Here is a 55,850-nt window from a genome sequence, read left to right as displayed (position 1 = left end):
CAGGCGCTGGCGCAGATCCGGTTCGAAGAACAGCCACATCTTGTGGTTTTCGGTCAAAAAGGGGCGGTCCATGTCAGCGTTGCTCACCACCAGGCTGGCGGTCGCGCTGTGAGTGACGGCAGTGCCAAAAAACTGCTCATATGCAACCGCGTCCCGCTCGAAGGTTGGCGGCAATGGCCAACTGACCTGCATCGGCCGCACCGGCGTGCGCGTGGCCAGTCGCGCCAGTTGCACGAAAAACACCAGCTTGAACGCCAGAAACACGGGTGGAGGCGACAGCGCAGGGTCAATGAAATCCAGGGTAATGGTGCTGTGCGTATCGGTACGCGCGATGCGGATGACCATCGGCGCAATCAGGCGCACGTAGGTCGCGATACGCTCCAGGGCACCTTTCAGGTTGGCGCTGCACAGTGCGGCAAAAAGCTCCGGGTCGAACCAGTCCGAAGACATGACCCTGGCGATCTGCAACGCGGTGGGCAGTTCGGGTTGCAACGACAGCGCTTCTGCGTCGATGGCTTCCCACAGGCGGAAGAAATCTGCGGGGTTCAGGCGCACATTCCGGCGTGCGAACAAATCGCCCGGCAAGTGCGCCCGTCGCAGCACAGGTGGTGCGGTAATGCCTGCGTCCTGCATCAGTAGTCGCCATCCTGGCCAGACTGAGTAATCGAGCGCCGAGCTGCGTTTGCCGTTCATGAGATGCCTTTTCGCCTGTGGTGCTTAGGCTCTGTACGAAAAGTCGGCGAGCGACGGTCAGGCAAGGAAGCGGCGTTTACGTGTTGTAAATGAGCATTCCGCACCTGCTTTTAGCGCCGCATCACCGAGCACAGCTACTTTTCGTAAAGAGCTTGGGATTGCCCGGAGTCTAGGTAGCCAACCGCGCCACCACAATAGCCAATGACGCCAGAATGCAGGGCCAAAGATTGGCGCGTTGTGTCGTCATTCTGGCGCGTTAGGCGAGTGTCAAAGCGTCGTGGCGCGAGCACGCTGTGTTGACGCGGTAAACGGCACGGCGACTGATTGCACCGCAATCGCCACGGCGCCCGACATCGTGATGCAGCATTACGACAGCCACCTATTCGACCCATGGTAATCAGATGAAAAAGACAGTTTTGATCACCGGCGCATCCTCAGGCTTCGGCTTGCTGCTCGCGACCCGGCTTTATGCGCAGGGCTTTGAAGTGGTCGGCACCAGCCGTCATCCCGAAAAGCATGCCGGTCGCTTCCCCTTCAAGCTGATACGTCTGGATGTGAATGACGACGCGTCCATCCAGGTGTTTGTCGCGGAGCTGTTCAAGCACATCCCGCGTGTGGATGTGCTGGTCAACAATGCCGGTTACATGCTCACCGGCCTTGCCGAGGAAACGCCGCTGGAGGCTGGGCGGGAACAGTTCGAAACCAATTTCTGGGGCACGGTCAAGGTCACCCAGGCGCTGCTGCCTTTCATGCGCAGCAAGAAGGGCGGCCAGATCATCACGGTCAGCTCGATCGTCGGGCTGATAGGGCCGCCCAATCTGTCCTACTATTCGGCGTCCAAGCACGCCGTCGAGGGCTACTTCAAATCGCTGCGGTTCGAGCTTGATCCGTTCAATATCCGCGTCAGCATGGTCGAGCCGGTCTGGTTCAAGACCCACCTGGGGCTCAATGCAGTGGCTGCCAAAGGCAAGCTGATCACAGACTACGATCTCTACAGAAAAAAGGTGGATGCTGCCACGCGTAAAGGCATCGACGAGGCCGAGGCGCCGGATGCGGTGGTCGAGAAAATCACCAGTCTCATAGGCACACGAAAGCCGCCGTTTCGCAACCCGGTCGGCAAGATGTCAGGGATGATTGTGTTTCTACAGCATCACGCACCCAAGATGTTCGAAGGCTCGATTCTGAAAAGTGTGGCATCGGCCCGATAGTCTGGCTCGCATATGGTTCTTCCCTGTCCGCTACTCATCGCTTCGAGGGCTTCACCATGAAATATTTTCTGTGCAAATACATCCCGCCACGCACTGACTTTATCAACACCCTGACCGACATCGAGCGTGGTCTGATGGCGCAGCACGGTATGTACCTCAACGAGCTGCTGGAAAAAGGTCTGGTCGTGGCACACGGTCCGGTGATGGACGATAAAGGCGGCTATGGCGTGTCACTGTTTCAGATTGCCGATAATCAGGACATCGCCGAAATCACCGCGCAGGACCCCATTGTCAGGCACGGAGCAGGTCATTACGAATACTACCCCATGCTCCACCTGAAATCGCGGGTGTGATCCTGCGCTTTACGCGTGGGTGCTGATCAGCTCCTTGATCCTTGCCGCCAGCACCTCCAGGCCGAACGGTTTGGTCAGTATCTGGGTCATCGGCTGTAGGTGGCAGCCGTCCAGAGCTGACGTTTCGGCGTAGCCGGTGATAAACAGCGTGGGCAGGGCGGGGCGACGCTTGCGAGCCACATCGGCCATTTCCCGACCGTTCATACCGCCTGGCAGGCCGACATCACTGATCAACAGGTCGATGTGCATGTCGGACTGCAGAATCTCCAGACCCGCCTGGGCATCGGCCGCTTCGAGGGCATGGTAGCCCTCGTTGGCCAGCACCTCCACGACGAGCATGCGCACGGACGGTTCGTCGTCCACCACCAGCACCGTTTCTCCGCGCCGGGCCGGCACCACTTCTTCGGTACTCTGATCGCTGGGCTGTTCGCCGACTTCAGCCATATAGCGCGGCAAGTGCATCACGATGGTGGTGCCTTGACCCTCGACTGACTCGACCTTGATCTGACCGCCCGACTGCCTGACGAACCCGTACACCATCGACAGACCCAGGCCGGTGCCCGCACCGATCGGTTTGGTGGTGAAGAATGGCTCGAACGCTTTGGTCACGGTATCTGGACTCATGCCGATGCCGGTATCCGTCACGCGGATGCTCAAGTGGTCGCCTGCGGCGATGCCGTGGTCCGGATCGATGCATTCGTCGAGCGATGCGTTGGCCGTTTCGATGGTGATTCGACCGCCGCCGGGCATTGCATCGCGAGCGTTCAGGCACAGGTTCAACAGGGAGTTTTCCAGCTGTGCGTGATCGATCAGCGCAGGCCACACGTTTTTGCCGGCCACCACTTGCAGTTCGATGGATGGCCCCACGGTGCGGCCGATCAACTCTTCCATCCCTTGAATCAGGGTGTTCACGTCGGTGACTTCAGGCGACAGCGTCTGGCGTCGGGAAAACGCCAACAGACGGTGGGTCAGCGATGCGGCGCGTCGAACGGCGCCCTGTGCGACGGAAACGTATTTGTCCACATCGCCCAGACGACCCTGAGCCATACGGGTCTGAATCATTTCCAGGCTTCCGGAAATGCCGGCCAGCAGGTTGTTGAAATCGTGGGCGATGCCGCCAGTCAGTTGCCCGACGGCGTCCATTTTCTGCGCGTGACGCAGGGCATCTTCGACTTGCTCGCGTTCATGGATGGCCTGCTCGATGCGCTGCTCGAGGGTCTGGTTGAGTTCTTTGACGGCCACCTCGGCCTGCTTTCGGGCGGTCACGTCGATGGACGAACCGATCAGGCCGATCACTTCACCGTCGTCATTGAGCAGCGGTGCCTTGGTGGACAGGAACGTGGCCGCAGAGCCGTCGGCCAGGTTGACCTGCTCCTCGATCTGCTCACTGGTGTTGCTGTCCATGATCCGGCGGTCGGTCTCCATGATGATCCGCGCCTGATCCTTGTCGTCGAGGAAATCCAGATCGGTCTTGCCAATGAAGAACTCTGGCGGCTTACCGATCAGTGCTGCCGTACCACGGTTGGCGACCAGCATCCGGCCTTCCAGGTCCTTGGCGTACACCACGCCGGGAACGGCTGCAGTGAAGATTTTCAGCAGTGATGTCAGCCGGTCCCGCTCTTGCTCGGCAGTGCGTCGCGCTTCGATATCGAGCAGCATGCCAGGGCAGCGTACCGGATGCCCTTCGACGTCGCGCTCGATACGGCTGGTGGCCTCCACCCAACGGTAGTCGCCGTCTTTGTGCATGACCCGGTACTCGCACCGGAAAATGTCGCCGTTGCGCAGCACGTCGCGAATCGCATCCGCGACCCTGGGTGTGTCATCCGGGTGAATCGATGCCATCACGCAATCGAGAGGCAAGCCTTCGCGGCATTTTTGCTTCGGCAGCCCGAAGGTGCGAGCGAAGCGCTCGTCGGCCACCAGCACATCGGCAGGAACATCCCACACCCAAGTGCCCACGACAGCGCCCGAGTCGAGCGCCAGCTGCATCTGCTCGTACGTTTCTTCGGTCGATGAAACCGATTGTCCTGAATGTATTGGCCTTTGATCAGGCGCATCGTTATTCATACGGTCGACTCGTTTGTGCGCTTGGTTTGCAAGGCCTCAGGCATCAGGCAATTTTGTGAGCCAGAAGTTGTGCAAACTAAAATCTTTTGCGGTCACATGGCGCACCATCGGTATCACTTACAGATGATCATTTCATAAAAGAGTGTTCCTGTGATGTTAAAAGAGCATCATTGTGCGCTGACGACCTGTTCCGGCAATAGCTGTGCCGGGCACTTGCCGACGTCTGGTATCTCATCCGTATTCGAAGACAGGAATGACCCCATGCCAGGCCAACGCCTCGCGGATCCAGCCGACAGCCCCGAGCGCCTCGCTGCGTTGCGCAGCTATGGCATTCTCGATACGCCCCGTGAGGCCGATTTCGATGACCTGGTCGAACTGGCGGCCAGGCTGTGCGGCGCACCCATTTCGGTGGTCAACCTGATCGAGGATCACCGGCAGTGGTTCAAGGCCGAGGTCGGGCTGGGCATCAGCGAGACGCCACTGGATGTGTCGATTTGTCGGCATGTGCTGCTGCAGCCGGGGATCACGATCATTTCCGACCTGCGCGAAGATCCGCGCATGTGCCTCAATCCGCTGGTCACGGCCGACGCCGGGCTGCGGTTCTACGCGGGTTGCCTGCTGCAGACCTCCGAAGGCCATGGGCTGGGCACACTGTGTATTCTCGATCATCAGCCGCGAATGCTGACGGACGAGCAGCAGTCGGCGCTGAAGATCCTCGCCAGGCAGGTCATGACCCAGCTGGAATTGAGGCGTTCGTTGCTGGAAAAAAACGTCTTGCTCCAGCAGAAAGAGATGCTGCTCAAAGAGATCAACCATCGCACCAAAAACCACCTGCAACTGATCATCGGCCTGATCCAGCTACAGATCCGGCAGTTGAGCGATCCTCAGGCGCAGGCGGCGCTGGTCGACACGTGCAGACGCATCACCAGCATTGCGGCGGTCCACGAGAAGCTTTACCAGGCCGATCAGGTCGAGGCCGTGAACGCGGGTGCCTATCTGGCTGAAGTCATTGCTGGCATTCAAGGCTCGGCGTCCAGCCACACGCTGTTCTCGGTGGACATGGACAGTGTCGTGCTGTCGCTGGACAAGGCGATTCCGCTGGCTTTGATCCTCAACGAATTGATCACCAATGCCTTGAAGTACGCCTATGACGAGACTTCGCCGGGCAGCGTCAGCATCAGCCTGAAGGTGATCGAAGGCCAGATCCGCCTGACCGTCGCGGATCAGGGCAAGGGCCTGCCGCCCGGTTTCGAAGTCAGGAAGAATGCCTCCGTGGGCATGCGCATCATCCGCTCACTGGCCCAGCAGCTCAAAGGCGACCTCGCCTTCGTCAACAGTGCGCCGGGTCTGGAATGCCGGTTGCTGTTTGCGCACTGACGGTTTTGATCGCCGTCATTATTGCGGCCATTGTTCCAGCAGCATCGCGACAAATTTTTCGGCGGCGGGGGAGAGTGACGCGCCGCGTCGAGACACCAGCCCCAGCGTTCTGATCACCACCGGGTCGGTCAGCGGGATGCTGACCAGCGTCGGGTGATCTTCGGCAGGCATCGCCAGGCTTGGCATGGCCGAGATGCCCAGTCCGGCTTCGACCATGCCCAATGACGTCGACAGATGCTGCACCTCGTAGAACCACTTCGGACGCCAGCCCAACCCGGCCAGCGCATGGTCGAGGATCATCCGGTTGCCGCTCAGGCGTCCCACGCCGATCAGTCGGTAATCGCTCAGTTCGATCCAGGCCACCGAGTCGCGCCTGGCCAGTTCGTGATCGCGTCGGCAGGCGAGCACGAACGGTTCTTTCACCAGCGGCACGAACTCGATGTCGGGGTGCTGGCCGCTCATCATATTGATGCCGAAATCCGCCTCACCACGTAGCACCGCTTCCAGGCCTTCGTTGGCGCTCAGGTCAAGCAGGCGGATACGAATCTGCGGATAACGTTCGTTGTACAGCCGGATCACGCTGGGCAGGAAGTAGAACGCTGCTGTCGGGATGCAGGCGAGGGTGACCTGGCCGATCTGACGTTCGGCCAGTTCGCGAATGTTGAGGATCGAATCCTCGAAATCATCCAGCAGGCGGCGCGCCTTGGGGAAAAAGTCCCGTCCGACACTGGTCAGGCTCACGCGTCGGGTGGTGCGATCCAGCAATGCTGTGCCCAGGCCTTGCTCGAGTTTCTTGATCCGGCGAGTCAACGCTGGCTGAGAAATGTGCAGCACGTCGGCTGCTTCGTGAAAGCTCCCCAGTTCGGCGATTTTCACGAAAGATCGGATGTCTTGCAGTTCATATTCCACTACACAGTCCTCGTGGCCGACATCGAAAGGGCTCTTTGATGACACGCTATTATTCTGTTAAGTGGAATAATAGCTACGATCTTTGCATTGGATAAGCAAAATTATCCGTGTGACTCTTGCTTCTAACACATCAATGCCTTCAATTGATCACCAAGAGTCAGACATTATGCAACCGATTCCCTGCGTCCTCATGCGCGGCGGCACCTCCAAGGGGCCGGTATTCCTCGCCAGTGATCTACCGGCTTCAACGGCTGAACGTGACGAGTTGCTGCTCACGGTCATGGGCTCGGGCCACGAGCTGGAGATCGACGGCATTGGTGGCGGCAGCCCGCAGACCAGCAAGGTTGCTATCGTCAGCCCGTCCCCGCACCCCGATGCAGACGTCGACTACCTGTTCGTGCAGGTCATGGTCTCCCAACGCCGGGTCGACACGGCACCCAACTGCGGCAACATGCTGTGCGCGGTCGGCCCATTCGCGGTCGAGCATGGTCTGGTGGCGGCGACCGGAGACGTCACTCAGGTGCGCATCCGCAACCTCAACACCGGCACCTTTGTCTGTGCGGATGTGCACACGCCGGGCGGTGAGGTCAGCTATGAGGGTGACACGCGTATCGACGGCGTCCCGGGCACCGCAGCGCCAGTGCAACTGACCTTTCTCGACGCGGCGGGCAGCAAGACCGGCAAGTTGTTTCCGACCGGCCGCCAGACCGATGTATTCGACGGCATTCCGGTGACCTGCATCGACATGGCAATGCCAATGGTCGTCATCGAAGCGTCGCTGTTGGGCAAGCGCGGCGACGAGAGCCCGGCCGAACTGGATGCCGATGTGGATTTTCTGCGCAGGCTCGAAGCCTTGCGAGTGCAGGCCGGCGCGGCGATGGGGCTGGGCGATGTGCGCGACAAAGTGATTCCCAAGCCAGTACTGGTCAGTCTGCCCAGCGCCGGTGGCACGCTCAAGGTCCGTTACTTCATGCCGCATAACTGTCACAAAGCCCTGGCAATCACCGGCTCGATCGGATTGGCGACGGCCTGTGTCAGCGACGGGACGGTTGTGGCCCGGTTGCTCGGACCGGTCGGCAGCGACCGGTTGCCGACGGTACGAATCGAGCACCCGAGCGGCGGCATCGAGGTGGCCATGAGCTACGTCGGGCCTGACCGGCAGACCATCCGGGCCTCTGTGGTGCGCACGGCACGCCGCCTGTTTTCCGGCCATGTGTACGCGCCCCTCGCGCAGCGTCTGGCCAGCTAGGCCTGACATCTGGTTTGATTGTTAAACCCGCATCAGAACAACTCCAATAATGGGTGATGCCTCATGAAAATCGCAAAATCACTGTACTTCCAGATTATCTGCGCCGTGATCCTCGGCGTGCTGGTCGGTCATTTCTGGGCTCAGCAGGCCGTCGCCCTCAAGCCTCTGGGCGACGCCTTCATCAAGCTGATCAAGATGATGATCGCGCCGGTAGTGTTCTGCACCATCGTCACCGGCATTGCCGGCATGAGCGACAAGCAGTCGCTCGGCCGTTTGATGAGCAAGACGCTGCTGCTTTTTCTGGGGCTGACCGTGGTCAGCCTGATCATCGGTCTGGTCGCGGTCTATGTGTTCCAGCCTGGCACCGGCATGAACATCGATCCTGCGAAGCTCAGCACCGCCGGGCTGTCGCAGTACACCGAGTCGGCGGCGAAGCTGGGTGTCGTGGACTTCTTCATGCACATCATTCCCGAGACCTTCGTCGGTGCGTTCAACAAGGGTGAAGTGCTGCCAGTGCTGTTCATCGCGGTATTGTCGGGCTTTGCGCTGTCTTCTCTGGGCGAGCGCGGCAAGCCGGTGTTGAACGTACTGGAGTCGGCGTCGCACATGGTCTTCAAGATCTTCTCCTACTTGATGCGCTTCGCTCCGATTGGCGCGTTTGGCGCCCTGGCGTTCACGGTCGGCCAGTACGGCATCACCTCGCTGGGCTCGCTCGCCAAACTGATCATGACGCTGTACATCGCCTGCGGTTTCTTTGTCTTCGTGGTGCTTGGGGGCATCTGCCGCGCCAACGGATTCAGTCTGTGGAAGCTGCTGCGCTATTTTCGCGAAGAGTTCCTGGTGGTGCTGGGTACTTCGTCCACCGAGCCGGTCATGCCACGCATGCTGGAAAAACTGCAAGCGCTGGGTTGCAAGAAAGGTGTGGTGGGGCTGGTGCTGCCGACGGGGTACTCCTTCAACCTGGATGGCACGGCGATTTACCTGTCGCTGGCGGCAGTATTCATCGCTCAAGCCTGCAACATCGAGCTGAGCATGACCCAGACACTGACCATGCTGGCGATCATGCTGCTGTCCTCCAAAGGAGCGGCGGGTGTGACCGGTAGCGGCTTCGTTGCGCTGGCCTCGACCCTGACCGTGATCCACGACATTCCGCTGGCAGGCCTGGCCTTGCTGATCGGCATCGATCGGTTCATGTCCGAAGCCCGTGCCTTGACCAGCCTGGCCAGTAACGCAGTGGCCACTGTGGTGATCTCGCTCTCGGAAAACGCCTGCGACCGCGAGGTGCTGATGCAGCAACTCGATCACCGCTCGACTGGCGCACACCCTTCGGTCAAATGGGAAAAACCTCAAGCCGTCGAGCGCACCTGATCCGCACGTCTCTGTAACACCGAACCGACAGCTTTCCCGCGACATCGGGCCTCGCCTACACGAGGTCCGGCGGGGTTTGCTGCGCTCGCTTATCCATAACAACAAGAGAATATGCCGATGCTTGCCTTCCTTGGCTTAGCCATGGTGGTGGTTTTCACCTACCTGATCATGTCCAAACGCTTGTCGCCCATCGTCGCGCTGACGCTGGTGCCGGTTGTCTTTGCCGTGCTGGGTGGATTTGGCGGCACCACAGGCAAGATGATGCTCGATGGCCTGAAAATGGTCGCACCGTCCGCCGCGCTGCTGCTGTTCGCGATTCTGTTTTTCGGGCTGATGATCGATGCCGGCCTGTTCGACCCGCTGATTCGCAAGATCCTCAAACGCGTCAACGGCGATCCGCTGAAGATCGCCGTCGGCACCGCGCTGCTGTCGCTGACCGTGGCGCTGGATGGCGACGGTACGACCACGTACATGATCACCTGTGCGGCGATGCTGCCCCTGTATAAACGCATCGGCATGAACCCGATGATCCTGGGCATCATCTCGATGTTGTCGCTGAGCATCATGAGCGGCATGACGCCATGGGGAGGGCCCGCGACGCGCGCCATTGCGGCGCTCGGGCTGGATGCGGGGGAGTATTTCGTGCCCCTGCTGCCGACCATGATCGGTGGCGCGGCCTGGGTGGTGTTCACCGCCTTTATGTTGGGCCGCAGCGAGCGCAAGCGCATTGGTAACGTGCAGTTGCAGAGCGGCGGCGGTAGTTGTTATATCGATGCCATCCTGGGCGATACACCCCACAAGCGACCGAAACTGGCCTACGTCAACCTGGCGTTGGTGATCGTGGTGATGGTGGCGCTGGTCATGGGCCTGATGCATTCGGCGATTCTGTTTCTGATCGGCTTCGTCGTGGCGCTGATGATCAACTACCCGCAACTGGATATTCAGAAAGAGCGGATTCTCGCCCACTCCGGCAATGCCATGACTGTCGTGCTGCTGGTCTTCGCGGCGGGGATCTTTGCCGGGATATTTTCCGGCACCAGGATGGTCGACGCGCTGGCGCAAACCCTGGTGAGCTGGATTCCGGCCGAGTGGGGTCACCTGTTCCCGTTGGTCGTTGCGATCACCAGCATGCCGTTGACCTTCGTGCTGTCCAACGATGCCTACTACTTTGGCGTGGTGCCGATTCTCGCCAACGCGGCCGCCGCCTACGGTATCAGCCCGCTGGAAATCGCCCGCGCCTCGATTCTGGGGCAGCCGGTGCACTTGATGAGTCCGCTGGTGGCCTCGACCCTGCTGCTGGTGGGCATGATCGATCGCGACATTGGCGACTTCCAGAAAGCCACCCTGAAATGGGCCGTGCTGACGTCGCTGGTGGTCACCGCGCTGGCGCTGCTCACCGGCGCGATTACCCTGTTCGTCTGACCCCGACACTTCGTCCTCGGCACTCCAGGCAGGCTCCGGTGTGTGGTGGAGACAATATAGAGCCTCGTACGTCAGCCGTGGCTGGTCGTCGAGGCCAGGTTCGCGGCCTGCACCGGCGAGCCTTTGGTCAGCGCGTAATACACCACGCCGCCCAGAATGCAGCCGGTGAACCAGGCGAAGTTGGCGATGGGCTTGAACCACGGAATGAAGGTGAAGCACAGGCCGACCAGCGCGGTCAGCACCAGCGCTTTCACCGCGACCCAGTTCACGCCGTTGGTGTACCAGTAGCGACCGCTCGGGGTGTCGTTGAACAGCGCATCGACGTCGATCTGCTGGTTCTTGATCAGGTAGTAGTCGACCAGCAGTATGCCAAACAGCGGTCCGATGCAGGCGGCCAGTACGTCCAGGGTGTAGTGGATCACTTCCGGGTTGTTGAACAGGTTCCAGGGCGTGATGAAGATGGAGGCCACGGCGGCGATCATGCCGCCTGCGCGCCAACTGATGCGGCTCGGTGCCACGTTGGCGAAGTCGAAGGCCGGGGACACGAAGTTGGCGACGATGTTGATGCCGACGGTCGCGGTGACGAAGGTGAAGGCACCCAGCAGGACGGCGGTGGTGTTGTCGATGCGGGCCACGGTGGCGATCGGGTCATGGATCATCTCGCCGAAGATCGGCAACGTGCCGGACACGATGACGACGGTCACCAGCGAGAACGCCAGAAAATTCACCGGCAGGCCCCAGAAGTTGCCACGGCGCACATCCGCCATGCTGCGGCAGTAGCGGCTGAAATCACCGAAGTTCAGCGTCGGGCCGGAGAAATACGACACCACCAGCGCGATGGCCATGACGACCTGACCGAACGCCGCCCAGCCTGACAGTTCTTTTTCGGCCAGGGTGAAACTGATGTTGTCCCAGCCCGCGCGCCAGACGATCCAGCCGGCGAGGGCGAACATCACGGCGTACACGGCAGGACCGGCCCAGTCGATGAAGCGTCGGATCGATTCCATGCCGGTCCAGAACACGGCGGCCTGCACCACCCAGAGGGTCAGGAAGCCGAACCAGCCCAGCCATGACAGGCCGAGAAAGGTCACGGTCTGATACGCCGCCAGATCCGGGAAGAAGCGCAGCACCACGATGACCAGCGCGCTGGACGCCAGGTAGGTCTGGATGCCGTACCACGCTACGGCAATCAGTCCGCGAATGATCGCGGGAATGTTGGCCCCGAACACGCCGAAAGCCAGGCGACAGATGACCGGGTAGGGGACTGCGGCTTTCTGGCTCGGCTGGGCCACGAGATTGGCAATCACCTGAATGATGCAGATGCCGACCAGCAATGCAATCAGCACCTGCCAACTGGCCAGGCCCAGCGCAAACAGGCTGGCGGCAAAGACGTAACCGCCGACGCTGTGCACGTCGCTCATCCAGAACGCCAGAATGTTGTACCAGGTCCACTTCTGCGGAACCGGTCCCAAATCATCGTTGTGCAGGCGCGAACTGTAGCCGGCCGGGCGTTGGTCTGTCATTGCGTTACTCCCTCGCTGAGTCGTGTCGGGATCGGGGTACGATCATTGATTTTTTTGTATACGATCGTGTACGCAAGACATGTGCCATTCGTTGTTCAGCGTAGCCCGGAGAACGCGAAGGCCCTGTCACAGGAAGGATTTTCTCTATAAAGCCGACACCTTGGTCAATCTGTTGCTTTTCGACGAAGTGCACGCAAACAGGGCGCTATTGCTCAGTTAAGGTGCGGGAGTGCGATGCAACGCGTAGCGCCGCTCCAGTATTCCACTTAGATAGCGCTATTCAGATCCGGATTCATCGGGCACTATTCTTGTATACGATCCGCACAATAAAGCGATGTGATGCCATGACCCGATCTTCCAGTGCTCCCCTGTTTGTCGCCCCCGCCGCCGATGAGAAAGGCCGCGATGAGCAGATCTATCAGCAGGTTCTGGAAGCTATCGTCGAGCATCGACTCGCGCCCGGCACACGATTGCCGGAAGACGCCCTGGCTGAAGTGTTCGACGTCAGCCGCACCGGAATCCGCAAGGTCTTGCAGCGTCTGGCGCTGGAACGTCTGGTGACCTTGCGGCCCAAGCGTGGAGCTGAAGTTGCCCAGCCGTCTGCGCAGGAAGCGCAGGATGTGTTGGGCGCCCGGCAATTGATCGAGCCTGCCTTGATGGACACCATCGCTTCACGCGTTAACGGTCAGCGTCTGGACGCGCTGCGTACGCTCTGTGATCAGGAGCACGCTGCGCAGCACGCCGGGCGTCACAGCGAAGCCATTCAACTGTCCGCACGCTTTCATGTGCAGTTGTGCGCACTGGCGGGCAATCAGGTGCTGACCGAACAGGTCGCGCAGTTGACCACTCGCTCGTCATTGATCCTCGCGGTGTACGGCTCGCGGCGCAGTGTCGGTTGCGACTGTGGCGAGCACGCTGATTTGCTGACCTTGCTGGAAGCCGGGCAGGGCGAAGAAGCCAGGGTGTGGATGGCCGAGCATCTGCAGCGCATCCGCGCCAGCCTGAACGTGGATGACCCGGTCAGCGAGACAGTGGATTTCCACAGTATTTTCAAACGGCGCTGAAGGAGGCCCGGTGCGTATTCAACTCATCAATCCCAACACCAGCGACGCCATGACCCGCAAGATGGGGCTGGCCGCAGAAGCCGTTGCGCGTCACGACACGCAGATCATCGCCTGTACGCCGGCCGACGGTCCGGTTTCCATCGAAGGCCATTTCGACGAAGCCATCGCGACGCTGGGTGTGCTGGAAGAGGTGCGCAAGGGCCGCGAGCAGCAGGTCGATGCGCACATCATCGCCTGTTTTGGCGACCCTGGCTTACTGGCTGCCCGTGAAGCCGCGCGCGCACCGGTGATCGGCATCGCCGAAGCGGCGTTTCACATCGCCAGCCTGATCTCGACCCGGTTTGCGGTGGTCACTACGCTGACCCGTACCCGAATCATCGCCGAGCATCTGTTACAGCGTTATGGGTTCAGTGAGTTGTGCACCTCGGTGCGCTGTATCGATCTGCCGGTGCTGGCGCTGGAAGAAAGCGGCCCGGAACTGGTCCAACTCATGGCCGAGCAGGCACGAAAAGCACGTGATGAAGAGGGCGCGGGGGCCATAGTTCTCGGCTGCGGTGGTATGGCCGATCTGGGCCGACAGTTGAGCGAAGCAGTCGGCCTGCCAGTGATCGATGGCGTTGGTGCAGCGGTAAAACTGGCTGAATCATTGGTGGACCTCGGATTGACCACCAGCAAACAGGGCGACCTGGCTGATCCGATCAATAAGCCCTTCAAGGGACGTTTTGCGTATCTGAGTCGTTAGGTAAAACGTCAGGTAAAACGTCGCCAACGGCTGCGCCGGAATGGTGGACCACTTCTTGGGGAATGGACGTATTCTCAAAGAAGAGATCCATCGTGGGAATGGGCGTGCCCACGAAGAAGAGGTCTATCGTGGGAATGGGCGTGCCCACGAAGAAGAGGTCTATCGTGGGAATGGGCGTGCCCACGAAGAAGAGGTCTATCGTGGGAATGGGCGTGCCCACGAAGAAGAGGTCTATCGTGGGAATGGGCGTGCCCACGAAGAAGAGGTCTATCGTGGGAATGGGCGTGCCCACGAAGAAGAGGTCCATCGTGGGAGTGGACTTGCCCACGAAGAAGAGATCCATCGTGGGAGTGGACTTGCCCACGAAGACGGGCCTTATTCAACCGCTGCATTCGGCATGAATGCCCCCGCTTCTTCGTGATCAGGTCCGCGCCACCGGCCTGCCGCTCATCCCTTGCTGTGCTCATCGGACGTCGGCGCCTCAACCACACCGCGGGGGCCGCTGATGCCCCAGATGCCTGCGCCCACGATAGGCAGCACCAGCACCAGGACAGTCCACCCGGCCTTGGTGCCTTGGGGCTTGGTCGAGCGCCACACGCTGTAGATAACCCACGCATCCAGTGCCAGAACGATGATCACGGCAGCGATCCAGAACACATTGAACGCTTCCATCCTGTACCTCCTTCTTGTCATACCGCCGGGACGCTCGTCAGCGAATCAGGCTCAGGCAACGTGATGTCACTGCGGCCCGGTGTCAGAATCACCTTGCGGCAGTCCTCTTCTTTCTTGTCGAAAATCTTGTAACCGGTGGCAGCGTCTTCCAGTGACATGCGGTGGGTGATGATCGCCTCGGGTTCCAGGCGGCCTGTTTCGATGTAGCCAAGCAGTTCCGGCATAAAACGCTGCACATGGGTCTGGCCCATCTTGAAGGTCAGGCCTTTGTCGAACGCATCGCCGAACATGAAACCGTGGATGAAGCCCGCGTAAACCCCCGGCACGCTGACCACACCGCCGCGTCTGACCGTCGCGATGCACTGACGCAACGCCTTGCCGCTGCTGCCTTCCAGTTTGAGGGTGGCGAGCACCGTTTCGGTGGTGCTGCCCTTGGCCTCGAAACCGACTGCATCCACCACCCCATCGACGCCGCGCATGCCGGGTGTCTGGCGGATGATGGTGTCGGCCGCGTCGTCGTCCTCATCGAAATTGATCGGGATCACGCCGTAAGTCTGCTGCGCATATGCCAGGCGATAGGGGTGGTGATCGACCATGAAAATCCGCTCGGCACCGAGCATTTTCGCGCATGCTGCGCTCATCAGGCCTACCGGGCCGGCACCGTAGATGGCGATGCTCGATCCCTTGCCAATCCCGGTATTGGTAACGGCCTGCCAGGCCGTGGGCAGGATGTCGGACAGAAACAGGACTTTCTCGTCCGCGAGCGTGCCGGGCACCTTGAATGGACCAACGTTGGCCTTGGGCACCCGCACGTATTCGGCCTGCCCACCGGGAATGCCACCGTACAAATGACTGAAGCCGAACAGCGCCGCACCCGGCGGAATGGATTTTTTATTGAGGATCGCACCGCGCCCGGTGTTGGTGGTTTCACAGGCTGCGAACAGGTCCTGATGACAGAAAAAGCACTCGCCGCACGCAATCACGAACGGGATGACCACCCGGTCGCCGCGTTGCAGCGAGGTCACGCCGGAGCCGGTTTCTTCGACGATCCCCATGAACTCGTGACCAAAGATGTCGCCGTGCTCCACGGTCGGGATCTTGCCGCGATACAGGTGCAGGTCCGAGCCGCAGATGGCTGTGGCCGTCACCCGCAGGATGATGTCGTCGGCCTGCTGAATCTCCGGATCCGGCACGGTGTCGACTTTTACGTTGTGTGCGCCGTGGTAGGTCAATGCTCTCATGGGAAGCCCTCGGTCTGATCAGAAAGTCCGTTCTGTTACTTCTGATGAGCCGAAGCAGGGTTTTTTGGTTCAGCGGATTTGCGCGATGCGGGACTAACGGTACCCCGCAAGCGACGATCAGAGACCGGCCTTGCTGTTCGTCGGCTGGCCGGAGATTGCCTTGAACAGCCGATCTGGGCCCCAGTCGACAGACTGACGGGCGAGAAATGAAGCCGTTCGCCTGCGTCAATCCGAATCTGGATTCAGAGAAACGAGGTTTCCGATGAGCACCATCACTAAGAAAAAAACGATAGAAGACCTGTTCATTCATGAGCTTTCCGACATCTACAGCGCCGAAAAGCAGATCACCAAGGCGCTGCCCAGACTGGCAAGGGCTGCAACCAATCCGAAACTGGTTGAGGCGTTCAATTCGCACCTTGAAGAAACGCAAGGGCAGATCGAGCGTATTGACCAGTTGGTCGAACAGTCTGAACTCAAGCTAAAAAGACGTATGAAATGTGTTGCCATGGAAGGTCTGGTCGAGGAGAGCAAGGAACTGATCGATGAAATCGAAAAAGGCCCTGTTCTTGACGCCGGTCTGATCGCCGCGTGTCAGAAGGTCGAGCACTACGAGATCGCCGGTTATGGCACTTTAATCGCGATGGCCAAGCATCTTGATATGCAAGATGCCGCCGACCTGCTAGCCGAAACACTGGCCGAGGAGAAAGCCGCAGACGAAAAACTGACCGCCATCGCACAGGAGGGCGGCAATCAGGCCGCCAGGATGGACAGCGACGAGCAATAGCTGGCTGGCAGGCAGGCCCACCTTTCGGCTCAGTTCCTGAATGCCGTCATGTCCTGCAACAGCATGCCCATCAGCCGACTGGCACCAACGCTGAGCTGGCGGCCCAGTCGGCTGATCAGGTGGGTTTGCGGACTGCTGAACACCTCGTTCTGCAGCGGCAAAGCGCGCAATTTTCCGCTTTTGATGTCTTCTTCCACGACAAAGGTCGGCAACAGCGTGACGCCACCCTGCATGGCAAAATGCTTGAGCATGGCAAAGGTATTGCAGGTCAGCGTGGGTTGTACGGTCACGCCCGACTGATGTTCTGCCTGCAGCAGAATCTGACGAATGCCGTAAGACACCGCTGGCAACGCCAGTCGATAAGCGTCAAGCGCCTTGAGATCGATCGGCCCTTGCTGTTCTGTCAGCGGATGGTCCGGGCCAGTGATCACACAGACCGGTTGGCGCTGGTGGGCGTGCGAGCGGATCTTGGGATCGGCGGCAGGATTGAACACCAGGCCGATGTGCGCCTCGTCCTCGACCACCTGGCGGATTACTTCGTTGCTGCCGCAGACGTTAACGATCAGCTCGATTCGTGGGTACAACGCCGAGAACTTCGCCAGCGGCTGCGCCAGGCTTTCCAGAAAACCTTCCCCTGATACCAGAGTCACTGAGCCGCTGTGCAGGCCGCGCAGAGCCTGAATCGAGTCCAGCAAGACTTCCTGCTGCGTCAGTCGCTGGCGGTAGTAAGCCAGCACCTTGTCACCTGCTTCGGTCGGCTTGACCCCACGCCGATGCCGCTCCAGCAACGGTGACCCCAGCTCATGTTCCAGCTGCGCAATCTGCCGACTCACCGCAGACGGCGCTACGTTCAGAAAATCCGCTGCCGCTCGCACACTGCCCAGTCGCACCGCCTCGAAGAAATAAAGGATCCGACGATCTTGTACCAGACTCATGGCTGTCCTGTGTTGCGCTAAAGGCAACATGAATTCGATTTCGGGATTATTGCTGAGAGGGTAGAGCGCTGTCCATACTCGCTCATCAGCACAGGGGAGGCCGTATGAAGGCTCTTTGGCAACGTCTGCAGGATCAGGCAACACAGTGGGTCGAGCGCAATCCGGTACTGAGCCGTTATGGACATGACCGACTGTTGTCCCACGCGTCCTTCGAGTCGGCGCTCGCTGCCAACCTGGCCAGCCAGTTGCAGAACCATGTGCCAGGGGCTGACCTCGCCAACTGGTTCGACAGCGTCCTGCAGGCGCACCCTGACATTGCCGAATCAGCGGCGGCAGACATTGATCATCTGGTGATCGTCAATCCTGCCTGCCCCGATCACCTCACGGCGTTTTTGACGTTTCGCGGCATTCAGGCCGTGCAGACGTACCGCATCGCCCATGCACTGTGGAACGACGGCGACCTACAGAGCGCGGTTTTGCTGCAGAACTGGGCTGCCAATGCCTGGTCGGTCGACATTCATCCCGCAGCGCGGCTGGGCAAGCGGCTGTTCGTCGATCACGGTATCGGCCTGGTGATCGGCGAAACCGCAGTGGTCGAGGATGAGGTCAGCCTGTGGCATGGCGTCACCTTGGGCAGCACGCTCAGCGAAGCGGGTGATCGTCATCCGACAATCCGTCGCGGCGCGCTGATCTGCGCAGGTGCCACGGTGCTCGGCAATATCGAAGTCGGCGAGCGCGCCATTGTGGCGGCAGGCGCCGTGGTGCTCAAACCGGTGCAGGCCGGGGTCGTGGTCGCGGGTACGCCGGCCAGGGTGATAGGGCAGGCACCGGATTCACTGGCGACCTTCACCAGCAAGTCTCAGAACTGATTCAGGGAGAAACCGCACATGGCCGCTGTCGCCCAGTTTCCACAAGGCATCGATCACCCGTTAGTGACGGTTCGCGATCATGCCGCTGCCCTCGAGTTGTATCGCCGGATGGGCTTCGCGCCGTCGCCGGTCAGCTATCACCCGTGGGGCAGCGTGACCTCGCTGATGATGTTCAAAAGCAACTTCATCGAGTTGATCGGCATTCATGACGCCTCGCTGTTCGGCACCGGTTCGGTGGACGGTTTCTGCTTCGGAAGGCAACTGGGCGAGTTTCTGGATCGCGGCGAAGAGGGTGTGTCGCTGGTTGCCTTGCACAGCAAGGACGCCGATGCCGACCATGCTCGGTTGACGCACGCCGGACTGGCCAGCCAGGGGCGGATCGATTTTCGCCGAGCGATGACCTTGCCGGATGGCACGCCCGACGACGCGGTGGTTTCGCTGGGCTTGTTCATCGATCCACAGTTGCCGGACGCATCGAATTTCATTTGTCATCAGCACCGCCCCGAACTGATCTGGGTGCCGGGTTGGCAATACCACCCCAATGCGGTGGATGGCATTGTCAGCGTCACGTATCTGGCCGATCCCGTGCAGCTCGAATCCCGCTGGCGGGCGATTTATGGGGACTCGGTCAGTTGGCAGGGCAATGTGCTGCTGGCTGACACCCGCTGCGGTGTATTGCGTGCCATGGACGCGACAAGCGCCGCCAGTCGTTACCCCGACATGCCGCTGCCGCGCGTCCATCGCGAACGGCCACACGCCATTGCCATCGGCCTGCACACCACCAGCCTCGACACGCTGCGCGCCATTCTGGCCGAGAACCAGGTGCCGCACCGGCAGACGCCCGGACGGGTGATGGTAGAGCCGCAGGCGGCGGGCAACGTCATTCTTGAATTCGTACAAAACCTCTAATCGAGATGCAGAACATGACTTTGAAAGCAGGTGTGATCGGACTGGGCAACATGGGCGGCGGCATGGCTGCGACCCTGGCTGGCAAAGGCTTTGACGTCAGTGGCTTCGACTTGTCCCAGGCCGCATTGGCAACGGCCGACAGTAAAGGCGTCAAGCCGGTCGCCGACTGCAAACAGCTGATCCAGAGCGTGGACGTACTGATTCTGTCGTTGCCCAAGGCCGAGCATGTCGAAGCTGTGTGCCTGGGCGCTGATGGGATTCGCGAAGTGGGTCGTGAAGGGTTGATCGTGGTTGACACCACCACCTCGACACCCGAAATGAGCCGCAAGGTCGCCGCCGAGCTGGCCAAAGCCGGCATCGCCTTTATCGATGCCCCCGTGTCTGGCGGCCCTAAAGGCGCTGCCACCGGCACCATGTCGATGGTGATCGGGGCAGAAGACGCTGACCTGGCGCGCGCCATGCCGGTGCTTGAGGGCATGAGCGGCACGCGGGTTCATGTCGGTCAATGCGGCGCGGGCAACGTGGCCAAGATCGCCAACAACATGCTCGCTGCCTGCCACCTGATCAGCACCGCCGAAGCCGTCGCCATGGCCGCTCGCGCCGGAGTCGATCCGGAAAAACTGTTGCAAGGCTTGAACGCCGGTTCCGGCCGCAGCGGCGCAACGCAGGTCATGTTTCCTGCCTGGGTGCTGAATAAAGCCTACGACTCCGGTTTCACCATGGGCCTGATGCGCAAGGACGTCGGGTTGGCCAGCGATCTTGCGGACAGCCTGGACATGGACTTGCCGCTGTCACGCGTCGTCGCCCAATTGTGGAAGGCCAGCAGCGAGACGCTGGCCGATAACGAAGATTTCTGCGCCATCGTGCAACGCACCGATGCCAAACTTTACGGTCATGGAGAATAAGTGATGAGCACTGCAAAAATCCTCGAACTGATGCGTCCTTACTGGGGCGATCGCAGTGTCATCGCCAGCTACGTGGGCGGTGAGTTCATCGAAGGCCACGGTGCGCCCGTCGAAGTGCGCAATGCCCATGACGACAGCCTGCTGCTGAGCTTTCCCGACGCCGATGAATCGCTGGTGGAAAAAGCCGACAGCGCCGCCAGGTTCGCGCAGACCCAGTGGTGGGCGCTGACCGCCCAGGCTCGCGGGCGTGCCATGTATCAGATCGGTACGCTGATTCGTGACGAGCTGGAAAACCTTGCACAGATCGAATCCCTGACCGCCAACAAGCCGATCCGCGATGCCCGCGTTGAGGTGCTCAAGGTTGCCGAGATGTTCGAGTATTACGCCGGTTGGGCAGACAAACTGCACGGCGAGATCATTCCGGTGCCGACCACGCACCTGAATTACGTGACGTACGAACCGCTGGGCACCGTGCTGCAAATCACCCCGTGGAACGCGCCGATCTTCACCTGCGGCTGGCAGATCGCACCGGCCATTGCGGCAGGCAATGCCGTGATTCTCAAGCCTTCGGAACTCACGCCGTTGAGCTCGCTGATGGTCGGCGTACTGATCGAGCGCGCCGGTGTGCCCAAAGGGCTGGTCAACGTGATTGCCGGTTTCGGGCATTCTATCGGTCAGGCGTTCATTGCCAGGGCCGACATTCGCAAAGTCGTATTCGTCGGCTCGCCCGCGACCGGCCGACATATTGCCGTCGCTGCCGCGCAGCGCTGCATTCCCGCCGTGCTGGAACTGGGTGGCAAGTCGGCCAACATCGTGTTCGACGACGCCGACCTGGATGTGGCACTGCGCGGTGCTCAGGCGGCCATTTTCTCCGGGGCAGGGCAGAGCTGTGTGTCCGGCTCGCGCCTGCTGGTACAGGAATCGATCTTCGAGAAATTCACTAACGCTCTGGCGACGGCGGCGACCCGATTCAAGGTCGGTGACCCAAGCGATCCGGAAACCCAGATCGGCCCGATCAACAACGCCAAGCAGTACAACCATGTGAAAACCATGGTTGAGGGTGCCTTGAAAGACGGCGCCAGGCTGGTTGGTGAGCAGGCCGATCCGATCCCCGTCAGACCGGGTTACTACATCAACCCGACCGTGCTGGCGGGCACCAACGACCTGTATTGCGCTCAGGAAGAAATCTTCGGCCCGGTAGTCGTGGCGATTCCGTTCAAGGATGAGGACGATGCGATCCGTATCGCCAACGACAGCCGTTTCGGCCTGGCGGGTGGCGTCTGGACCCGTGACGTCGGGCGTGCACATCGGGTGGCGAAGCAAGTACGTGCCGGAACATTCTGGGTCAACGGCTACAAGACCATCCACGTCAGCTCGCCGTTTGGCGGCTATGGTGAGAGCGGCTATGGTCGTTCTTCCGGTCTGGATGCGTTGCGCGAATACAGCGAAGTGAAAAGCGTCTGGGTCGAGACCGCCGCCCAACCCGCCGCCAGCTTTGGTTACGGCGCGAGCCTGGAGTGATCGACATGACGATTTCCAAGACATTGATCGAAGAAGCCACGGTCTGGCGCCGCAGGATTCATGCGGCCCCGGAGCTGGGGTTTCAGGAACTGAAAACCTCCGACGCAGTGGCTGAGTTGCTGACCGGCTTTGGCCTTGAGGTCCATCGCGGTCTGGGCGGAACCGGCGTGGTCGGCACCCTGCGCACCGGTGACGGACCCACCATCGGCATTCGTGCCGACATGGACGCCTTGCCGATTCAGGAACTGGGCGACAGCGTGCACAAATCCGCGCACAAGGGCTGCATGCATGCCTGCGGGCATGACGGTCATACCGCGATACTGCTCGCCACCGCCCGGCATCTGGCCGAAACCCGACGCTTTCGCGGCACCGTGCATTTTGTCTTCCAGCCCGCTGAAGAGAATCTTGGCGGCGCACAGCGGATGATCGAGGACGGGCTGTTCGAACGCTTTCCGATGCAGGCCATCTACGGCCTGCATAACTGGCCGGGCGTACCGGCCGGCAAGGTGGTGATCAATCCGGGGCCGATGATGGCGTCGCTGGATACGTTCGAAATCACCCTGACCGGCAAAGGCAGCCACGCTGCCATGCCGGACAAGGGCAACGATCCGATTATCGCTGCCGCTGAACTGGTCCTGGGTCTGCAGACCATCGTGTCGCGGCGTCTGTCACCGCTGGATTCGGCGGTGGTCAGCGTGACCCAGTTCAACGCGGGCGAAGCGATCAACGTGCTGCCGGAAACCGCCGTGCTGCGTGGCACGGTCCGTTGCCTGCAAACCCCGGTGCGCGAGAAAGTCCAGCAGTGGATCGGCGAATTCGTCGAGCGTCTGCCGATGGCCTTCGGCGTGCGCGGCGAACTGGTCTACAACGTCGGCTATCCGGTCACCGAGAACAACGTCAATGCCGCCGCGACGATTCGTCGTGCGGCCGTTGCAGCGGTCGGTGACGCCAATGTGCAGTGGGGTTGCAATCCGTCCATGGCCTCCGAAGACTTCGCCTTCATGCTGCACGCCTGTCCGGGCGCATACATCTGGATGGGTGTTGACGGCGAGAAACCTTCGGCAGCCCTGCACAACCCGTACTACGACTTCAACGACCAGGTCATCGAGCCGGGCGTGAAGGTATGGACGTCGCTGGTGGAGCAGTGCCTGCCGTTGGCGTGAGCGCTCAAGACGATGCGAGCAGGTTTACGTCGATACCGGAGATGTCCGGGAGGCAACTCAGCAGGTGCTCGCGCAATTCCAGTACCCGCTGACGCTTGAAGCTGTCCTGCAACCAGACCAGGTAGTAGGCGTCTCCCGTGCCGACGGCGGAGTCGAACGGCAGGACAACCTGACCGTCGTGCACTTCATTGGCGATCAGAAAGAGGTCGCCGATGGACACGCCGTGGCCCCTCACTGCCGCAGTGATGCCCTGATCGAGGGTGTCGAATACTTTGCCGGTGTCCAGGCTCACGAGTTCCGACAGATTCATTCGCTTCAGCCAGCGCCGCCAGTCCCGGCGATCGGTGGAAGGATGAATGAGATCGGCGTTGCGCAACCGTTCCGGCTCCCAAGGCCGATCACCCAGGGTTTCAGCCGAGCAGATCGGAATCAGCCACTCGTCAAACAGCTTGCAGGTTTCGACGTCTGCTCCGAAGTTGCCATTACCCAGCAGAATCGCGCAGTCGTACGGTTCTGAGTAAAGGTCGACGCTGTCGAAGTCCATCCAGACGCTGGACAACTGGACCGGTAGTGTCGGCGTCGGGTTCTGGTAAGCGTCCAGCGCATGCAGCAGCCAGCGCATGGTCAGTGTGGATGGCGCTTTGAGCCGCAGGTGCGTGCCTTTACCTCTGAAAGGCTGGCAAGCGTCCTCGATGATACGAAAGCCGATCTTCAATTGGCTGGCCAGGCGTCGCCCCTCATCGCTGAGCGAAAGCCTCGGGCCGTTGCGCTCGAAGAGCCGGCATCCCAGGGTTTCTTCAAGCGTACGGATGTGGCGACTGATCGCGCTCTGGGTTAGCGAAAGCTCCTGCGCAGCCCGTGTGAACGAGCAGGAGCGGGCGGCGACTTCGAATGCTCTGAGGGCGTAAAGCGGTGGAATACGTTCAGTCATGCCCGGTTCTATCATGATTATTTATCATGATAGGTTACACCTTTTTCCCTTTTTCAACCCGTGCAGATCCCTTCAGACTCCCTGGCTCCTCACTGTCAGGACAGAACAACAAGGATCAGGCAGTGCTTTTTCAGGTCATGCACGAGAGGGAATATGCTGCCCACGTCTGGAATACTGGTATGCCAATCGGAACTGAAGCAATGCCTTGATCGTAATGCTGCCAACGTTACCCGATGGATGGTCAAGGCCTACCGACAATTTGAATACGTGCTGAATGACAAGGGCTTTCCGTGTCTTTTCGGGCGCCGTGCCAATAAGTCCGGAAGTTGCCTGATGCTGTTCGTCTCCCGGGAGCAGGAACAGGCCGACCTTCTTGGCGGCATGCGGGCGTATGTGGCGTTCGTTAGAGAAACGCCACTGGATAAACGCCTGTTCAGCCCACTGATCGTCATATTCGAGGAGAACGGATTCATCAATCTCGCGCAGGAACAGGCGCACGGCTGGGCTGCGCTTCAACGTCTGCACGACGACGATCACACCCCATGGCCGGGTACCGCCAGCGTCAATCCCGAGACGCCGGAGTGGACCTATCACTTCGCGGGCCTTTCGTTTTTCATCAACATGAGTTTCCCGCGTCACACGGCGATGAGGAGCCGCTCACTAGGCGAGCACATCGTGTTCGTGGTCAATCCTCGGGAAAATTTCGACGAAGTGGCCAGTGCGCAGGAAGAAAGCGGGCGTCGGGTCAGAGAGAAGATCCGCCAGCGAATCGCCGATTATAACGATGGCGTGGTTCCCGACACCCTGGGCTTTTTCGGAGACCGCAACAGTCTCGAGTGGAAGCAATACCAACTGTATGAAAAGGGTGGCCTGGCGTTGAGCCGTTGCCCTTTGCATATCAAGCCTCTGGACATCCAGGTCGACCCGACCTGACCCTTGAACGAGCATTACAGGTTATGGATATTTCGTTGCTACTGATCTACATGTTCAGCGTATTCATGTTGATCATCACCCCTGGGCCGGTGGTGGCCCTGATCGTCAATACCAGCATGGTGTCGGGGCCCAGACGTGCAATGTTGACGGCGCTGGGCACCAATTGGGCGTCATTGGTCCTGGTGCTGGTGGCGGCCCTGATCCTGACGGGCACGCTGTCGATCAGTGCCAGCATGCTCAATTGGATCAGCCTGGTGGGGTGCTTTTTCATCGCCTATCTGTCGCTGGCCGCCTTGAAGCACGCGTTGCGAGGCACTCCTGAGCCCGAAGGCGTGCCGTTACAGACCGGCAAGCGGCACAGCGGCCTGGTAACCGGGTTTCTGGTAGGTATTTCCAACCCCAAGGACATTATCTTTTTCGTCTCGTTCTTCCCGCAGTTCATCCATGTCACCGGGTCGTTCAAGGGCAGCATTGCCGTGCTGTCGGCGCTCTGGATCATCATTGATCTGTCGATTCTGTTCGCCTACATTTTCCTCATGCGCCAGAAGCTGGCCATGAGGTACAAACGCAAGATCGAACTGCTCTCCAGTATCACGCTGTTGCTGATCGCCACAGGCGGGATTGTTTACTCGGGGTCCACGTTACTGAATCAGTGACGTGGGCGACAAGGTGCACGAATGCGCCTGTTCGGCGGGGCAGATCAACACTCGATCAGGTTGACCGCCAGGCCGCCGCGTGAGGTTTCCTTGTATTTGTCGTGCATGTCCGCACCGGTGTCGCGCATGGTGCGGATGGCGTGGTCGAGCGAGATGAAGTGCTCGCCGTCGCCGCGCAGGGCCATTTGCGCTGCGTTGATGGCCTTGACGGCGGCAATCGCGTTGCGCTCGATACACGGCACCTGAACCAGGCCGCCGACCGGGTCGCAGGTCAGGCCCAGGTTGTGCTCCAGGCCAATTTCAGCCGCATTTTCCACCTGCTCGGGCGTCGCGCCGAGAATTTCTGCCAGGCCCGCAGCGGCCATCGCGCAGGCTGAACCTACCTCACCCTGACAGCCGACTTCGGCGCCGGAGATCGAGGCGTTTTTCTTGCATAGAATGCCGACGGCAGCCGCGCTCAGGAAGAAACGCACCACGTCGTCATCGTTGGCCGTGGGTTTGAATTTCATGAAATAGTGCAGCACAGCCGGCACGATACCGGCTGCGCCATTGGTCGGCGCCGTCACCATTCGCCCGCCTGCGGCATTCTCTTCGTTGACGGCGAGGGCGAACAGGTTGACCCATTCCATAGCGCTGAGGGTCGAGCCGATCACGTTCGGGTTGTCGAGGTTCTGCAGGCTTTGATGCAGCCGATAGGCACGGCGACGAACGTTCAGGCCGCCGGGCAGAATCCCGGTTTCGGTCAGGCCCTTGTCGACGCAGGCGCGCATGGCGGCCCAGATAACCATGATCCGCGAGCGGATTTCTTCTTCGCTGCGCCAGACCTTTTCGTTGGCCATCATCAATTCGGAGATGCTCAGGCCGTGGGTCTTGCACAGCTTGAGCAATTGCGCGCCGCTGGAAAAATCGTAGGGCAGCACGGTGTCGTCTGCATCCAGCACGCCGCTGGCCGCCTGCGCGGCGTCAATCACGAAACCACCGCCCACCGAATAATAGGTCTGCTCATACAGTTCGCCGGACTTGCCATACGCACACAGCGTCATGCCGTTAGGGTGATACGGCAGGCTTTCGTCCAGCAGGCACATGTCGCGCTCCCAGACGAAGTTGATCGACTGTTCGCCTGCCAGCAACAGATTGCCGTCGGCGCGCAGGGCATCGATGCGTTGGTTGACCTGGCTGGGGTCGATCTGGTCCGGCCATTCGCCCATCAATCCCATTACCGTGGCGCGGTCGCTGCCATGACCGATGCCGGTCGCGGACAGAGAGCCGTACAATCGCACCTCGATACGTTCTACGCTATGCAGGCGGTCCTGATTGCGCAGGTCGGTCACGAACAGCGCCCCGGCGCGCATCGGCCCGACGGTATGCGAACTGGACGGCCCAATGCCGATTTTGAACATGTCGAAGACGCTGATGGCCATCACGGAGGTCCTTCAAGTGAGATGATGCAGAGGAGTTGAGGACTCCTTCTTTCTGGTCTTCATCTTTGGCTTGAGCCGTCGAAACGACAAACGATTGTTCCTATGCAACGCTTTAGCGGAACTCTTCAATGAGCAGAATTTTCAACGCACAGATGCATGCCTGGTTGCAGGTCTTCGCCTGTGCGGCCCGACATCTTTCCTTCACCCGTTGTGCTGAAGAGCTACACGTCACGCCTGGCGCGATCAGTCAGCAGATGCGCCAGCTCGAAGAGCGTCTGGGGTTTGCGCTGTTTCATCGGGTCGGGCGCGGCCTGGAACTGACTGCCGAAGGGCAGCGCCTGGCCATCGTGGCCAACGAGGTGCAAAGCCGCATCAGTGAAGAGCTGCGCCTGCTGTATTCAGGACGAATCGGCGGGGTGTTCAAGCTGCGCTGCATTCCTTCGTTCTTGAGCAAGTGGCTGATGCCGCGCCTGCCGCGCCTGCAGGCGGCGTTTCCAGACATTCAATTGCGTATCATCGCCGAAGACAGCAGCGGCTCGTTGCGTGACGACGATTTCGACCTGGCCATCGACCTGAACGACGGCAGCTATCCCGGCCTGTCGACGACGCCCTTGTTGGAAGAGGAGTTGTTTCCGGTCTGCTCGCCCAAGCTGCTTGAAGGCAGACCGCCGCTGGATACACCCAGCCAGCTGGTGCACTTTCCGCTGTTGCACGACATCACCGCCTGGCGCGACAGCTATGAATACGCCGAGTGGGAGTTCTATCTGACGGCGATTGGTGCCGATGGCATCGATGTGCGCCGGGGCCACACCTTCAACCGCAACCACCTGACCATCGATGCCGCCCGGATGGGCATGGGCGTGGCCATCGCGCGCAAGGCGCTGATCACTGATGAACTGGAGCAGGGCTCGCTGATCGTGCCGTTCGGCCACCCGATCAAGGCTCGCAAGAAATATGTACTTGCCTATCGCGAAGGCGCCCTCAACACCCCGGCCCGGCGCGCCGTGCATGACTGGCTGGTGAATGAGGCGTAAAAGCTGATTTCGGGTGCAGGGTGTTTGGCGGATGTGCCGGGGTATTCGCGGACAAGTCCCACGGGCTGGATAGCGGTAGGAGTGGACTCCCACGAGCTGGATAGCAGTGGGAGTGGACTTGTCCACGAAGGCCTTTCAACGAGTCGTTACAGGTCTTGCATTCAGATCAATGGAACAGTTCGGCAATCAGCACCGCGCCGATGAAGGTGCCGAAGTTGGCCAGAAACGACACCAGCACGATTCGCCAGCCCAGGCGACGAAACGCCGGCAGGTCCTTGGCAATCGACAGACCCGCGAAGGTCAGCATCGGTGTGATAACCGCCAGCATGTTGATCGAGCTGGTCAGGCGAGCGATCTCGGCTGCCCACGGGCAGGCGGGGGACGTCAGGAACATGGCGACCAGCGACACGGTGCATACGGCCGGAATCTTGCGACGAATCAGGCTGCACAGCGCTTCGCCGAGGAAGGCACAGAAGATCATGATGCCCATGCCGGTAAAGGCATCGGCGGACAACGTCTTGTAGCCGACGTAGTTGGCAATCAATGCCAGCGCACCGGCGGCCAGCCACGCGCTGATCTTGCCCGACCAGCCAAGCTCCGGCACGTCGAGTGATACGTCGCTGTGGCGCAATCCGTCTTCGCCGATTGACGCCTTGGTGGTGCGGCCGATCAGCGGTTCGAGTACCCGGTAGCCCCAGACCGCCAATGGCAGCGAGATGAACAGTGTGAAGTAGGTGCCGATGGTGGTGGTGATCAGGTTGGAGGCGGCTGCCAGGGTCATCACTTCTTTGGCGACTTCCGGTGTCTGTTGCGCGGCGATGGCCCCTGCGGCGGCGGCCATCATGCTGCCCGAACCGATGCCTGAACCCATCGCCAATGAGTTGGGATGGAAGATCCCGAGGCTGGCGATGAAACCGGCGACGATGGCAATGAACAGTGCGCCGAACAGGGTGCCGGTCAGGTACTCGGCCAGCACGCCGCGACCTTCCGGCGAGTCCATGCCGTAACGTTCACCGATGATTGCCAGGCTTGGCTCACGGCCGACCGAGAAGGTCGCGCCAATCGCTTCACGCTTGATGCCCAGCATCAATGCCACCGGCAGGCCCAGCATGACCGTGCCGACAAAGTGGCCGAACTCTTGAAAGACCAGCGCCCAGCCCGAGGCGAACACCACCGGCAGCGATCCACCCACCACCAGGCCGAGTTTGGCAATGAAGATCAGCAGCGCAGGTTGCAGGATCGAGGCTGAGCGCAGTTGGGTGCCGTGATCGATACCGATGCTGCCCGGCATACGGCGACTGGCAATGCCGATCATTGCGCCCAGCAGCAGCGCCCAGACCATCGGCAGCAACACCACCTTGCCCGGACCCAGAGGAATGCTGAAGGCGCCGATCGATTCGGCAACGACAAGGATGACGGCGGCCCAGACATACAGTTTCACTGTCGATGAAACGGCCTGCTTGTCGCCCGCCACGGCGGCGTGTGAGTTTTGCATGATGATCCCCTTGCCTGCTGAATGACCTTTTTCAGGTCTTATCAATCGTTATTTTGTTTTTCAGGTAGGCGCAGTGAAGCGCCAGGGCAGCGTTGGAAGTCCATGGAGTCATGGAGGCCGTTATCGGGCCGAGTATTTTTATGAGACCGGGGAGAGCCCCGTTCCAGGCCGCTTCGGGCCTTGCGAGAGGTATTGCGCGGGGGGTGTCGAAGGCTCCAGCACCCCAAGCAAAATGCCCTTGTGCCATCGCAGTATGCATAGCAGGAGGTTGCACACCAATATTGCCGATTTTATTTATCGTTGCGTTAAAGAGAACACTGAAAGGGGTACTCCGGACCGCTTTTCATCTTCTCGATAAAGGTGCGGATTGCATGCCGACGCGAGCGGTGACGGGATGACGTCAATCCCGCCTGCGCGGCATCGGGCGGTGGTGCGCTAAAGCCCCAGCGCCTTTGCACAGGCATCGAGCGACCTGCGCTCGGTCTCGGCATACAGCGTCAACTCATCCAGCGTCACGCGGCCCAGTGCCTGCTGGAAATCGGCCTGGTTGGAGTGCGTCGCATAGTGCGCTTGCGCGTTGTCGCCCAGATTGGACTGGAAGATGCCCGCCGCACTGACTGGCAGGAAGTCTTCGTACACCAGCGGTTCGAACCGTACATGACCGGCCTGAATCAATTGCTCAAGGTCTGCGCCAGCCTCAAGACGCGCAGCCAGGCCCGCCTCGGTCGGGAAGTATCTAAAGTAGGCCAGGCCTTGAGTCCGCATCTCACCGTAGTTGTCCGGAAACGCCTGAAAAGTTTTCTCCATCAGTGCCGCATAGCGCAGTGCATTGGCCTCGTTGGGGAATTCGCCCAACTCGTCGCGTGCCGCGTTCAGCAGCCGGTCGTAGAGTTCGCGGCCCTTGGGCGTCAATGCGGCACCTCGTTGTTCGATCTCGCCGAAACGCGCCGAGTGACTGCCGGACGCCTGGGTGCTTTGAGCGACGAAAGTGATCGGCTCTTCCAGCGCCTTGAAGCTGGTCTGGCGCAGCAGAATCGGGCAGCGCCGACGCGGCGGACCCTCGACCACCGCTTTGGGCGTGATGCCTTTGCCGGGCATGCCGGTCTGGACCGCGTCGATGTCCAGCGTACGCGGCGTCAAGTGATTGATGTGCGGCCCCCGGAACGCCACCACATCGGCAATCAGGCGATGCTGGGCGTTGAGCTTTCTGTACTCGTCCAGCGACACGGTGGCGGTGCTGTGCCAACGGAAAGTTTCCAGCGCCTGCCGGATGAACTCAGCGGCATCGGACTCGCTCAGGCCGCCGTCAGCCTCGTGCCGTTCGATCAGTTCAATGGCTTTCGGGGTGAAGATCTGTCGCTTGGCCAGCACCTGACTGGCGAACGCGCGCAGGCTGTCGCTCTCGATCAGTTCGAGGCGCAGCAGTGAGGTAAACACCCGAAACGGGCTGATTTGCAGGGCGCTTTCATGCACAGCGCGAAAGGCCGTCGAATGCACCGGCACACCCGCAGGCGTCAGGTCGTAGTAACCGACGGGCTCCATGCCCATGACCGCGAACAGGCGGGCGAGGGTGGCCAGTTCCAGTGCAGTGCCGACCCGGATTGCGCCGTGGCGCTCCATGTCCAGACGCTGGATTTCGCCGGTCTGGGTCAGGCTGTCCTGCAGGTTGCTGTCGCGTTGCATGACCCGCTCGTTGACCTCGCTCACCAGTTCCATCAGCGTGCCGTACAGCGGAACTTCTTCCTGGTACATGTGCGACATGGCGCGGGAAAAACCGGCGCGGATGTCATCGGGATTGGCGAAGCGTGCAGTGCTCATCTTGGGTGGTTCTCCGTACTGTTCACGGTCGGTATCCGGTTGATTGGCATCAGGCCAGCGCCGCCAGGCAACGCTCGAAAATATCCAGCCCTTCTTCCAGTACCGCAGGCTCGATGGTCAGCGGGATCAGCAGCCGGATGATGTGCCGCGACTTGCCGCTGGGCATTAACAGTAGCCCGGCGTCTCTGGCCGAGGTCAGCAGTTGGGCAAGTTGTTTCGTGGCTGGCGTGCCGTCGGCGGTGGCCAGTTCGATCCCGCGCATGCAGCCCACACCGGTCAATCTGCCCAGATAAGGCGAAATCCGGCGGGTCTGCCAGGCGTTGTAGCGCGACACGATCGCCTGTTCCTGTCGCTCGCCCCACGTGGACAGGTTTTCATCGGTCATTTGCGCCAGCGATGCCAGTCCCGCCGCACAGCCAATCGGATTGCCGGAATAGGTGCCGCCCAGACCGCCCTTGGGCAGGTTGTCGAGCAGTGTCTTGCGACCGACCACGGCACCGAGCGGGATGCCTCCGGCGATGCTTTTGCCGAGCAGGATCAGGTCCGGTTCGATACCCAGCCGACTGAATGCAAAACGCTGTCCGGTGCGGCCGAAGCCGGACTGGATTTCATCGGCGATCAGGACGATGCCGTGCTCGGTGCAGAACGCACGCAGCGCCTGAGCGAAGTCCGGCTCCATGGCCAGAAAACCACCTTCGCCCTGCACCGGCTCGAACATGAAACAGGCCACATCGTTGACGTCGATTTCAACGCTGAACAGCCGCTCCAGTGCCTTGAGGGCCTGTTCGATGGTCACGCCGTGGTCCTTGCTGGGGAACGGGATGTGGAACACCGGGCCAGGCAAGACGCCGATTTTCTGTTTGTACGGCGCCACCTTGCCGTTGAGGTTCAAGGTCGCCAGGGTGCGGCCATGAAAACCGCCGTCGAAGGCCACCACGGCGGTGCGGCCTGTCGCGCCCCGTACGATTTTCAGCGCGTTTTCTGCCGCTTCCGCGCCACTGTTGGTGAGCATGCCGCTGAGCGGATACGTCACCGGAATGAACTGCGTCAGTTGTTGCATGAACTGAAGGTAGGGCGCGTGCGGCGTGGCGTTGAAGCAGTAATGGGTCAGCCTGCCGGCCTGTTCCTGAATCGCCTTGACCACTTGCGGGTTGCAATGCCCCAGATTGAGCACGCCGATGCCGCCGACGAAATCGATGTAGCGCTTGCCGGTGGTGTCCCAGACTTCAGCGTTGCGTCCGTGAGACAGCGTCATGTTGTGGACGAACGAAATGGACTCGCTGATGTGTTCGCTCATGGGCGCTGCTTGCCTCGAAAGTGTGTCGATGCGCCTTATCTAAGCGAATTCCCGGCCTGCCTCGCAAACGAAATAAAATCACCGGGTCATTCCAATAATTCCGGAAGTTCTGATATTTGGTGCCGTTCAAGGGCGGTACTTCATTCCTAAATGGAATCATGTTTTTCAAAATCATCGTTTGTGAGGGCTCTTGAGCGGGTCGATACTGGGTCATCAGTGATGTTCACCCTTCTCATGACAGGAGAATCAGCATGGTTGCCGAGTTGTTAGCGAATCTGGGCGTGGCGAAAAGTGCCTATACGGACGGAGGCTACCCCGTCCATACCCCCATCGATGGCAGCCAGATCGCTTCTGTCACGCTGGAAAACAGGACTCAGGTGCAGGCGCGGATCGAGAGCGCCCACAAGGCTTTCCTGGCCTGGAGAACCGTTCCGGCCCCGCGTCGTGGTGAACTGGTGCGGATTTTTGGCGAGGTGTTGCGCGAGCACAAAGCCCAATTGGGCGAACTGGTGTCGATCGAGGCGGGCAAGATCACTCAGGAAGGCCTGGGCGAGGTTCAGGAAATGATCGACATCTGCGACTTCGCCGTCGGCCTGTCGCGTCAGTTGTACGGCTTGACCATCGCGTCCGAGCGTCCTGGGCACCATATGCGTGAAACCTGGCACCCGCTGGGCGTGGTCGGCGTCATCAGTGCCTTCAATTTTCCGGTCGCCGTGTGGGCGTGGAACACCACACTGGCGCTGGTCTGTGGCAACCCGGTGATCTGGAAACCGTCGGAAAAGACCCCGCTGACCGCGCTGGCGTGTCAGGCGCTGTTCGATAAGGCGTTGAAGATATTTGGTGACGCGCCGCAAAGTCTGGCGCAACTGGTCATCGGCGACCGTGAGGCCGGTGAAGCGCTGGTGGACGATCCGCGCGTGCCGCTGATCAGCGCCACCGGCAGCACTCGCATGGGCCGTGAAGTCGGGCCGCGTGTGGCGGCACGTTTCGGACGCAGCATTCTGGAACTGGGCGGCAACAATGCAATGATTCTCGCCCCCAGCGCCGATCTGGATCTGGCGGTGCGCGGCATCCTGTTCAGTGCCGTGGGCACCGCGGGACAGCGCTGCACCACCTTGCGCCGCCTGATCGTGCACCGCTCGATCAAGGACGAAGTGGTTGCGCGGGTCAAGGCCGCTTACGCCAAAGTACGCGTCGGCGATCCCCGTGAAGGCAACCTGATCGGGCCGCTGATCGATCAGCAGGCGTTCTCGGCCATGCAGGACGCGCTGAGCAAGGCTCGCGGCGAAGGCGGCGAGGTGTTCGGTGGTGAGCGCCAGTTGCAGGACAAATACCCCAATGGCTACTACGTCACGCCGGCCATCGCCGAAATGCCCGGCCAGAGCGAGGTGGTGCGTCACGAAACCTTCGCGCCGATTCTGTACGTGCTGGCGTATGACGATTTCGAGGAAGCGCTGCGCCTGAACAACGAAGTGCCGCAAGGCCTGTCGTCGTGCATCTTCACCACCGACCTGCGTGAAGCCGAGGCGTTCCAGAGCGCGGCGGGCAGTGATTGCGGCATCGCCAACGTCAACATCGGCACCAGCGGTGCGGAAATCGGTGGCGCGTTCGGGGGCGAGAAGGAAACCGGTGGCGGTCGTGAGTCGGGTTCCGATTCGTGGCGCGCCTACATGCGTCGACAGACCAATACCGTCAACTACTCCCGCGAGCTGCCATTGGCTCAGGGCATTGTCTTTGATTGATTCGGGCAGGGCAGGAGTCGTTGGATGGCGCGCTTGCAGGAAGGGTGTCTTTGGGAACAGTTGACGCCACAGCGTCCGGTCAGCCCTGCGCTGTTCGGCGAATGCTGCGCTGATGTCTGCATCATTGGTGCGGGCTTTACCGGTTTGTCGGCGGCCCTTCAGTTGCTCGAGGGCGGCAAATCGGTGTGCGTGGTCGAGGCGCATCAGGTCGGCCACGGCGGTTCCGGGCGTAACGTGGGGCTGGTGAACGCCGGAACCTGGGTCGCGCCCGACGAACTGGACAAGGTGCTGGGCACGGTCGAGGCGACGCGGCTCAATACGGCATTGGGTGCAGCGCCTGCGCTGGTATTTTCGACTATCGACAAGTACCGCATCGACTGTCAGGACACTCGCACCGGTAACCTGCACATGGCGCACAACGCCAAGGGGCTGGCCGACCTGCGAAGCCGGGCCGAGCAATGGCAGCGGCGAGGCGCCCATGTCGAGTTGCTGACCGGCCAGACCTGCGAAGACGCCTGCGGCACCGGCCAGGTCGCCGGTGCGCTGCTGGATCATCGTGCCGGCACGGTCAACCCGATGGCCTACGTGTCGGGCATGGCGCTCAATGTGCAGGCGAAAGGCGGGCAGTTGTACGGCGAGTCACCGGTGACCGGATTGCACCGCACCAGCGATGGCTGGAAAGTCTCGACCGTTACCGGCAGCGTGCGGGCCGAGAAGGTGATCATCGCATCGAACGCCTATACCGAAGGTGAGTGGACGGACATCAAGGATCATATCTTCGCCGGCTACTACTACCAGGTCGCCTCGCAGCCGCTCAGCGGGGCAGAGCAGGCTGAAATCCTGCGCGGCGGACAGGGCTCGTGGGATACGCGCACGGTACTCAGCAGCATCCGCCGCGATGCGCATGGTCGTCTGCTGTTGGGCAGCCTTGGCAACGCGGGCAACTACCCGCTGTGGTTCATCCGACAGTGGGCCGACCGGATTCAGCAGCATTACTTTCCGCAACTGGGCAAGGTCGAGTGGCAAAGCACCTGGACCGGGCGTATCGGTTTCACACCGGATCACCTGCTGCGTCTGTTCGAACCCGCACCGGGGTTGCTGGCCGCGACCGGCTTCAACGGTCGGGGCGTCACCACCGGTACGCTGGTGGGCAAGTGCTTTGCCGACTACCTGTTGACCGATGATGCCAAGGCGTTGCCAGTGAGTTTTTCCAGTTGTCAGAAAGTGTCCGGCAGTTTGCTGCGCACGCTGGCCTACGATGCCGGATTCACGCTGTATCACGCCGGTCAGTGCCTTCGCGTGGTGCTCTGACGCTGCGCTTCAGGTGGTTCTGCTCTTGAGTCGCAATTCCACACACAGCCCGCCTTGCGCAGAGTTGCGCAAGTGCAGGCTGCTTTCCAGTTTGCGCACGATCATGTCGACGATCGCCAGCCCCAGTCCCGCACCGTTGCTGTTGCCCTGGCTGTAGAACCGCTCGAACAGCCGCGCCTTCTGTTGCTCGTCGATACCAGGCCCTGCGTCCTCGACCGACAGGTATGCGCCGCCGTCCTGCTGAGGGTGCAGCGTCACGCGGATCTCGCTCGCAGGCGGGGCGAAGTTCAGGGCGTTGGTCAGCAGGTTTTGCAGGGCAATGGTGATCGCTGCCGGGTCGCTGTGGATCACACAGTCGTCACCTGCTTCGAACACCAGTTCGACACGTTTCTCCAGTGCCAGTGGCGTGAGCTCGGCCATCTCTTCGCGCACCAGGGTGTTAAGTTCGAAACGGCTCAACTGATGAATGTCCAGCCGCGGTTCGAGCCGGGCCATGGTCAGCAACTGGCTGGCCAGCCGCGCGGCACGGTCGACGCCGTGAACCAGAAAATCCAGGGCTTCCAGACGTTGCTCGGGGGTTTCGGCCTGGCGGGCGTTCTGCGCATGGATACGCAGGATGGTCAGCGGCGTGCGCAGTTCGTGGGCCGCATCGGCGATGAAGCGTCGTTCGCGTTCCAGTACGCTGTCGATCTGGGTCAGCAGGCTGTTGAGCGCGTGCTGCATGGGCTCCAGCTCCTTGGCCAGCGGCGAGACGTCCAGCGGTTCCAGGCTTTCCGCATCTCGCTGGCGGATCGACCGGGCCATGCGCTGCAAGGGACGCAACCCCCAGCCAATCGCCAGCCAGATCGCCAGAATCAGCAACGGAACACCGATCAGCGCGGGCCACAAGGTGTGACTGACGATGCGCTGAATCAGGTCCTGACGCACGTCGTCACGCTCGCCGACCCAGATCAGGAAACCCTGCTGCGGGTCTGCCAACAGAAATCCGCACCACTCGTGACCGTTTTCGATCAGGTCATGGGAGCCCTCTTCGGCGGGCGGTGCGGCCAGCAAGGGTGCTTCGGCCGAGCGCACCAGCAGTTCGCCCGAGGTGCGCCACACCTGGAACGTCAGGCGCGTTTCATAGGGATGCGCCACGCCGCTGGTGCCGACCCGGCTCATGGCTTCATCGAAGGCCTGATAAAGCTTGTCCAGGTCCTGCTCGCCAGCCGCGCGCTGACGCAGCACGCCCTGCAACAGGCGGGCACTCTGGGCAAGCTGGGCGTCGTAGACTTCTTCGATTTCATGATGGCTGTCGCGCAGGGCGAGCAGGCTGATGGTCAGGTCGCCGAGCAGCAACAGCAGCAGGACCGGGACCAGAATGCGCGCACGGACCGAGGTCATGCCTTGAGCTCCAGCAGGTAACCGACGCCGCGAACGGTGCGGATCAGTTCGGTGGACAGTTTCTTGCGCAGGTTGTGGATCAGCACCTCAAGGGTGTTGCTCTCGACCTTGTCCTGCCAGCCGTACAGCGTATTGGACAAGCGCTCGCGGGTGACGACCTTGCCGGGGCGGATCATCAACTGGTGCAACAACTGGTATTCCATGGGCGTCATCGGCACTTCATTGCCCTGAAAGCTGACCTGCTGCGACGCCGGGTCAAGGCTGATGCCAGCGTGCTCGAGCAGCGGCTGAGCCCGGCCCTGGCTGCGCCGCAGCAAGGCTCGCACGCGGGCCTTGAGTTCGTCGACGTCGAACGGCTTGATCAAGTAGTCATCGGCCCCGGCATCCAGCCCGGCGATGCGGTCGGCGGTGCCATCCCGGGCGGTCATGATCAGCACTGGCAGGGTGAGGTTTTCTGCGCGCAACTGGCGCAGCAGGTCGAAGCCGTCCATGCGCGGCAGGCCGAGATCGAGCAGCAGCAGGTCGAACGGCTCGCTGCGCAGGGCATGCAGTGCGCTCAGCCCGTCTTCCAGCCAGTCGAGGGTGTAACCCTCTGTATTGAGCGCCACCCGGATACCCTGGCCGATGGCTCGATCATCCTCGACAAGAAGCAGGCGCATAAGGTTCGGACCCGTCAGTTGGGGGTTGGAAGGAGAGAGAGGGGCGCATCATGCCGTCTGGCGCGGAGCCTGACGCCGGGGAAGATGTTACCAGCTGTTGCATATTAAGCTTTTCCTAAGACTCGTTTCGCACAGTGAGCACTCCTTCACTGCCTGCGAGTATTTTTCATGCGTAAAGTCCTGCTGATTTCCCTGTTGCTGGCCAGCCCGTTGGCGCTGGCAGGTCCGCAATGCACCACCGCCGATAAGTCCCAGTGGCAGGATCAGGCCAAATTCCAGGAGCAGCTCAAGGCTCAGGGTTACGAGATCAGCAAGTTCAAGGTCACTGACGGCAACTGCTACGAGATCTACGGTTTTGACAAGGACAAGCGCAAGGTCGAGATTTATCACGATCCGGTGACCGGCAAAGCGGTGAAGACCGAGATCAAGGGCTGATGCGCGACGCGTCCCTGCGGCTCTGGGACCCGCTGGTCAGGCTGTTTCATGCCTCGATCGCGGGTGTCTTCATCGCCAACTACTTCTTCAACGAAGCCGGTGATGACTGGCACGTCTGGCTGGGCTACTACGCCGTCGCCTGGCTGGCCGTGCGGGTGGTGTGGGGATTCGTCGGTCCCGCCAGCGCCCGCTGGAGCGATTTCTGGCCGACCCCGACGCGACTGCGCAAGCACGTTTGCACACTGGTGAGTCGCCAGCCAGTGCACCGGCTCGGCCATTCGCCGCTCGGGGCACTGGTGATGGTGCTGATGATGCTGTTGATCTTCGGCATGGGCCTGACCGGCTGGATGATGCAGGAAGTCGATGCGCTATGGGGTGCCGACTGGCCGCTGCAGATTCACGAGACGCTGGCCAACACGCTGTGCGCGCTGGTGGTGCTGCACATCGCGGCGGCCATTTTCGAAAGCGTTCAGGTGCGCGACAACCTGCCGTTGTCGATGCTGACAGGGAAACGACGTCCGTTGCCTGAAGATCGCCTGCGCTGAACATTCATTCAGTGCCAGACCCCTCCACGGATTTCTTAAACCCTCACTATAGCGATGCCCCTTCATGCGTGTAATGTCCCCAAACCTGGTCGCATGGAGCGCAGGCCTGATCGTCATGGCGATCTTCATGAGCGCGTGGCTTAGCCATCCGCTGCACAGAATGTCAGGCTTTGCCGTGACCACGCCGACCGCAAGTGCACAAAGTGTCGCGCCCAAGGCCTCCTATAGTTCGCGCTTCGCCTCTTCGGACCTGGACGACTTCGTGCATTCCTCGGCGGTCACGGCGCTGCCCGGTGGCGACCTGATGTCGGTGTGGTTCGCAGGTTCCCGCGAAGGCGCCGGGGATGTCGAGATACGCACCTCGCGCTTCGACGCTGCTACAGAGGAATGGGGCGCCGAGCAGGTGCTGGCGACCCGTGAGTCCACTCAGACCGGGACCGGCAAGTACATCCGCAAGCTGGGTAACCCGGTGATCGCGCTCGCACCCGACAACCGTCTGTGGCTGTTTTATGTGTCGGTCTCGGTCGGCGGCTGGGCGGGCAGCACGGTCAATGCGATGGTGTCCGGCGACATGGGCACCAGTTGGTCGCCGCCGCGTCAACTGGTGACGTCGCCCTTTCTCAACATCAGTACGCTGGTGCGCGCCGCGCCGGTCTTTCATGCCGACGGTTCGATCGGGCTGCCGGTGTACCACGAGTTTCTCGGCAAGTTTGCCGAGTACCTGTACCTGAGTCCCGACGGCGACGTGATCGACAAGTTTCGTATCAGCCGGGGCAAGAACTCCCTGCAGCCCACGGTCGTGCCGCTGGATGGGCAGCGTGCGGTGGCATTGCTGCGCTATGCCGGTGAAACCCATCATCGGGTCCTGGCCAGCCGCACCGAAGATGGCGGGCAGACCTGGAGCGAGCCGCATCCACTGTCGCCCAGCAACCCCAATTCGTCGTTGGCAGCCGTCGGCGTGCCAGGCAAGGGGCTGCTGGTGGCGCTGAATGATCTGCGTGAAGGCCGCTTCAAGCTCAGCCTGTATGGCACCGACGAAGAGATGAATGTCTGGCGCCCGGTGATCGACCTGGACAAGTCCCCCGATCCGCTGGGCACGCCATTCTCTCTGGAAGCCTACAAGGAGGTCATCGGAGAAGGCTTCAGAAGCTCCAGCGGTGCCCGTCGTCAGCCGATGGAAGCCGAGTTTCTGAGCAACCTCGACCAGCGCGTCTGCTCGCCGCAAGGCTGCGATTTCGAATACGAATACCCTTACTTCATCCGCAGCCCCGAAGGCCTGTATCACCTGGTCTACTCGTGGAATAACACCTTCATCAAACATGTCAGCTTCAATGAGGCCTGGCTGGCGGAGCACCTTTTATGATTGCGCTGGGACTGGCCCATCTGGCCTTTGCGTGGACCCTGTTCGTCCTGCTCGCGCCGTTGACCGCTTCGTTGTGGTGGCGCTGTGGGCTGCTCGCGGCGACGTCTCTGCTGAGCGTGATCGAGGTCAATGACCTGACGATGGCGGCCTACGCCCGCAGCCTGACCGATGACCTTTCGATCAGCAGTCTGGTGGTGCTGGCCTGGCTGACCCTGCATCGACTGGGCGTCATCAGACCCATGGCCGCCACGCATCGGCTACTGGTGTTGCTGGTGTTTGCCGGCATGGCACTGACGTTGTATCCGGCCACGCTGGGGCTGACCTATTTCGACCCGTACCGCTGGGGCTATAACCCCAGGACGATGATCATCATCGTGGCGTTACTGGCACTGGTGCTGGTCTGCCTGCGCAATGTGCCGGGCGTGGTGATGCTCAGTGTCGCCACGCTGGCGTTCACGTTCCGCATCAAACCGTCGGAAAATTATTGGGACTACCTGATCGACCCGCTGCTGGCGCTGTACTGCTGTGCGGCACTGCTGTGGCTGGGCGTTGGTTATGTCTATCGCACGGCCGTGAGGCGCAATCGCCCGGCAGACCTGTCTGCCGGTGCTGCATGAGAGGAATGAGAATGAGTGGCTTGCAATCACGACGCCTGAGGTACTGGCTGGGCGCGGTCGTGTGGGTGTTTCTGCTGCTGGCGGCGCTGCGAATGGTGTTTTTCTACGGCTTTTCGGGTATCGAGCCCGGCACGCTGTTCACCAGCGGCGACGTGCTGCAGACGCTGGGCATCGGTTTGCGGTTCGACCTGCGTCTGGCGCTGCTGCTGATGCTGCCTGTGGCCGTGCTGCTCTGGTTGCCGCGTTTCAATCTGGTCCGCGTCCCTGCGCTGCGCTGGGTGGCGCGGGTCTGGCTGGTGCTGGCGCTGGCGGTTCTGACGCTGGTCTACATCATTGATTTCGGCCATTACGCGTACCTTGGCGTGCGACTCAACGCCAGCGTATTGCGTTATCTGGAAGACGCTCAGATTTCCCGCGACATGCTCTGGCAGACCTATCCGGTGCTGTGGATCACCTTTGCGTGGCTGCTGACCGTTGCGCTGATGGGCTGGACGCTGATCACCCTTGAGCGAATGACGCTGGCGCGCGCTCCTAAACCTATGAAGCGCTGGTCGATTGCTGCGGTTTCGGCCGTCGTGGTGTGCGCGACGTTTCTCGGTCTGCTGGGCCGGGTCGAGAACCTCAATCTGGAGAACCCGGTGCCGTTGCGCTGGAGCGATGCGTTCTTCTCCGGCAACAGTCAGGTGGCGGCGCTGGGGCTCAACCCGGCGCTGTTTCTGTACGACACCCTCAAGGTCGCCCAGTCGCGCTATGACGAAAAACAGGTGCGTGAGCACTACGACGTTGTCGCCCGTTATCTGGGTGTGGAAAAGCCTGACGTGAGCATCCCCAATTTCACGCGCCAGCAACCAGTACAACCTTACCGTTTGCCGGGTGACCGGCCACCGAACGTGATGTTCGTGATGCTGGAATCGTTGGGCACCAGTGCTGTGGGCGCATATGGTAACCCGCTCAATCCGACGCCGAACCTGGATCATCTGGCGACCCAGAGCTGGTTCTTCAAACATTTCTATGTACCGGTAACCGGCACGGCCAAAACCGTGTGGGCGAGCATCACCGGAGTGCCCGACGTCACGCGTCAGGAAACGGCCACGCGTCACCCGCTGCTGACGCGACAGCACACGATCATCAACGATTTCAAGGGTTACGAAAAGCTGTACATGATTGGCGGCAACTCCGGCTGGGCCAACATGAACGCGCTGATCCGGCGCAGCATCGACGACGTTCGCCTGTATGACGAGCGCGACTGGAAATCACCTCAGGTAGATGTCTGGGGCATTTCCGATCTGGACCTGTTCAAGGAGAGCGACCGCATCCTGCGCGCCTTGCCCGCCGACAAACCGTTTTTTGCCTACGTGCAGACGGCAGGCAATCACCGGCCGTTCACCATTCCGAAAGACAACGACGGTTTCCAGGTCAGTGACAAGACGCTGGAGCAAGTGCAGGCCGCAGGTTCACGCAGCGTGGAGCAGTACAACGCGGTACGCCTGCTGGACTTCAACATAGGCCGTCTGATGGACCTGGCCAAAGCAGGCGGCTATTACGAAAACACCATTTTCGTGCTGTTTGGCGATCACAACACGCGCATCAGCCAGATCCCGCACATGGCGCCTGCCTTCGAGCAATTGGGGCTGGAGAGCAACAACGTGCCGATGCTGATCCACGCGCCGGGGTTGTTGGGCACACGGGTGATCGACGACGCGGTCGGCCTTGCCGATCTGCTGCCCACGCTTGCCGGTATGGCAGGCATGCCGTTCAGCAACGGCGCGATGGGCCGCGATATTCAGCAGCCCGCCCCGGAAGGCGAGCGGGTGGTGCCACTGGTGCTGCGCGAGGGAACATTCCCGCTGATCGGCGGCGTTACCCAGCATTACCTGTTGCAGATGGAGCACGACGGCAGCTCTGCGACCCTGCACGACCTGGCGTCGCCCACGCCGCTGATCAATGTCGCCGAGCAGAACCCGGAAGAGTTCAAGCGCCTGCGCGACCTGACCCGTGGCCTGCACGAAACCTCGCGCATGATGCTGTATCAGAACGTGCGTTGATCCTTGTGGCGCCCGTCTGAAAACGGGTCCGTTGATGACGGAGCGTTTGCAGCGGGCGTTTGCCTGCCGCCCGCCAAACATCTAACATGACTTTCAGATAGGGTAGGGGGGTATGTTATGGCGCACATGATCGATAACAAGGCTGATCTGCTTAAACGTGTCCGGCGCATCGCCGGGCAGGTGCAGGCCATCGAACGTGGTCTGGAGGGCGACGCCGATTGCGCCACCACGCTGCATCTGGTCGCGGCCACTCGCGGCGCTCTCAATGGCCTGCTGGACCAGATCATCGAAGCCCATGCCCGCGAGCATGTGGCGCGTCCTGATTTGAGCGATGAAGCCCGGGCGCAGGGCCTGGAAGAGTTGCTTGAAGCCATCCGCCGCTATTCCAAATGACGTCTGTTGCTCAGGGAGTTTCTCGATGATCCACGAACAGCATGGCCGCTCTGCCGCGCAACCCCATCACCATGTGTTTCTCGGCGCAGCCCATGACCGCAACGCCCGGCGCACGTTGTGGGTCGTGGCGTTGACCTTCGTGATGATGGTGGTCGAGATCCTGGCGGGCTACATCACCGGCTCCATGGCCCTGCTTGCCGACGGGCTGCACATGGCAACCCATGCCGGTGCGCTGGGCATCGCGGCAGGTGCTTATGCTTTCGCGCGGCGCAACGCGCATAACCACCGGTTCAGTTTCGGTACCGGCAAGGTTGGCGATCTCGCCGGTTTTGCGTCGGCACTCATTCTGGCCATGGTGTCACTGGGCATCGGCATCGAGTCTCTGGTCCGGCTGTTTCAGCCCACCACCGTGGCGTTTGCCGAAGCCACGGTGATTGCGGTCATCGGTCTGGTGGTGAATGTGTTGAGCGCGGTGCTGCTGTCGGGCGGGCACGGGCATCACGATCACGGTCATGCACACGGTCATTCGCATGCTCACGATCACCACCACGGCGACAACAATTTTCGCTCGGCCTACCTTCATGTCATGGCCGATGCGTTGACTTCGGTGCTCGCCATTGCCGCCTTGCTGGCCGGGCGCTATCTGGGCTGGGTGTGGCTGGACCCGCTGATGGGTATCGTCGGCGCGTGTGTTATCGCCAAGTGGGCTTACGGTCTGATCAAAGACAGTTCCAGTGTTTTGCTGGACGTAACTGACGAGCAGGTGGCGGATGAAATCCGTGAAATCATCCAGACGACAGGAGGCGTGAAGATCATCGATCTGCACGTCTGGCAGGTGGGGCCTCAGGCTCACGCGGTGATCGTCAGTGTACTGGCTGATATTAAAGTGCCTGTCGAGCTGATCCGTGAGAGACTCGGTCAGGTACATGAGGTTTCGCATCTGACGATCGAGTATCAGACAAGCCAAGGCTGATGCGTCAAGAGACAGGGCAGGCAGTCGTTTGAAGCGATCGCGCTGGATTGCCTGCTGAGCGTCATTTCAAACTTCTGTATTTCATCGCGAATTCCGAAAAAGACTGTCGGCTTTGGCCGTCAGTCTGTATTTTGACCGTCAATTTTCGCTCGGACGCGTTTTTCTGCCTTATCGAACCATCGAGAGCCTTACTGGATGCCGGCAAAGTTTTCCTGTTTCAAACCGCCGAGGTTGCTCGATGCACTTCGTAATCAGACGAGTCAGCTACACAGTCAACTTGAAAAACGCATGCCGTTTTTCTCTTCCCGCCTGGATGCCGACCTTTACTTGCGCTTGATGCAAGCTTATTACGGGCTGTATGCACCGCTTGAGGCTGCATTGCGTTCCAGTGCGCTCGCACCGTCAGCGCTCGTTCTGCACGAGCGGATCAAGACGCCTGCTCTGGTGGAGGACCTGCACGCGCTGGGCATGGCGGATCAGGACATCGAGCGATTGCCGCTGTGTTGCCGATTGCCGGTGATCGATTCTCCGGGCGCCTGCCTGGGCGTGCTCTATGTACTTGAAGGTGCGACACTGGGAGGGCAGGTGCTGCGGCGCGAAGTCGAACGGCGGTTTGGCCTCGATGAGACCAGCGGCGCCGCGTTTCTGGATGTTTATGGCACCGACACCGGCCCGCGCTGGAAAGCATTTTTGAATTATCTGGATAATGTGCCGAGTGACATTGTCTTTAATGAAGCCGCGGCAAAGGCGGCGCACTCCACATTTGCATGTTTCGAGCATTGGCTCGACGGTCAAGAGGTACTGCTATGAGCCAACTCGACAAGGACGCTTTTGAAGCTCTCTTGGCCAATTGCGCTGATGAACCCATCCAGTTTCCGGGGGCCATCCAGCCGCACGGTCTGCTGTTCACGCTGACGGAGCCCGAACTGACCGTGCTGCAGGTCAGTGCCAACGTTCATGCCGTGCTCGGCCTCGAGCCACAGCAGGTCATCGGCCAGTCGCTCGAAAAGACGCTAGGTGCCGGCTGGACCCACGTCATCAGAAGTGCCAGTGCCCATGAGTCGTTCGTCGACGCACCGCGCCTGCTCATCAATGTCAACGGCATCGAATTCGAAGCGATGATGCACCGCAGCCAGGGCGCTCTGATTCTGGAACTTGAAATCCAGGACAAGGACGCCCAGGCTGTCAGCTACCTTGAGCGCACCGGTAACCTGGGCCGCATGCTGCGCCAGTTGCACGCGGCCAGGGATCTGCAGACGCTGTACGAAATCAGCGTCCGCGAAGTGCAGAAAATGACCGGTTACGACCGCGTCCTGATCTACCGCTTCGAGGAGGAAGGTCACGGCCAGGTGATCGCCGAAGCGTCATCGCCCTCCATGGAACTGTTCAATGGCCTGTTTTTTCCGGCGTCGGACATTCCTGAGCAGGCGCGTGAGCTGTATCGACGCAACTGGCTGCGCATCATTCCCGATGCCGATTACACCCCGGTGCCATTGGTGCCGCAACTGCGCCCGGATACCCATCAGCAGCTCGACCTGAGTTTCTCGACCCTGCGCAGCGTTTCACCGATTCACTGCCAGTACATGAAAAACATGGGCGTGCTGTCGTCGATGAGCGTATCGCTGATCCAGGGCGACAAGCTGTGGGGGCTTATCAGCTGCGGTCATCGCACGCCGCTGTACGTCTCTCACGAATTGCGCAGCGCCTGTCAGGCGCTCGGCCAGGTGCTGTCCTTGCAAATCAGCGCAATGGAAGCCCTCGAAGTCAGCCGTCAGCGAGAAGCCAAACTGCTGACGCTTGGCCGTTTGCATCAATCCATGATCGCCTCCGAAGAGAACGTGTTCGACGGTCTGTCGCAACAGCCGCAACTGCTGATGGATCTGGTGGGCGCGACCGGTGTGGCGATCATCGAGGATCGGCAGATGCACTGCTACGGTGTGTGCCCCGAGCCTGTCGACATCCGGGCTTTGCACAAGTGGATGATGATCAGTGGCGAGCCGGTGTTCTCCAGCCATAAGCTGTCCAGCCTCTACCCGCCCGCCGAGGCCTACCAGGCAATCGCCAGCGGCGTGCTCGCCATGAGCCTGCCCAAGCCGGTGGATAACGGCGTGATCTGGTTTCGTCCCGAGGTCAAGGAAAGCATTCAGTGGAGCGGTGATCCGGCCAAGCCGCTGAACCTTGAAAGCTCCGATGTCGGCATGCACCTCAGACCGCGCACTTCATTCGAGATCTGGAAAGTCGAAATGACCGGCATCGCGACCAAGTGGAGTCATGGCGATCTGTTCGCGGCCAACGACCTGCGTCGCTCGGCGCTGGAAGATGACCTGGCTCGCCAGGTGACCCGTGAGCAGCAGGCCGTGCGTGCGCGCGATGAACTGGTGGCCGTGGTGTCCCACGACCTGCGCAACCCGATGACCGTCATCTCGATGCTCTGCGGCATGATGCAGAAGTCCTTCAGCTCTGACGGTCCGCACACCTCAAGGCGTATTTCCTCGGCCATCGACACCATGCAACAGGCCGCCAGCCGCATGAACGTATTGCTCGAGGATTTGCTCGACACATCGAAGATCGAAGCCGGCCGCTACACCATCACGCCGCAATCGCTTGAAGTCAGCCAGATCTTCGAAGAAGCGTATTCGTTGCTGGCGCCGCTGGCCATGGACAAGTCCATTGAAATTTCCTTCAACGCCGAGCCCGACCTCAAGGTCAAGGCCGACCCGGAGCGCCTGTTCCAGGTGTTGTCGAACCTGATCGGCAACGCCATCAAGTTCACGCCCAAGCTGGGCAAGATCGGCGTGGCGGCAATGTCCAACGGTAACGAAATCGTCTTTACCGTTCGCGATTCCGGCGAAGGCATTCCAGCCGACCAGTTGCCGCACATTTTCGAGCGTTACTGGACTGTCAAGGAAGGCAACCCCAGCGGTACAGGACTGGGTCTGTACATTTCCCAAGGCATCATCAAGGCCCACGGCGGGGTACTGGCGGCAGAGAGTGAAGTGGGGCACGGCAGTGAATTCCGGTTTACCGTGCCACGCGCTGAATGATTCTGGCGGGAGCGAGGAACACTCGCTCCCGACCGCTGTTTTGCTGGCGTCTTTCAGTCGTTGTAACTGACATAGCGCTCCATCAGATTGGGCCGTGTAAACGTGTCGATGGCACGCGCGCGCTGCCACATTGCATCCACTCGCTGTTTGAATGTGTCGTCGTCCATGTCGATCCAATAGCGTGGATTGCGTCCGTTGTCCTTGTCGTATTTTGCTGTTACAGGGTCCAGAGGCCGGTAGGCTTCGAACAGCGGGATATCCGGGATGGGTCGGCTGACATCCATGTAATTCTGCAGAAAATCCCAGAGCGCACAGGGTCGATGCTTGAAGTCGTCGGGACCAAGCAATGAATGGAAGTTGATCTGCCTGTCTTCATAACGATGGCGAAGCAGCAATCCGTAGTTGGAGCCGAAACGATCCCGAGTGGTGAGCATGTAGGCATCGAACTCGTAGAACGGTGCGATGAACTCATCTATCACGCCTTCCTTTCGGTGGCGTTTGTAGTCGAAGATTGTTACCAGTCCTGTTCGGCGGTTCAGCTCCCAGAGTGGGCCTTTGGGGGGGCGGAACCAGATTTTGGGGAAATGGTTGATGACGATGTGGCCGATGAGCCAGCATACTAACCAAGGTGACATAATTATGGGAAATGTATCAAATACATTCATGAGGTAATTTATAATTGCGGAGTCAGTAGTGTTTTCGATGCCGAGCAGCGAGGTCAGAAGAAAAATAGGCAGGAGTATTATAAATGACCACTTTCCTCCTGCATGCATGAATAGCCAGAAGTGTGAGCGGAAAGGCAGTTGTGCAAAACGTATACGCTCTTGGTCATAGACCTGATGAAGTTCGATGTCACGAAATGGAATGGGTGCGTTATGGGTGGGGGTATTATTTTGCTTTTCCCACATCCGCATTTCATTTGGGGTAGGCTCGGCCACGAATCCATCGGGAATGATGTTCGAGGTCGTTCCCCACGGTAACCGTACGCCATTAACGTTTCGCCGAGAAGGAGAAGCCTGTCTGGGTATCTTGTTTTTTTTGTATGTAAAGCTACCGTAGTAGGACGTAGATTTCGACTTATTCATGAGAACGTGCCTTGAATGTTTCTTCATCTGCCCAGAACGGCTGATTAACCTTACTGAAGTCTGGTTTGGCGTAGGTAAGTTTGTATTGAATTGGGTCGCTGGGGGAAGGTGCTGGAAAAATGCGTTTTTCATCGCCACGACTCATTACAAATTGGGCTCTGACTACCCAAGTTAAATGAGAGGTTTTAGTGTCGCCAATTGATATTGTCGGGTTTGTTGGGGTTCTGAAAAATAACTCCAACCCGTCAGGATGCAGGTGTTGTGCCTTTGGGAGTTCTTTTTTTTCGGCTGCTTGAATTTCGGTTTGGTAAGGTATTCCTTCTCGGCTGGAACGTGTGATAACACTGCCTAACCTGCATTCAGTATTTATATCGAGACTTTCAAGGTGGCTGATTAATCCTGGTAAATAACTTTGAATACGAATGATCGTGTCGGCACTTCTGATTGCGTGGGGGGTTTCAGTGAAAAAATTGTACTTTGCACATGGTTCGTAGGCTGGATTTTTTTCTATTTTTATCGTTATGCCAGCGAGTAGGCTGGTGAGTCGATAAAATGCCTCCTGTGGGTCTTTCAAAAAATAATCACTGACATCTCCTTTTCCGAATGGACCACTTTTTAGCCATGTTTCCAGTGGTGTTGAGCTAAAGAGTAATATTACTCCGACTCCTGTGCCGATCAACAGTAAAGCGATCCAGCCCAAGGGACTCAGTCCGAGGAAAGTATTTGCTCCTGCGAATGCTGTGCCCAACGTGCCAGCTATTCCACCCATGGCAATAAGGATATGTCCGTATGCCGCATCATCGTTTCGCCGCCAGGCGTACCAAGCGTCCCAGAGGTTCAATACTGTCAGCGCTATCCCTGAAATGAGCTGGGCAAGCATCCGAGCAGTTACTTCCTTGGCAAGTGCACGGCTTAAAAAAGGACCAAGCCAGCGCTTGGAACCGGCATCATTAATCCTCAATAGTGTCTGTCTAGTGGGTTGTAGTGAAGCTTTTGTTCCGGACATTTTTACGATTAAGGCTTCTAAAGCAATAGCTAGGTCTAGTCCCGCAGCCATGCTCCCTAATGACGCCCGGTATTTATTCTTCTCTCTGGTTGTTTGATTGAATGCATCACTCTCCGAACCCACATTCCAAACCTCCAACATCAACACCGCCGCACAAAACCGTGTCGATGCCAAAAACCGGTAAACGGCGCCGCTCTTCGTTGCATCGAGGTTTTCGATGGCCTGACTCAGCCCGCTTCTCGCCCGAACATAGGCACTTTCCGCTTTGCCAGTCGCATGCCCCGCTTCTTGGGCGGCTTTCAGTTTGCGGTTGATGTCGCCGACCAGTTGCGCGGTTTTGTGGCTGCGCGGGATGACCAGCACGTGGTGATCGCCGGACGTCAGGGGGCCGTGTGGGTTGAACGGAGGATCGATGTCGCGGAACGGGTTGCCGTTCGGGTCCAGGTATTCACCGTAGCGGGCGTTGGGCATGGTGCTTCGGGTCGGCAGGTCTTCCAGGCCAAATACGTAGTGCTGCGCAGTAACCCGGTTTCGTTTCAACAGGAACGCGGCGCCGAAGTGCTCCGGCATCATGCTGCGCAGTTGCTGAACGCCCCGGCCCTGGCGGTTGATGTTGATCCTGCGTGCGTTGGAACCGGGCTGTTCGCGGGCTTTGGCCAGTTGATCGATGGCCGACTGGCTTTTGATGTCCGCGGCAGCGACGTTGGCTTTACTGGAGGACAGCGTCTGCTCGGCCCGTCCGACAGCATTTTCGGCGGCATCGACTGCGCCTTGCAGGTTCTCGAAGATACCGACCAGTGCAGCGGTTGTGGCTTTGCCGTTGTTGATGAGGAAGAAGTTCTGCAGGCTGTCGCCTGCCAGGAGGTTGGCCAGCAGCGTCGCGTCCAGCGTGACCTGAGTCGCGGGGTCGGGTGCAGGAAAATGTTCGAAACGTGCCAGTTGCGTCGCGCGAAAGCGACCGTCGCCCAGGTTCTTGTCTTCGTTGAGTGGCACCTCATAAGGTTGGCAGACCGTTTCCAGATCGCTTTCGGGCCAGAGCATGAGGTGCAGTGGATGCGCGCTGTCGTTGGTTATCTGCGACAGCAGTGTCTGGCCCTGACTGACCCTGGCTTCCACGAAGCCGACTTGCGTGACCGCGTCCACGATAGTGCCACCAGGCGCCAGCGGATCCACGTTTGAGGGTGAGAGTGCGAGTGTCGTCAGTGTGCGGCTCAGGTCATACAGTGCCGCTACGTACTCGAAGCCATCCTGGCTAAGGTGGTCGGCGACGGTCTGGAGTGTGATGCGGTGTTGAAGGCTTTCAACCAACAGGCCCTGAACGGCGATCATGTTGCGCCACGCCAGCGCTCGCTGGACGGTGGCGGTGCACTGGTTGACGGCTTGTCGGCCCGTGTCCGAGAGCGAGGCGATCACTTCATTGAGCGGGTTTTTCGCGCCAGCTATCGTTGGCGGAACGATCAACTGGTGCACCAGCAAGGCGCTGGCGTGATGAGGGTGCTGGATGGCGTACCTGGCGCACACACCGAGCAGTTGCTGATGGGTATCGAGGCGCTGTCGTAAATGGCGTATTCGGTGATATGAGTCCTCAAGCAACACACCCCAGACCTGACGCTGGCGAGCTTTGCTCAGTACGTCAGACACATTCGGATGAGCTTCCCAGAGGACCAGGTTATCTGTGGAATCTTTTTCACCGGCAGGTAAGCTGGCCTGCATGGCATCGGCAAGCGCCGACAGCTCCAGATAATGTGTGTCCTTGACTGCTCTGCCTTTGTCAGCCTCGGCAAGAAAGGCGTTTGCCTGTTCGAGCGCCTTGGCTGGAAACTGGCCTGACAGATCACACAGATAAAGGGCAGGGTGTTCCAGCAGCCGTTCGTAACCGGGCTGGCGAGCACGTTGTGGTGCGGCAAGACTCACGGGGAAAATCGACAGGCTCAGATTCAGGCATGCGGCCGTGATCGGCGCCAGGGTGAGTTGCTGAACCTTGTCGAGCGTGTTGAAACCTGAAAACGCCTTGAGCATGGCTTCGCCATCAGGCTTGCCCTTGTAAAGACGGGTGAAACGCTCTTTCGAGTAACTGAGGTCAGGCCTTCTGCAACGCTGGGTTCTCAACGCTGCATCGCGCTCCAGACGCTGCAGCCGGGGGGCACTGAGCTGTATCTCGGAAAAGCACAACTCCACATCCAGCACACGCTGGTTGTTCCACATTCCGGGCAGCCAGATGTCGTCAAGCGCCACGCCGATGGCGGTGCGTTCGCTTGGCGTAAAGCCCTCATCCTGACGAAACCGGGCGACATCAACGTCATGGTAGGTCGTGCCGGTATCGCTGATCCGCACTTCAAGTTCACGCCAGAGCTTTTGCCGGTAGAACACATACACATAGCCCGCACGGGCCAATACCGGCGTGCCCAGGTCATAGAGGCTTTTTGAACCCGGCAGGGTGACGAAGGGCAGCACCGGAACGATCTGGTTGAATTGTGCGTCAGCCTGCCGTGGAGTGACGTGTGTGTCATCGAGCAGTGGCAAACGTATCGGTCCGCCTTCGGTGGTCGCAATTTCGAGCGCCAGTTGCGTCTCGGCTACGTGATCCCATACCTCCAGCATGCAGCTGTACTGCGCTCTTTCCAGCGTCTCGGGACGGGAAGGGTAGGTACAACCGCCATTCCTGCTGTTCAGCACCAATTTTTGACTGGGCGCGTGATCCTTGCCCATGACCTGAACGATCAGTTTGCCGGTTTCACAGCACGGACCGGTACTCAGACTGCCGATGGGCATTAGACAGATTCCTTGTGTTGCGCAGACTGCTGCAGCAGGTCTCGCAGTGTGTCCAAGCGTGCTTCGTCAGTGCCGCCATACTGGCGCGGCGGCGCTTTTTGGTCAGGGTGTTGTGCGCGCAACGAGAGATAGCGGTTCATGAGCGTCGGGTCTGTTGCGAAGCCATGGGCCATGCCTTCGTCCAGATAGTCGAGTGCCTTTGCAAAGGCGACGCCGGATTGTTTCTTCCACCAGTCATAGGCAAAACGCTCGCGCTCCTGGTGACGAAAAGCGTGCTCATGGGCGTCGCTCAGTCTCGGCGTGGCTGGCTGGGTCGCAGGTGCCCATCGAGAGGCATGAGGATTGTCGAGGCTCATCCAGCGCTGGTTGCCTTGCGCAAGGTCTGGCCAGGTTCCGCCGTACCAGGACAATCGGAAAATGGGCCCAAGCCATGGCGCGTTCTCTTCGGCGGTCCCGGTTGTGAAGAAGTAGTTGGCCGTTACAGGATTCGAATAGCGCAGGACGCCCCGGCGGATTCCCTCGAAGTTGACGATTGAAAGGTGCCTGAGATGCGCGAGCAGGATGTCGTTGTGAAACGGACTTTCGATAATCAGCCCCGGCCATTTTTCAGGATCGTCGTGGACCGCCCGTAAAACGTTATCGTCGTCGGTCGCAGCCAGCCACAGAGGGCTTTTATCCCGACAGACTGCCAGTTCTGTCTTGTCGAACAGCGGGTGTGGCTTGGGATCAGGCAGCAGGTGGTAAAGCTCTTCCAGCAAGTGGTCGGTACGCTCCAGCAGCATGGAGATCCTCATGATCTGACTTCCTTTTGCAACGCCTTGCGACAGCCGCAATCGGGTAACGGACAGTCCATCGGGGTTCCGCCTTCAGGCTTTTGGCAGAGCTGGGCAAGTGGAACCGGATCTGCCAGCTTCTGAGTCAACAGCTCGCCTGCTTTTTCTGTCAGAACCTCTTTGACAAGGCCCGGCAGGTTCGGCAGAGCGCCGTTGCCGCTGGCGGGCGCACCTCCCGAGTTCAGCTTCACCAATGGCCCACTGACCGTTACCCCACCCGGATCAATCTCGATAAATGGACGAAACGGGACTGAACCGGATATGGCCCTGAACGTGTTGCGATAGCCTTCGCGCAACTCGCCAACACCCGAATGTTCGTTCGATGCGGCTTCTTCCAGCGCCTCGCACAGACGCTGACTGATGGCTTCCCGGCCGTTGAAGGCGAGCACCTGAAAGTCGTGATCGACGCCATCAAGGTTGAGCTTGAAACAAGTCTGGTGGGCAGGCATCCCGAATCCCTCTGTATCAACAGGCAACTGCGCCCATCGAGTCAGGTACCTATATCAAGATGCATGCCTGATATTTTTTTATATTAAAAACAAAGAGATAGGTCGTTAAGGTTGCAGGTTTGATCGTTTTTTGATCAGTTTGGCCGTAAATACCGTGCAAGGTATTGCGCACGTGCGCAAATGTCTGCGAATTGAACCAGGACGTTGGCTTGCGAGGTCCGGAACAGATCTTGTGGGCCGCGCCTGTGCAATAAGTTGCGTATCACGATGATTCGAGCGCCACGATATTTTCAGGTGTAAGCCAGCAGCCGTCCGCAGGTCACGACGCCGATCCAGAGTGCGATTGAAAGCACGGCCTGGCACTTGGCGAGGCACGGTGTGGCCAGCCGGGTGTTCCAGTGCGCCACCGAGCGGTAGACACCCATGTGAAACAGCATGGCATTCACGCCTGCCGCCGCGATCAGGCACAGCTTGAGGATAAAGACGCCGTTGCTGGCGAAATCATTCGGGTGGGCGGCGAACATCATCAACCCGGCAGGCACGATCAACAGCAGCGCCGTCAGCGCCCAGCTCAGCAAGTGACGCGCCAGCGCGGTGATCGGGATGTCTTTCGACCAGCCCAGCAGGCGCAGGTCGAACAGGACCACCGAGCCGACCAGTACGGCAAAGCCGAGTATGTGCACCACTTCGATGGCCGGATACAACCACACCTGGTCACGCATCGCCTGACCCAGCGGCGAGCCCTCAATTGAAACCAGCCATGAACCCTCGCTGGCCGCTGCCATCAACGCAGCTCGACGGTCTTGCCGTTGATAGTGATGCGTTCGGCCCTTAACTCTTCGGGCTTGCTGCGATTGGGATAGCCGACGACCTTTGCCGGTGTTCCGGTCGCCAGCATGGCTTGGGTCAGCCCGCGGTTTTCCATGCGTGAAGGGGGAGCCAGGACCACTGTCCAAGTCTTGTCGCTGGTCTTGAGGTCGATGAATCCATGCGGATTGGCGTAACCGCTCTGCTCGATGGTTCCGTTCAGGGTGAGCGGCTGACTGGCGTCATATTCGCTCCAGCCGTGATGTGCCCAAGCGGCGGTCGCGGCCAGCACTAAGGACATGCCCAGGCTTGCGGTCAGGGTCTTCATGGCACCGATGCTCCTGTGAGAAAGTGTTGGAACGGCGTTCGTTCGACGCAGGTAAGTGAATCACCTGAATCGGAAATAGGAACGCGAGCGGAAATCTCTCCGACGGACGGGGCTGACGGGTTTGAATCTGCAAAGTAAGGGAAATCATGGGCGTGAAAACCGAAGAACTGATCGATGTGCTGGATGAACTGGCTGCGCTGCTTGAGAGCGACGGCGATACTCATTGGAGCGCCTGGATGCGTAAGGCGCGCGCTCGATTGCTGGATTCCGATCTTTCGGGAGCCGATTATCTGCTCTCGGCCTATGGGGGCATGGGCTCGTTCAATGACGTCGTCCTTGGGCAGACGTACACAAATGGAGTGCTTGCGTATAAATCCGGCTATGGGGAGCTCAATCAACGATTCAGTGTGCTGAGCGGCAAGGCTTGGGAGCTGGCTAAAGCGATACTGCACTCGCAAGGGTGAGCGATGCGGTGAGACACATCTTCACACCATAAAAAAACCAGACACAAGGTCTGGCTTTCGAGGTACAGCGGGAAGGCGGGATCAGGCCGTCGCAGTGACCTTTACTGTCGATTGCCGGCTGATGCGCAAGGCAACCAGGCTGCCAACGATGGTCAGGGCGGCCAGCGAATACAGCGCCAGCGTGGTCGAACCGGTCTGGTCCTTGATCCAGCCCACCAGATAAGGGCTGAGGAAACCTGCCATCTGGCCGATCGAGTTGATCAGGGCCAGGCCGCCCGCCGCAACGCTGGCGCTGAGAAGGGCGGTAGGCAGCGGCCAGAACATGGGCAGACTGGTCAATGCGCCCATGGTGGCAATGGTCAGGCCGAGGATGGCCACGAGCGGTACGGTGGCGAAGTTGGCGGCGATGATCAGTCCGGTTGCGCCCATCAGCATCGGCACCGCCAAGTGCCAGCGGCGTTCATTGCGCAAGTCGGCGGAGCGCCCCGTCAGCAGCATGAACACGCCTGCCATCAGGTACGGCACGGCGCTGATCCAGCCAATCACCAGTGCGTCGCTGAAGCCCAGGTTCTTGATGATCGACGGCAGCCAGAAGTTGATTGCGTATACGCCGCTCTGAATACAGAAGTAGATGAAACCCAGAATCCAGATGAAAGGCATGGTCAGCACCGAGGCCACCGAGCTCTTGCCCTGCAAGGGGCGGCTGAGTTCATCGTGGGTGATATCGGTCTTGACCCGCTGACGCTGTTCGGGCGTCAGCCAGCGAGCGTCTTCGACTTTGTCGCACAGCAACACGAACGCCAGCATGCCCAGCGCGACGGTTGGCAGTCCCTGAATCAAAAACATCCATTGCCAGCCCGCCATGCCGCCCTGGCCGGCGGCGAAATGGTTGAGGATCCAGCCGGAGAACGGGCCGCCGAGCAAGCCGGAAACCGGGATTGCCGACATGAACAGCGCCATGATCCGGCCGCGGCGCTGGTTCGGGTACCAACGCGAAAGGTACAGCACGATGCCAGGAAAGAAACCGGCTTCGGCCA

The 55,850-nt window shown here is 60.0% G+C and carries 50 protein-coding genes and 1 pseudogene; 30 read left to right on the top strand and 21 right to left on the bottom strand.

Annotated elements, in window-relative coordinates:
- A partial coding sequence (locus tag BZK31_RS13505; RefSeq protein ID WP_244182678.1) for an AraC family transcriptional regulator ligand-binding domain-containing protein occupies window positions 1–693 on the bottom strand: 693 nt, incomplete at its 3' end.
- A gap of 401 nt (window positions 694–1,094) precedes the next feature.
- Here BZK31_RS13505 and BZK31_RS13500 point away from each other — a divergent pair.
- Together BZK31_RS13500 and BZK31_RS13495 are read left to right on the top strand one after the other, a co-directional pair.
- Window positions 1,095–1,901: an SDR family NAD(P)-dependent oxidoreductase gene (locus tag BZK31_RS13500; protein ID WP_083183484.1), complete on the top strand. Its 807-nt coding sequence runs from the start codon at window positions 1,095–1,097 to the stop codon at window positions 1,899–1,901.
- Between the two features lie 56 nt (window positions 1,902–1,957).
- Window positions 1,958–2,254: a YciI family protein gene (locus BZK31_RS13495; RefSeq protein ID WP_083183483.1), complete on the top strand. Its 297-nt coding sequence runs from the start codon at window positions 1,958–1,960 to the stop codon at window positions 2,252–2,254.
- Between the two features lie 9 nt (window positions 2,255–2,263).
- On the opposite strand, the gene BZK31_RS13490 is transcribed toward BZK31_RS13495, so the two are convergent.
- Window positions 2,264–4,321: a hybrid sensor histidine kinase/response regulator gene (locus BZK31_RS13490; RefSeq protein WP_083183482.1), complete on the bottom strand. Its 2,058-nt coding sequence runs from the start codon at window positions 4,319–4,321 to the stop codon at window positions 2,264–2,266.
- 261 nt (window positions 4,322–4,582) lie between these two features.
- On the opposite strand from BZK31_RS13490, the gene BZK31_RS13485 reads away from it, so the two are divergent.
- The gene (locus tag BZK31_RS13485; RefSeq protein ID WP_167377956.1) at window positions 4,583–5,698 is read left to right on the top strand and encodes a sensor histidine kinase; all 1,116 of its coding nucleotides are present in this window, start codon (window positions 4,583–4,585) and stop codon (window positions 5,696–5,698) included.
- An 18-nt stretch (window positions 5,699–5,716) separates the two neighbouring features.
- Here the strand turns inward: BZK31_RS13485 and BZK31_RS13480 are convergent, their stop codons facing one another.
- Window positions 5,717–6,607 carry a LysR family transcriptional regulator gene (locus tag BZK31_RS13480; RefSeq protein ID WP_083183480.1) on the bottom strand — a complete coding sequence of 297 codons (891 nt, stop codon included), beginning with the start codon at window positions 6,605–6,607 and terminating at the stop codon, window positions 5,717–5,719.
- A 166-nt stretch (window positions 6,608–6,773) separates the two neighbouring features.
- Here BZK31_RS13480 and BZK31_RS13475 point away from each other — a divergent pair, with 166 nt between their 5' ends.
- The 3 genes from BZK31_RS13475 (at window position 6,774) to BZK31_RS13465 (ending at window position 10,646) form a co-directional block, all read left to right on the top strand.
- Window positions 6,774–7,856, top strand: a complete 1,083-nt coding sequence (locus BZK31_RS13475) for a 4-oxalomesaconate tautomerase (protein ID WP_083183479.1) — start codon at window positions 6,774–6,776, stop codon at window positions 7,854–7,856.
- A 63-nt stretch (window positions 7,857–7,919) separates the two neighbouring features.
- Window positions 7,920–9,224 (top strand): dicarboxylate/amino acid:cation symporter, encoded by a 1,305-nt coding sequence (locus BZK31_RS13470; RefSeq protein ID WP_083183478.1) that lies wholly within the window; start codon window positions 7,920–7,922, stop codon window positions 9,222–9,224.
- 117 nt (window positions 9,225–9,341) lie between these two features.
- Complete coding sequence (locus BZK31_RS13465; protein WP_083183477.1) at window positions 9,342–10,646, top strand: CitMHS family transporter; 1,305 nt, start codon at window positions 9,342–9,344, stop codon at window positions 10,644–10,646.
- Window positions 10,647–10,717: 71 nt separating this feature from the next.
- Here BZK31_RS13465 and BZK31_RS13460 read toward each other — a convergent pair whose 3' ends face one another.
- On the bottom strand, window positions 10,718–12,169 hold the full coding sequence (locus BZK31_RS13460) for an NCS1 family nucleobase:cation symporter-1 (protein ID WP_083183476.1): 1,452 nt from the start codon (window positions 12,167–12,169) through the stop codon (window positions 10,718–10,720).
- Window positions 12,170–12,513: 344 nt separating this feature from the next.
- Between BZK31_RS13460 and BZK31_RS13455 the strand changes: the two genes are divergently transcribed.
- From BZK31_RS13455 to BZK31_RS29445, 3 genes are all read left to right on the top strand, one after another.
- Window positions 12,514–13,233: a GntR family transcriptional regulator gene (locus BZK31_RS13455; protein ID WP_083183475.1), complete on the top strand. Its 720-nt coding sequence runs from the start codon at window positions 12,514–12,516 to the stop codon at window positions 13,231–13,233.
- A 10-nt stretch (window positions 13,234–13,243) separates the two neighbouring features.
- Window positions 13,244–13,975 carry an aspartate/glutamate racemase family protein gene (locus BZK31_RS13450; RefSeq protein ID WP_083183474.1) on the top strand — a complete coding sequence of 244 codons (732 nt, stop codon included), beginning with the start codon at window positions 13,244–13,246 and terminating at the stop codon, window positions 13,973–13,975.
- A gap of 62 nt (window positions 13,976–14,037) precedes the next feature.
- Complete coding sequence (locus tag BZK31_RS29445; RefSeq protein ID WP_157900731.1) at window positions 14,038–14,376, top strand: hypothetical protein; 339 nt, start codon at window positions 14,038–14,040, stop codon at window positions 14,374–14,376.
- Window positions 14,377–14,422: 46 nt separating this feature from the next.
- Here the strand turns inward: BZK31_RS29445 and BZK31_RS13440 are convergent, their stop codons facing one another.
- Both BZK31_RS13440 and BZK31_RS13435 read right to left on the bottom strand, forming a co-directional pair.
- Entirely contained in the window at window positions 14,423–14,647 is a 225-nt protein-coding gene (locus tag BZK31_RS13440) for a PLD nuclease N-terminal domain-containing protein (protein WP_083183472.1), read from the bottom strand.
- 17 nt (window positions 14,648–14,664) lie between these two features.
- The gene (locus tag BZK31_RS13435) at window positions 14,665–15,888 is read right to left on the bottom strand and encodes a zinc-dependent alcohol dehydrogenase (protein ID WP_083183471.1); all 1,224 of its coding nucleotides are present in this window, start codon (window positions 15,886–15,888) and stop codon (window positions 14,665–14,667) included.
- Window positions 15,889–16,150: 262 nt separating this feature from the next.
- Between BZK31_RS13435 and BZK31_RS13430 the strand changes: the two genes are divergently transcribed.
- The gene (locus BZK31_RS13430) at window positions 16,151–16,672 is read left to right on the top strand and encodes a YciE/YciF ferroxidase family protein (RefSeq protein ID WP_083183470.1); all 522 of its coding nucleotides are present in this window, start codon (window positions 16,151–16,153) and stop codon (window positions 16,670–16,672) included.
- Between the two features lie 29 nt (window positions 16,673–16,701).
- Here the strand turns inward: BZK31_RS13430 and BZK31_RS13425 are convergent, their stop codons facing one another.
- The gene (locus BZK31_RS13425) at window positions 16,702–17,607 is read right to left on the bottom strand and encodes a LysR family transcriptional regulator (RefSeq protein ID WP_083183469.1); all 906 of its coding nucleotides are present in this window, start codon (window positions 17,605–17,607) and stop codon (window positions 16,702–16,704) included.
- A 104-nt stretch (window positions 17,608–17,711) separates the two neighbouring features.
- Between BZK31_RS13425 and epsC the strand changes: the two genes are divergently transcribed.
- From epsC to BZK31_RS13400, 5 genes are read left to right on the top strand one after another with little or no spacing between them, the layout of a single operon-like run.
- The gene (epsC, locus tag BZK31_RS13420) at window positions 17,712–18,476 is read left to right on the top strand and encodes a serine O-acetyltransferase EpsC (RefSeq protein ID WP_083183468.1); all 765 of its coding nucleotides are present in this window, start codon (window positions 17,712–17,714) and stop codon (window positions 18,474–18,476) included.
- A gap of 18 nt (window positions 18,477–18,494) precedes the next feature.
- Window positions 18,495–19,385: a VOC family protein gene (locus BZK31_RS13415; RefSeq protein WP_083183467.1), complete on the top strand. Its 891-nt coding sequence runs from the start codon at window positions 18,495–18,497 to the stop codon at window positions 19,383–19,385.
- A gap of 14 nt (window positions 19,386–19,399) precedes the next feature.
- Window positions 19,400–20,290 (top strand): NAD(P)-dependent oxidoreductase, encoded by an 891-nt coding sequence (locus BZK31_RS13410; protein WP_083183485.1) that lies wholly within the window; start codon window positions 19,400–19,402, stop codon window positions 20,288–20,290.
- Between the two features lie 3 nt (window positions 20,291–20,293).
- Complete coding sequence (locus BZK31_RS13405) at window positions 20,294–21,811, top strand: aldehyde dehydrogenase family protein (protein WP_083183466.1); 1,518 nt, start codon at window positions 20,294–20,296, stop codon at window positions 21,809–21,811.
- Window positions 21,812–21,816: 5 nt separating this feature from the next.
- Window positions 21,817–22,974 carry a M20 aminoacylase family protein gene (locus BZK31_RS13400; RefSeq protein ID WP_083183465.1) on the top strand — a complete coding sequence of 386 codons (1,158 nt, stop codon included), beginning with the start codon at window positions 21,817–21,819 and terminating at the stop codon, window positions 22,972–22,974.
- 4 nt (window positions 22,975–22,978) lie between these two features.
- Here BZK31_RS13400 and BZK31_RS13395 read toward each other — a convergent pair whose 3' ends face one another.
- Complete coding sequence (locus BZK31_RS13395) at window positions 22,979–23,905, bottom strand: LysR substrate-binding domain-containing protein (protein ID WP_083183464.1); 927 nt, start codon at window positions 23,903–23,905, stop codon at window positions 22,979–22,981.
- Window positions 23,906–24,058: 153 nt separating this feature from the next.
- Between BZK31_RS13395 and BZK31_RS13390 the strand changes: the two genes are divergently transcribed.
- A complete protein-coding gene (locus BZK31_RS13390) occupies window positions 24,059–24,838 on the top strand; it encodes a YqcI/YcgG family protein (protein WP_083183463.1) in 780 nt (259 codons plus the stop codon).
- Between the two features lie 23 nt (window positions 24,839–24,861).
- Window positions 24,862–25,494: a LysE family translocator gene (locus BZK31_RS13385; protein ID WP_083183462.1), complete on the top strand. Its 633-nt coding sequence runs from the start codon at window positions 24,862–24,864 to the stop codon at window positions 25,492–25,494.
- 44 nt (window positions 25,495–25,538) lie between these two features.
- On the opposite strand, the gene BZK31_RS13380 is transcribed toward BZK31_RS13385, so the two are convergent.
- Window positions 25,539–26,915, bottom strand: coding sequence for an L-serine ammonia-lyase (locus BZK31_RS13380; protein ID WP_083183461.1), 1,377 nt, complete (start codon window positions 26,913–26,915; stop codon window positions 25,539–25,541).
- Between the two features lie 128 nt (window positions 26,916–27,043).
- On the opposite strand from BZK31_RS13380, the gene BZK31_RS13375 reads away from it, so the two are divergent.
- Window positions 27,044–27,949 carry a LysR substrate-binding domain-containing protein gene (locus tag BZK31_RS13375; RefSeq protein ID WP_083183460.1) on the top strand — a complete coding sequence of 302 codons (906 nt, stop codon included), beginning with the start codon at window positions 27,044–27,046 and terminating at the stop codon, window positions 27,947–27,949.
- A gap of 166 nt (window positions 27,950–28,115) precedes the next feature.
- Here BZK31_RS13375 and BZK31_RS13370 read toward each other — a convergent pair whose 3' ends face one another.
- From BZK31_RS13370 to BZK31_RS13355, 3 genes are all read right to left on the bottom strand, one after another.
- Window positions 28,116–29,444, bottom strand: a complete 1,329-nt coding sequence (locus BZK31_RS13370; RefSeq protein ID WP_083183459.1) for a DUF3100 domain-containing protein — start codon at window positions 29,442–29,444, stop codon at window positions 28,116–28,118.
- A gap of 435 nt (window positions 29,445–29,879) precedes the next feature.
- Window positions 29,880–31,262, bottom strand: a complete 1,383-nt coding sequence (gene hglS, locus BZK31_RS13360; protein WP_083183458.1) for a 2-oxoadipate dioxygenase/decarboxylase HglS — start codon at window positions 31,260–31,262, stop codon at window positions 29,880–29,882.
- Window positions 31,263–31,311: 49 nt separating this feature from the next.
- Window positions 31,312–32,559: a 2-aminoadipate transaminase gene (locus BZK31_RS13355; RefSeq protein WP_083183457.1), complete on the bottom strand. Its 1,248-nt coding sequence runs from the start codon at window positions 32,557–32,559 to the stop codon at window positions 31,312–31,314.
- Window positions 32,560–32,810: 251 nt separating this feature from the next.
- Between BZK31_RS13355 and amaB the strand changes: the two genes are divergently transcribed.
- Together amaB and amaA are read left to right on the top strand one after the other, a co-directional pair.
- Window positions 32,811–34,301: an L-piperidine-6-carboxylate dehydrogenase gene (gene amaB / locus BZK31_RS13350; protein WP_083183456.1), complete on the top strand. Its 1,491-nt coding sequence runs from the start codon at window positions 32,811–32,813 to the stop codon at window positions 34,299–34,301.
- A 24-nt stretch (window positions 34,302–34,325) separates the two neighbouring features.
- Window positions 34,326–35,612, top strand: a complete 1,287-nt coding sequence (gene amaA / locus BZK31_RS13345; RefSeq protein WP_083183455.1) for an L-pipecolate oxidase — start codon at window positions 34,326–34,328, stop codon at window positions 35,610–35,612.
- A 9-nt stretch (window positions 35,613–35,621) separates the two neighbouring features.
- On the opposite strand, the gene BZK31_RS13340 is transcribed toward amaA, so the two are convergent.
- Entirely contained in the window at window positions 35,622–36,995 is a 1,374-nt protein-coding gene (locus tag BZK31_RS13340) for a sensor histidine kinase (RefSeq protein ID WP_083183454.1), read from the bottom strand.
- On the bottom strand, window positions 36,992–37,654 hold the full coding sequence (locus BZK31_RS13335; protein WP_083183453.1) for a response regulator: 663 nt from the start codon (window positions 37,652–37,654) through the stop codon (window positions 36,992–36,994). The genes BZK31_RS13340 and BZK31_RS13335 overlap by 4 nt, the downstream gene beginning before the upstream one ends.
- A gap of 168 nt (window positions 37,655–37,822) precedes the next feature.
- Here BZK31_RS13335 and BZK31_RS13330 point away from each other — a divergent pair, with 168 nt between their 5' ends.
- The 9 genes from BZK31_RS13330 (at window position 37,823) to BZK31_RS13290 (ending at window position 47,069) form a co-directional block, all read left to right on the top strand.
- Entirely contained in the window at window positions 37,823–38,089 is a 267-nt protein-coding gene (locus tag BZK31_RS13330; RefSeq protein ID WP_083183452.1) for a PepSY domain-containing protein, read from the top strand.
- Window positions 38,089–38,634, top strand: a complete 546-nt coding sequence (locus BZK31_RS13325) for a cytochrome b/b6 domain-containing protein (protein WP_083183451.1) — start codon at window positions 38,089–38,091, stop codon at window positions 38,632–38,634. The genes BZK31_RS13330 and BZK31_RS13325 overlap by 1 nt, the downstream gene beginning before the upstream one ends.
- 64 nt (window positions 38,635–38,698) lie before the next feature.
- Window positions 38,699–39,997 carry a sialidase family protein gene (locus tag BZK31_RS13320; RefSeq protein WP_083183450.1) on the top strand — a complete coding sequence of 433 codons (1,299 nt, stop codon included), beginning with the start codon at window positions 38,699–38,701 and terminating at the stop codon, window positions 39,995–39,997.
- Entirely contained in the window at window positions 39,994–40,614 is a 621-nt protein-coding gene (locus BZK31_RS13315; RefSeq protein ID WP_083183449.1) for a hypothetical protein, read from the top strand. The genes BZK31_RS13320 and BZK31_RS13315 overlap by 4 nt, the downstream gene beginning before the upstream one ends.
- An 11-nt stretch (window positions 40,615–40,625) precedes the next feature.
- The gene (locus BZK31_RS13310; protein WP_083183448.1) at window positions 40,626–42,659 is read left to right on the top strand and encodes an LTA synthase family protein; all 2,034 of its coding nucleotides are present in this window, start codon (window positions 40,626–40,628) and stop codon (window positions 42,657–42,659) included.
- A 117-nt stretch (window positions 42,660–42,776) separates the two neighbouring features.
- Complete coding sequence (locus BZK31_RS13305) at window positions 42,777–43,052, top strand: metal/formaldehyde-sensitive transcriptional repressor (protein WP_083183447.1); 276 nt, start codon at window positions 42,777–42,779, stop codon at window positions 43,050–43,052.
- Between the two features lie 25 nt (window positions 43,053–43,077).
- Window positions 43,078–44,025, top strand: coding sequence for a CDF family Co(II)/Ni(II) efflux transporter DmeF (gene dmeF, locus BZK31_RS13300; protein WP_083183445.1), 948 nt, complete (start codon window positions 43,078–43,080; stop codon window positions 44,023–44,025).
- A 195-nt stretch (window positions 44,026–44,220) separates the two neighbouring features.
- Window positions 44,221–44,835, top strand: coding sequence for a biliverdin-producing heme oxygenase (locus BZK31_RS13295; protein WP_083183444.1), 615 nt, complete (start codon window positions 44,221–44,223; stop codon window positions 44,833–44,835).
- Window positions 44,832–47,069 carry an ATP-binding protein gene (locus BZK31_RS13290; protein ID WP_083183443.1) on the top strand — a complete coding sequence of 746 codons (2,238 nt, stop codon included), beginning with the start codon at window positions 44,832–44,834 and terminating at the stop codon, window positions 47,067–47,069. The genes BZK31_RS13295 and BZK31_RS13290 overlap by 4 nt, the downstream gene beginning before the upstream one ends.
- Before the next feature lie 53 nt (window positions 47,070–47,122).
- Here BZK31_RS13290 and BZK31_RS13285 read toward each other — a convergent pair whose 3' ends face one another.
- From BZK31_RS13285 to BZK31_RS13255, 6 genes and pseudogenes are all read right to left on the bottom strand, one after another.
- On the bottom strand, window positions 47,123–47,983 hold the full coding sequence (locus BZK31_RS13285; protein ID WP_415639554.1) for a hypothetical protein: 861 nt from the start codon (window positions 47,981–47,983) through the stop codon (window positions 47,123–47,125).
- Window positions 47,984–48,146: 163 nt separating this feature from the next.
- Window positions 48,147–51,932, bottom strand: coding sequence for a hypothetical protein (locus tag BZK31_RS13275; RefSeq protein ID WP_083183437.1), 3,786 nt, complete (start codon window positions 51,930–51,932; stop codon window positions 48,147–48,149).
- Window positions 51,933–52,180: 248 nt separating this feature from the next.
- A pseudogene (locus BZK31_RS30380) lies at window positions 52,181–52,726 on the bottom strand (DUF4123 domain-containing protein); the annotation flags it as partial.
- A complete protein-coding gene (locus tag BZK31_RS30580) occupies window positions 52,723–53,214 on the bottom strand; it encodes a hypothetical protein (protein WP_083183435.1) in 492 nt (163 codons plus the stop codon). The pseudogene BZK31_RS30380 and the gene BZK31_RS30580, both read right to left, overlap by 4 nt.
- Window positions 53,215–53,504: 290 nt before the next feature.
- The gene (locus BZK31_RS13260; protein WP_083183433.1) at window positions 53,505–53,999 is read right to left on the bottom strand and encodes a DUF6644 family protein; all 495 of its coding nucleotides are present in this window, start codon (window positions 53,997–53,999) and stop codon (window positions 53,505–53,507) included.
- Complete coding sequence (locus BZK31_RS13255) at window positions 53,999–54,349, bottom strand: DUF6152 family protein (protein ID WP_083183430.1); 351 nt, start codon at window positions 54,347–54,349, stop codon at window positions 53,999–54,001. The genes BZK31_RS13260 and BZK31_RS13255 overlap by 1 nt, the downstream gene beginning before the upstream one ends.
- Window positions 54,350–54,495: 146 nt before the next feature.
- Here BZK31_RS13255 and BZK31_RS13250 point away from each other — a divergent pair, with 146 nt between their 5' ends.
- A complete protein-coding gene (locus BZK31_RS13250) occupies window positions 54,496–54,813 on the top strand; it encodes a DUF6966 domain-containing protein (protein ID WP_083183429.1) in 318 nt (105 codons plus the stop codon).
- 81 nt (window positions 54,814–54,894) lie between these two features.
- On the opposite strand, the gene BZK31_RS13245 is transcribed toward BZK31_RS13250, so the two are convergent.
- On the bottom strand, window positions 54,895–55,850 hold a 956-nt coding region (locus BZK31_RS13245; RefSeq protein ID WP_083183427.1), incomplete at its 5' end, for an MFS transporter.

Source organism: Pseudomonas floridensis (assembly GCF_002087235.1).
In the GTDB taxonomy this organism is placed as follows: Bacteria; Pseudomonadota; Gammaproteobacteria; order Pseudomonadales; family Pseudomonadaceae; genus Aquipseudomonas; species Aquipseudomonas floridensis.
This window is presented reverse-complemented; position numbering and strand designations above follow the sequence as displayed.

Excerpts from the sequence above, each read along its gene's own strand:
- BZK31_RS13500 (WP_083183484.1), top strand. The coding sequence starts at position 1,095 with ATGAAAAAGACAGTTTTGATCACCGGCGCATCCTCAGGCTTCGGCTTG.
- BZK31_RS13495 (WP_083183483.1), top strand. The coding sequence starts at position 1,958 with ATGAAATATTTTCTGTGCAAATACATCCCGCCACGCACTGACTTTATC.
- BZK31_RS13490 (WP_083183482.1), bottom strand. The coding sequence starts at position 4,321 with ATGAATAACGATGCGCCTGATCAAAGGCCAATACATTCAGGACAATCG.
- BZK31_RS13485 (WP_167377956.1), top strand. The coding sequence starts at position 4,583 with ATGCCAGGCCAACGCCTCGCGGATCCAGCCGACAGCCCCGAGCGCCTC.
- BZK31_RS13475 (WP_083183479.1), top strand. The coding sequence starts at position 6,774 with ATGCAACCGATTCCCTGCGTCCTCATGCGCGGCGGCACCTCCAAGGGG.
- BZK31_RS13470 (WP_083183478.1), top strand. The coding sequence starts at position 7,920 with ATGAAAATCGCAAAATCACTGTACTTCCAGATTATCTGCGCCGTGATC.
- BZK31_RS13465 (WP_083183477.1), top strand. The coding sequence starts at position 9,342 with ATGCTTGCCTTCCTTGGCTTAGCCATGGTGGTGGTTTTCACCTACCTG.
- BZK31_RS13460 (WP_083183476.1), bottom strand. The coding sequence starts at position 12,169 with ATGACAGACCAACGCCCGGCCGGCTACAGTTCGCGCCTGCACAACGAT.
- BZK31_RS13455 (WP_083183475.1), top strand. The coding sequence starts at position 12,514 with ATGACCCGATCTTCCAGTGCTCCCCTGTTTGTCGCCCCCGCCGCCGAT.
- BZK31_RS29445 (WP_157900731.1), top strand. The coding sequence starts at position 14,038 with ATGGACGTATTCTCAAAGAAGAGATCCATCGTGGGAATGGGCGTGCCC.
- BZK31_RS13440 (WP_083183472.1), bottom strand. The coding sequence starts at position 14,647 with ATGGAAGCGTTCAATGTGTTCTGGATCGCTGCCGTGATCATCGTTCTG.
- BZK31_RS13435 (WP_083183471.1), bottom strand. The coding sequence starts at position 15,888 with ATGAGAGCATTGACCTACCACGGCGCACACAACGTAAAAGTCGACACC.
- BZK31_RS13430 (WP_083183470.1), top strand. The coding sequence starts at position 16,151 with ATGAGCACCATCACTAAGAAAAAAACGATAGAAGACCTGTTCATTCAT.
- BZK31_RS13425 (WP_083183469.1), bottom strand. The coding sequence starts at position 17,607 with ATGAGTCTGGTACAAGATCGTCGGATCCTTTATTTCTTCGAGGCGGTG.
- epsC (WP_083183468.1), top strand. The coding sequence starts at position 17,712 with ATGAAGGCTCTTTGGCAACGTCTGCAGGATCAGGCAACACAGTGGGTC.
- BZK31_RS13415 (WP_083183467.1), top strand. The coding sequence starts at position 18,495 with ATGGCCGCTGTCGCCCAGTTTCCACAAGGCATCGATCACCCGTTAGTG.
- BZK31_RS13410 (WP_083183485.1), top strand. The coding sequence starts at position 19,400 with ATGACTTTGAAAGCAGGTGTGATCGGACTGGGCAACATGGGCGGCGGC.
- BZK31_RS13405 (WP_083183466.1), top strand. The coding sequence starts at position 20,294 with ATGAGCACTGCAAAAATCCTCGAACTGATGCGTCCTTACTGGGGCGAT.
- BZK31_RS13400 (WP_083183465.1), top strand. The coding sequence starts at position 21,817 with ATGACGATTTCCAAGACATTGATCGAAGAAGCCACGGTCTGGCGCCGC.
- BZK31_RS13395 (WP_083183464.1), bottom strand. The coding sequence starts at position 23,905 with ATGACTGAACGTATTCCACCGCTTTACGCCCTCAGAGCATTCGAAGTC.
- BZK31_RS13390 (WP_083183463.1), top strand. The coding sequence starts at position 24,059 with ATGCTGCCCACGTCTGGAATACTGGTATGCCAATCGGAACTGAAGCAA.
- BZK31_RS13385 (WP_083183462.1), top strand. The coding sequence starts at position 24,862 with ATGGATATTTCGTTGCTACTGATCTACATGTTCAGCGTATTCATGTTG.
- BZK31_RS13380 (WP_083183461.1), bottom strand. The coding sequence starts at position 26,915 with ATGGCCATCAGCGTCTTCGACATGTTCAAAATCGGCATTGGGCCGTCC.
- BZK31_RS13375 (WP_083183460.1), top strand. The coding sequence starts at position 27,044 with ATGAGCAGAATTTTCAACGCACAGATGCATGCCTGGTTGCAGGTCTTC.
- BZK31_RS13370 (WP_083183459.1), bottom strand. The coding sequence starts at position 29,444 with ATGCAAAACTCACACGCCGCCGTGGCGGGCGACAAGCAGGCCGTTTCA.
- hglS (WP_083183458.1), bottom strand. The coding sequence starts at position 31,262 with ATGAGCACTGCACGCTTCGCCAATCCCGATGACATCCGCGCCGGTTTT.
- BZK31_RS13355 (WP_083183457.1), bottom strand. The coding sequence starts at position 32,559 with ATGAGCGAACACATCAGCGAGTCCATTTCGTTCGTCCACAACATGACG.
- amaB (WP_083183456.1), top strand. The coding sequence starts at position 32,811 with ATGGTTGCCGAGTTGTTAGCGAATCTGGGCGTGGCGAAAAGTGCCTAT.
- amaA (WP_083183455.1), top strand. The coding sequence starts at position 34,326 with ATGGCGCGCTTGCAGGAAGGGTGTCTTTGGGAACAGTTGACGCCACAG.
- BZK31_RS13340 (WP_083183454.1), bottom strand. The coding sequence starts at position 36,995 with ATGACCTCGGTCCGTGCGCGCATTCTGGTCCCGGTCCTGCTGCTGTTG.
- BZK31_RS13335 (WP_083183453.1), bottom strand. The coding sequence starts at position 37,654 with ATGCGCCTGCTTCTTGTCGAGGATGATCGAGCCATCGGCCAGGGTATC.
- BZK31_RS13330 (WP_083183452.1), top strand. The coding sequence starts at position 37,823 with ATGCGTAAAGTCCTGCTGATTTCCCTGTTGCTGGCCAGCCCGTTGGCG.
- BZK31_RS13325 (WP_083183451.1), top strand. The coding sequence starts at position 38,089 with ATGCGCGACGCGTCCCTGCGGCTCTGGGACCCGCTGGTCAGGCTGTTT.
- BZK31_RS13320 (WP_083183450.1), top strand. The coding sequence starts at position 38,699 with ATGCGTGTAATGTCCCCAAACCTGGTCGCATGGAGCGCAGGCCTGATC.
- BZK31_RS13315 (WP_083183449.1), top strand. The coding sequence starts at position 39,994 with ATGATTGCGCTGGGACTGGCCCATCTGGCCTTTGCGTGGACCCTGTTC.
- BZK31_RS13310 (WP_083183448.1), top strand. The coding sequence starts at position 40,626 with ATGAGTGGCTTGCAATCACGACGCCTGAGGTACTGGCTGGGCGCGGTC.
- BZK31_RS13305 (WP_083183447.1), top strand. The coding sequence starts at position 42,777 with ATGGCGCACATGATCGATAACAAGGCTGATCTGCTTAAACGTGTCCGG.
- dmeF (WP_083183445.1), top strand. The coding sequence starts at position 43,078 with ATGATCCACGAACAGCATGGCCGCTCTGCCGCGCAACCCCATCACCAT.
- BZK31_RS13295 (WP_083183444.1), top strand. The coding sequence starts at position 44,221 with ATGCCGGCAAAGTTTTCCTGTTTCAAACCGCCGAGGTTGCTCGATGCA.
- BZK31_RS13290 (WP_083183443.1), top strand. The coding sequence starts at position 44,832 with ATGAGCCAACTCGACAAGGACGCTTTTGAAGCTCTCTTGGCCAATTGC.
- BZK31_RS13285 (WP_415639554.1), bottom strand. The coding sequence starts at position 47,983 with ATGCGGATGTGGGAAAAGCAAAATAATACCCCCACCCATAACGCACCC.
- BZK31_RS13275 (WP_083183437.1), bottom strand. The coding sequence starts at position 51,932 with ATGCCCATCGGCAGTCTGAGTACCGGTCCGTGCTGTGAAACCGGCAAA.
- BZK31_RS30580 (WP_083183435.1), bottom strand. The coding sequence starts at position 53,214 with ATGCCTGCCCACCAGACTTGTTTCAAGCTCAACCTTGATGGCGTCGAT.
- BZK31_RS13260 (WP_083183433.1), bottom strand. The coding sequence starts at position 53,999 with ATGGCAGCGGCCAGCGAGGGTTCATGGCTGGTTTCAATTGAGGGCTCG.
- BZK31_RS13255 (WP_083183430.1), bottom strand. The coding sequence starts at position 54,349 with ATGAAGACCCTGACCGCAAGCCTGGGCATGTCCTTAGTGCTGGCCGCG.
- BZK31_RS13250 (WP_083183429.1), top strand. The coding sequence starts at position 54,496 with ATGGGCGTGAAAACCGAAGAACTGATCGATGTGCTGGATGAACTGGCT.